The sequence below is a fragment of the Streptomyces sp. NPDC040622 genome (assembly GCF_055593965.1).
Genome location: NZ_JBVIXD010000022.1, coordinates 1 through 57,671 on the forward strand (window position 1 = coordinate 1; position 57,671 = coordinate 57,671).

The window sequence follows — 57,671 nt, forward strand, 5'->3', positions numbered from 1 at the left end:
GGCCCGGCAAGACCCGCCGGACGGTCGGAGCACCTCCGGACTGCCGGCTCGGCGGACGCTCGCTGCTCCGACGGGAATTGTCAGACGGGCGCTAGCGGAAAGGACGGTCAGCGGCGGCCCAATGCGCCCGGGACCAGGTTGGCGTCACATCTGGGACAGTCCGCGCTCTTCATCTTGATCGGGTGTACGAGGAGATCGCAGACGAGACAGATGTAGGCGTTGACCTCGGAGGGGCGCCTGCCCCGGGGCGCGTCCAGGAAGACCTGGCCGTCGCTGCTCCTGACGCAGAAACTGCCGCACCCGTCGCACGCCCAGTCCCGGTCGAAGGTCGTGGACAGGGTCCGGCACACCGGGCATCCCGTACGGCGTTCTTCCTTGGTCCAGGGCAGTTCATCGGCGACGAGGGCCGCCTCGGCCGCCGGAGGGGGCGTGGGGGGAGCGAACCGCAGCGCCGTGTACCCGCTCGCGTCGGCGAGCGACTTCGGCATGGCCGTGCGAGGGCCCCCGGGTTCCATGGCCACGCCCGGCATGTCCGGGAGCGACGTGCTGCCCTTTGACGGATCGAGTCCGTCTTCGAGCCACTGATAGAGGAGCGCGCCCACCTTGGCCATGGCCACGGTCGGGTCGGCCCCCTCCTGCGCCTGCTCCGCCACGGTTGCCATGACGTTGAACAGGACGCTCTCGACGGCCTCGCGGGGGAGAGCCTGTTCGTGAAGGTCTTGACCCGAGGTGTCCCGCGGGGCGGGTTCCGCGTGGGCGTCGCGAGCGGGATCCTCGCCGTTGCCACGGGGTTCAGGAGGCGGCACGACGGAGAGGGCGACGGGTTCTTCGCCGTGGGTTCGCAAGGCTCTGCGGGCGGGAGCCGCCTTCTGTTCGGCGCGTTTGACGTTACGCCAGCGCTCGCGCCATTCGTCCAGCACCGCCGGATCGCCGGGCCGCAGCTGCCGGATCAGCTCAACGACGAAGTCGAGCTTGGGGAGGCGGCGCCCCTGGAACACTTCGGTGAGCGAGGAGGCGGGCAAGGAACAGCGTCCTGCGGCTTTCGCGCCCTTGGTGAGGTCGGAGCGAGGCGGGGCTCCGCAGTCGATGTGCAGCAGGCCGAGGGCCTCGGCGAACTCGCGGAGGGACCGGTCGTGGGCCGCTATCAGCTCAGCCGCCTCTGTCCGCTCTAACGCGTGGTCGGGCAAGGCCGTGTCCTCTCCCCTGAGTAGGGAAAGCGTAGGGGCCCGTTGTCGAACATTCCCGCCGTTCGGCGAACTTCCTCGAACTTCGCGGAGGCTCGGTGAAGTTCGAGGACAGCTCTGCGCTTTTCGGCGGCAGACCTCCAGTTTTCGGGGACCGGCCCGCACGGTTCGGATTCGTGCGGGTCCGGACCGATTCCTGGATCGGCGGCAGGCACCTGCGGTGCCATGGAGTCGGCCGCACAGTCCTGCCCGGCGTCCGGGGCCTCCAGGCGGAGCGGGAGAAGAGGAAGAGGGCCGTGAACGAGAACGAGAAGAGCGAGCCGGTGACCGGCGAGCCGGCGACCTGGCAGCTGAGTCTGGGGAGGCATGGCTTGCGCGTGGACGCAGGAAGGCACCTCCGGCTGTCGATGTCGCTGACTCTGATCGGCTGGCTCGCCAGCACGGGCGGCCTCGTGGGAGCGGTCTCCCACTGGAGTCTGTTCGTGTAGTGAGGCGGGAAAGGGGCCCATCTCGGAGATCGCGGTGGGCCTTTTCAGATGGTCGGCTGCAGGCTTTGCATCATGTGCGGAAGGTGTCGCCGGGCTTCAGGGTCTCGGCGCGTTCGGCGTGCTGATGAAGAAGTCGCCGGAACGCACGACCTGGCAGTCGACCAGCCCGGCCCCGGCCGTTTCATCGGTACGGAACGCGGCGTCAAAACGGCCGGGCGCGTCGACTGCTGGGACTTGGCGGCGCGGTCGGCGAAATCGCCGACGCCTTGGTGAAGTACCACTTGGACTTCGAACGGGATGGCCAGACGGTATCCAGCACGGTGACAGGCAGTTCGTCCCGGGCGGTGGCCATCGCCGACGGTGCCAACCCGAGCTCGACGCCTTGTAGTCCGCGGCCGACGAGCAGCGCCACGGTCAGCGACCACTGCGCCGTCCTCAGCGCCTCATGAAAGTCGCGGGCAACCGTGGGGATGAGCGGAGCACCGAACGAGCTGCTGATGCGGGAGACCAGCGTGGCCGGCACCGGCACCGGCACCGGCACCGGCACCGGCACCGGCACCGGTCCGATCAGCGTGCGCTGCGACGCCTCTCGGTCAGCACGTAGGACCCTTGGTCCGCCGCGCGCCGATCAGTCGCTCAACAACCTCGCCAACCATGAGTCCCCAAAGCGGCGAGGGACACATCGGCCAGGTTCTGCCAACCGTCGGATGTGAGAGCGACCACGTGCACGGCGGACACCTCGGTGCTGATCGGGAGGCGGCCGGTGGCGCGACGCGCGATGTCGGCGGCGGTGGAGGCATCCGCGTCCAGTGACACGGTGAGGTGCACCGGCGGGTCCTGCCCGAACCGGCCCCCGTAGGGGATCTGTTCGGGGAACGCGGCGCGAAGGGCGGTGGCCAGGCTGTGCAGTTCGGGCACCGGGACGCCGACGAACCCACCGGTCCGCTCCACCTCGGTCAGTCGGACGGGAATCCGCCCGGCCCCTGGGGCGGCCCGCACCAGCGCGGCCCGCAACCGCTCGAGCTCCTTCGCACCGATCAGGTCGGCAGGCAGCCAGGGGTAGAGCAGCGTGGCATGTGCGGGGACGCCCGGCCGCACCGCCCGCGCGTCCACTTGGGCGGCCAGTTCCAGCAGCGGTTCGGCCTCCGGCAACAGTGCCAGGACAGCCGTCGTTCCCGGTACGGGCATCGTGGTCCTCACCCCGCCTCTCGCGTCGATTCGCGCCGCATCAACCTGAGGCAGAGAGGTCCGCGTACCTGGAGGTATGACGACGTGCGTGACCGGGCGCTTCGCGTGCTCGAAGCGATCTTCGGCACCGGTCGCTGAGCCATAGTGTCACTGACGGAGTGCCTCCGGGTGCTCCCGACTGAGGAGGTTACTGGGGCGACAAGACGCCGTCCTGCTCGACCACCGCTTCTCCTTGGGCCAGGCGGCCATCGGCCGTGCTCAGAGGTCGAGGGCGCGGGCGGATTCCTCGGCTGCGGATGCCCCGCGGGGGTGCATGATCTGCTCGTAGCCCTTGACCGTCCGGTCAAGGTTTGTTCGTGGGTCACGGAATCGACGATGGCGGCGGCGAGGTCGACCGCGTCGATCAGTGCGAGGTCGCGCCTTGGCCGACGGTGGCGTACGGCGCCGGCTTCCCGAGTCCCATCCGCCCGACGCCCGACGCCCGACGCCCGACGCCCGACGCCCGGTGCGCCGGTGAACCGGTCACCGGGCCTCGCGCCATCGAACAATTGGCCGCACAATCCGCCGCCCTCGCCCCGGTCTGCGTGCTCGCCTGCGGAGGAGCCGCCGTCTTCGAGCCCGTGGCGGCGGTCGCGGCCAAACGGACAGCAGGTCTGCCGGCGGGGTCGACCTAGGTCGAAGGTCGGGGTGTTCGGTGGCGGTGGCAAGGCCGAGCATCGAGAGGTGACGCCTCCTCCCTTTGACATTGATGTCTTCCTCGGCCGGCCGCTCACCGCGCGCATCGCCACCGACGGGCCGAGCGTGCGGCCCGTGTGGTTTCTGTGGGAGGAAGGCGCCTTCTGGGTGCTGACCGGGCCCTGGACCAAGCTGTTCCACCGGCTGGGAGCGGATGCGCGGATCGCTCTGGTGGTGGACGTATGTGACATCGCCACGGGCCTGGTCCAGCAGGTCACCGCCCGTGGCCGTGCCGAACTCGTGCCCTTCGACGTTCCGCGCGGGCGCCGCAAGTTGGTCCGTTATCTGGGCGCGGACGAGTCCCGCTGGGATCCACGCTTCGTCCGTTACCTGTACGACGATCCTGAACAGCGCGGAACGGTGTGGCTGCGGATGGCCCCTTCGTCCCTGACGGCCCACGATCTGAGCTATGCGGTCACGGCCGTGTCAGGCGACGCTCACCCGGCTGCGAACCGGGCCCCGCTTCCTCGCGTCTCCCTCACGGAGTGACCCCTGACACACACCCGTGTGGTGATCTACGGGGCACCGTTACATAACCTTCAAGTGGATGCAATGGTCGGTGATTTACCTTTATTTCGCACTCGCCGGACAACAGAGAGAAACACGTCTGTACCGCGCACATCCACTCGACCGGTGGGTTCGCGTCGCGCGAGAGCAGCCACCGCATCGTGAAGGGGAACACCGCCGTTATGCGCACCGTCACTCACCGCCGCAGCGCCCTGCGTACCGCCACCATCTCGGTCATCGCCGGTACGGCCCTGCTGGCTCCGGCCGCAGCGGCCCTGGCGAGCTCGCCCGCCTCCGAGCGTCCCGCCGCCGTACAGCCCGCCGCGGCCGCCGCCGCGAAGACGATCAAGATCGACATCGGCGCCGACGTCGTGATCACCGTCAAGGGCGGTCAGCCGTACTACAACGGCAAGGTCATCAAGCCGGGGCAGACCGTCGAGGACGGCATTTACGTGCACCTGAGCGCCGACGGCAAGCGCCTGTACAGCAAGACGCAGGGCGGCGGCGTTCCGTACACGATCTGGGACGTCAAGACCGGCAAGAAGCTCGGCACCCAGAAGACCAGCCCCACCGCGAAGGCGAAGGCCTCGCTGACCGCCAAGCCGTCCGCGACCTCCGTGAAGGCCTGGCAGGAACTGCGCGTCAGCGGCAAGGCGACGGGCATCAAGGCCGGCAGCAAGGTGAGCCTGCAGCAGAAGCAGCGCGGCGCGTGGAAGACGCTGCCCGCCAGCACGACCGTCAACAAGTCCGGCGCGTACTCCCTGCGCGTCAAGCTCGGCCTGAAGGGCAAGAACGACCTCCGCGTGCAGAGCGGCGCCACCCTGTCGCCGGTCTTCAACGTGACCGTGCGCTAAGAAGCCGTCGCGGCGCGAGCCTCGGGCGGGTGACCCCGCCGACGCCGACGCCGACGCCGACGCCGACGCCGACGCCGAGGGCGCGGAGCGCGGAGCGCGGAGCGCGGAGCGCGCCGACAGTGAAGGATTCGATCGCCGTGGCCCGGGTGCGGGCCACGGCGTCGTCGTGATGCGCCGGGTCCGAGACCTCCTGGACGGCCGGGGTGGAGTGGCGGACTCCGCGTCGCCGGGTTCAGAGAGGGGTTCAGAGGGCCTTCGCCCCTGCCGAGCGCACCGTACGCACGATGGCTACTGCTGCTCCCATTGCTCCTTGGTGATCTCGTACCGTACGCCTCCGTGCTCGGAGCCCTCGATCATCTCCATGTCGGAGGGGGTGGCGATGGTGGCCGCGAGTGTCATGGCGAGCTTCTCCATGATGTTGCGCGAGCCTTGGTTCACGGACATCGTCTCGGCCCAGACCATGCGCACGCCGAGCTCCGTGAACGCCTTGCCCAACAAGGCCCGCGAGCCCTCGGTGGCGTACCCCTTGCCCCACGCCGTCTGCCGCAGCCGATAGCCGAGTTCGACTTCGTCCAGCGGCCCCTCCGGCTCGGGGCGCAGGATGAACCAGCCGACGAACGCGCCGCCGTCCTTCTCCTGCGCGGCGAAAAGCCCGAGGTCACCGCCCCACTTCTCGTAGCCGCCGAGGATGTTCGGCAGGTGGCGCTCACGGACGAGCTCCGGCGCGGTCGGAATGCCGCCGCTCAGATAGCGCATCACCGCCGGGTCGCTGTCCAGCTCGATCAGCAGGTCCGCGTCGTCGGCGGTGAAGCGCCGCAGGGTGAGGCGCTCGGTCTCCAGGTAGATGTCCACGAGTCGATCATGCCTAGAGCGCGTCCGGCAGCCCAGTGATTTTCCCCGGCGGCTTGGGAGGCATTGCCCCGCATCGTACGCCCGTCCCCCCGGCGGCTCCTGCTCAGGTCAGTTGCCGGCCGATCCCGTTGTCCTCCTCATGCGAGACGATCGGGCCGGCCCAACAAGCCTCTTGTGCCTCTTGCGCGGGGCGACGACGGGGTTCGCGAACGCTGCGGGCAGCTGACGCCAAGTACGGGATGAGACCGCCGACCGGCGGTCGGAGAAGGAGGGCCCGTGACACCGGACGAACGGGACGGCCCGGCAACGTACGACGCGACCCCGGACGAGGACTTGCTGACTCGTGCCGCACGGGACGCCTCGGCCTTCGAGCCGCTCGTGCGGCGCCACTCGGCGGCGCTGCACGGCTACTTCGCGCGGCGTGCGCCGCACGCGGCGGACGATCTGCTGGCCGAGGCCTGGCTCCAGGCCTACACCACCCGCCACGGCTTCGACGCGAGCCGCGGACCCGCGCGCGCCTGGCTGTTCGGCGTGGCCAGGAACGTCCTGTCGGCGCACTGGCGGCGTACCGAACGACAGCGGCCAGGACCGGCCGGCGACAGCCGCGACGACCCATGGGAAGCGGTGGACGCGCGGCTCGACGCGGCAGCCGTCGCGCCACGGCTGCGCACCCTGCTGATGGAACTCCCCGCCGAGGAGCGCGAGTTGCTGCTGCTCGTCGCCTGGGAACAACTGACACCCGGCGAGGCCGCCGCGGTCGTCGGCATCCCGGCGGGCACCGCCCGCTCACGGCTGTACCGCGCCCGGCACCGGCTGCGCGCCGACGCCCCCCTCAAGCTGACAGGAGACCTGGCATGAGCGAACGCACCGAGTCCAACGAATCCGCCGAACTCACCGACCCCACCGAACTCATCGATCTCTCCGGATCCACCAGCCCGCTCGACTTCCCCGGTGCCGCGGAGCTGATCGCGGCGGGCGCCGTGGCGCCGCCCTCTCCCGGAACGGTGGCGTCCGCGCAGGCGACGGTGGCCCGCGCCGCGCGTGACGAGAGGGCCCTCGCCACGCGGACCGGGACCCTCTCCGCCGCACGGCCCGAGGTGGCTCCCGTGCCGTTGGCCGCGCGGCTTTGCCCCCGCATGCGCGGGCGAAGGCTGTTCGTCACCGCTGCCGCCGTGGCCGCGATCGCCGTGGGGGCCGTGGCGTATCCCGTCCTCGACATGGGCGGCGAGCCGGCGGCGACGGCCTCGGCGAGCCAGTTCCTCGACGACATGGCGGCGGTGGCGGCGGGGGCGCCCGCCACGCACCCGCCGTACTGGAAGGTACGGGTGGAGACGGCCAACCAGGACGACGGGCGGCGCACGGACACCACCTACTTCGACCGAGAGGGCCGCATCTGGTCCGTCGACGCGGACGGCACGGTCCACGAGCCCGCCGTCGGAAAGCAGGGCAAGCAGGCCGGGCAGGCCGCCGGGCAGGGCAAGCAGGGCAAGGTGAAGCGGTGGCCCGTGGGGGAGGAGTGGCTGTCCTGGCCGGCGCTGGACAAGCTGCCGACCAGTCAGAAGGCCCTCGCCGCGCTCTTCCCTGAGGACGCTGTCCGCCGGTTCGATCAGGTCGCGATCCTCCTGGAGGACTCCCCGGCGAGCCCCAAGCTGCGGGCGACGCTCTTCCGGATCCTCGCGGACACCCCCGGCGCGAAACTCGTCGGCGACGTGCGGGACAGCAAGGGCCGCGCCGGGGTCGCCGTCGAGATCACGCGCAATTCGTCGTTCAGTACGGGGTCAGGGACGGACAAGGACGTGACGAACCGGACGGCGAAGGACCGCTACGTCATCGATCCCGACACGGGACTCCTCCTGGAGACGACCCACGAACTCCGCGCCAAGGACACCCCGGCAGACCGCTACACCTGGCTGGAAGTGGGCCCGGCGGACCACATCGGCTAGTTCGGCTCCGCCTCGCCCCCGTGAGCACCCGGCGTGCATGCCGCGCCGGGTGCTCCTTCGGCGGCTCATCGCCCCGGGCCCGCATACTTGCCCTTGCCCTTGCCCTTGCCTTCGTCCTCTCAGTCAGGACTGCTGGCGCTTCCACGTGGTACCCCGTGCGCGGCGTCCAGCACGAGGGCCAGGAGCCGGTGGGTCTGTTCGGCGTTCTCCTCCAGGGCCGTGGACAGTGCGTGCGGTCGCCCCGGCCCTGTCTCGGCCCTGACGCCTCGACAGCCACTCGCGCCGCGCGCCGGTCCCGTTGGGGCGGCGCGAGACGCACGCCGACACCTTCGAGGCCATCGAGCACTGCCCCGAGCCCTGACCCGAGCACTGCCCCGAGCCCTGACCCGTGCGAGCCGGTCATGCGGGGTCCGTGACGCTGGGTGCGGTGGGGTTCGGGATGTCGGCGGTGGGGGCGGTGGGGGCGTACTGGGCGGCCTGGGTGCCGAACATGGCGGCGTACCGGCCGCGCGCGGCGATGAGGTCGTCGTGCGTGCCGTGTTCGGCGAGGCCTCCTTGGTCGAGGACGTAGATGTGGTCGGCGTGACGGACGGCTGACATCCTGTGGGTGACGAGGACGACGGCCCGGTGCGGCGCGGCCAGGCGGCGGATGCGGTCGAATGCCGCGATCTCGGCCTCGGGATCGAGCGCGGAGGTGGGCTCGTCCACGATGAGGACGCTGTCGGCCCGCGAGGTGGCGCTGCGCCAGTGCGTACGGGCCAGGCCCATCTTCTGCCATTCGCCGCCTGAGAGTTCGATGGCTCCGCGGAACAGACGGCCGAGCATGCTGTCCAGGCCGTTGGGGAGCTTGGCGGTCACCGGGCCGGCTCCGGCGTAGTCGACGGATGTCTGCAGGTCCTGCGCCGAGGCGTCGTGGCCGGGACGGCCGATGCGGATGTTCATCGCGGCGGTCACGGGCCACCGTTGGAAGTCCTGGGTGAGCAGGGAGACGCGGTCGAACACCTGGGAGCGCTTCAGCCCGGAGACGTCGGCCCCTCCCCACTTCACGGTTCCGGCCTGCGGCAGGAGCAGACCGGACAGAATCTTCATCAACGTGCTCTTGCCGGAGCCGTTCTCGCCCACCACGGCGGTGACCGACCCCATGGGGAAGGTGAGCGTCACGTCGTCCAGGGCCGGTGCGTCGCGGTCGGGGTACCGGTAGGTGACGTGTTCCAGGGAGACCTGCCCGACCTGGCCGGGGACGGGGCCGCCGGTCTGCGGGATGGCGCGTTGGGCGGCCTCGATCAGGAACCGCCCGTGGTCGCGGACGTAGAGGGACTCCTCGTGCAGCTGGTTGATGTTCATCACCAGGGCGCCCAGGCTCGCCGACCCGGTCCGCACCGCGATCACAGCGGTGCCGGCGACGGCGAGTCCCATGTGTCCGGCCATGATGAGCCAGATCATGCTTCCGTACGTGGCGGCCATCGCGAGCCCGGACAGCGCGGAGGCGACCCATTCGGTGACGGCCTTGCTGGACGCCAGGCGTTCCTGTTCCGACTCCGCGCTCGCGGCCATGCGCCGGTACCGGTCGAGGAGGAAGGGGCCGACGGCGTGGATGCGTACCTCTTGGGCGGCCGTCCGCTCGGTGAGCAGGTTCCCGATGAGACGGCTGGCCCGCAGGTGCTCGATCCAGCTCATCATCGACACATAGCGTTCCTGCGCGACCCGCATGGCGCCCCAGCTGCGGGGTGCGGCGATGACCAGCAGCATGGGCAGCAGCGCCGGATGCAGGACGGTGAGCACACCGGCCGTGGCGATCAGCGAGATGCTGCTGTTCAGCGCGGAGACACAGGCGCCGATCATGCGGCGCGCGGAGGCGGGCCCGTACTGGGCGATGTCGATCAGGCGGCGGAAGTCCGGATCGTCGATGGCCTCGAGCTCGACGGCGGTCGCCGCGGCCAGGTACTGCGTGGTGGCGATCCGCTCGACCTTCGGTTCCAGACGACCGGCCCGCGAGGTCGACCAGCCGGCCAGGGCGGAGTTCACGACGGCGACACCCGCGGCGGCGAGCAGGCCCGGCAGCAGGCCGTGCAGCCGCTCGACGGCGTCCCCCGCCCCCAACAGCGCGTGCATCACCGCGTTGACGGCAAGCAGACCGACCGCGGCGGCGATGCCCTGGCCGAGTTCGCTGATCGCCACGGCAACGAGTGCCCGGCGATCAGCGCTCCAGGCCATCCGCAGGGCGGCGCCCACGAGGTTGGGCATCTGGCGCAGTGCTGACCGCATGGTCAAGTCCAGCCCCGCGTGCTCGTGTTGGGACCAGCCCATGTCATAACGCAGTGGTCCGCCGAACAGCTCGCGCTCCGCATCGGAGACCTGAGGCTCGGCCATGCGGACCTTGCCGAAGAACCGCTTCACTCGCTTCCTCCCTGCGACGGCCAGTTCAGCGCCCGGTAGGACGGGCCGTGGATGAGCATGTGGAAGATGTGGGTGGTGTAGGGGTGGCAGTCGGCGGGCGGCTTCTCCATCGATACCCAGAACAGCCCTTCATGCTTGTCCGGCTCGGCGTTGTACGGTTCGCCGGCCCACGACTGCGCCACGAAGACCGCGGTGATCCGGTCCGTGCCGCCGGGCTGGTGGTGATGGAGAAGACCGCAGAACTCCTGACGGTCGGCGTCGACGCGCACCCCGGTCTTGGCCTGCGCTCCGCGGCGAGCCGCGTGGTCCAGCGGCTCGCCGGCGGCGAGGTGGCCGCCCACGACGGTGAGTTGTCCGGGCGCGAGGGCTGCGTCTGGCTCTGCCGACTTGTCCGGCCGCGCTGATTTCTCCGACTTCTCCGACTTCTCCGACTGCTCTTGCCCCTCTTGCCTCTCGTGCCTCCCTGGCTTACGGCGTACGCACAGGGCCGCGCCGTTGGACCGGAGCAGGATCTGTGCCACGTCCGCGATCAGCAGGAGCGGGGGAGCCTCGCTCGACGCCGTCCCTCCCGCGTGAGGCGCTCGACCGTGTGTCGGCCGCGGAAGACCGGTGGAGCCCGTCATGCCCGGTACCTCGTATCCGGACGTGACCCGTCGGAGAGAGCGGCGAGGGCGGTACGGGCGGCGAGGGTGACGTTGCCCGCGTGCGTGCCCATGGTGGCACCGGAATGTTCGAACACAGGATGAAGCAGCGCAGGACGGCGTGCGGGATGCATGACGATTCCTCGGGGTGAGAAGCGGACAGGTGATCGGGTAACGGGCCGCTTCTTGTCCCCGTCACGGGTGCACGGGGGCGAAATGTAGGACGGGATTTCGAATAGGGGTGTCCTGCCCTTCCGTGTCCGCGCGCAGGGAGCTGTGATGCTGTGTTCGATCACTCGTGTGGGTTCCGGTCCCTCCTGCGGGGGATTGCGGGCGCGGGTCGCGACGCGGAATCCAGCGGCGGGGACGCATTCTGGGCAGCGAGGCCGAGGACGAGGCCGAGGACGGCGCTCGGGGCATCTGGCTTCGGGCCGTCGCCCCCGAATTGCCCGAGGCGCGCAATCTGCGGACCTGGCTGGTGGCCCTGGCTGCCCGGAGCTCCTACTGCACGCCGCATCGGCTCGGGTCCGGCGCGAGGCCTGCGGCGGTCCTTGGCCGCCGCCGCTGACCGGGTCCGATGCCGCTGCCCCTGCGCTCAAAGCCCAGTTGGGCGCGCCGAGTCAACGGCTACTTCGCTGACGCGGGGTTCTTGCGCTGGTTGGCGTTGAAGCGCGCCTTCTTCTGGCGATTCCCGCACGTGTTCATGTCGCACCATCTGCGGGTGCGGCTCTGGCTGGTGTCGAAGAAGGCGGCCTGGCAGGTCGGCGATGCGCACAAGGCCAGTTTTCCGTCTCGTTCACCCGCGATGATGCTGACCGCGTCAGCAGCGATCACGCTGAGGGCGTCTTCGACGGAAGAAACGGTGCCGAGCTGCCATCGCCGCTCGCCCTCGGGCGTCAGGACGGCCGCGGCCCGGCCCTGAACGCTGCACTCGTTGATGACGTGGACGGCAGCCGCGGGGAGAGCGTCCTGGGTCGCGGCCGCTGTAGCGGCAGCGTGAATCGACTCCCTCAGCTCCCGGGCGCGGTCGAGCTGGGCCGTGGTGCAGGAGGCCACGGCGAGGCCGTACACCGCCAGCCAGTCGACGAGTCGCCGCGGTGCGGGAATGCGCTCCACAGCGTTGCCATGACGCTCCGACAGAGTCCCCGTGAAGCTGGTCGCCAGCACAGTGCCGAGGCGGAAGTCAGGGAACTCAGTAGGCATGGAACCACCTTAGCCGGTTGCGCTTCGGCGCGAAAGGAGAGTAGAACCGTCTTAGCCGGTTCCGCGAAGGCCGTGGCCGGTTCCGCGACGGCCAGGAGGTCTCATGCCCCGTCCGACCAGTGACGTGGAAGCTTTTGCAGCCCGTGCGACTGACGCCGACCTCGATGATCTGCGTGCGCGACTGGCCGCGGCGCGGCTGCCGGAGGCCGAGACGGTCCATCGCGCCGCGCCCGGCCCGCGCCGATGGGAACAGGGCGTTCCGCTCGCCGACCTCGTCGATGTCGTGAATTACTGGCGTACCGGATACGACTGGCGGGCGTTCGAGGAGCGCCTCAACCGGATCGGCCAGTTCCGCACGACGATCGATGATCTGGGGATCCACTTCCTGCACCGCCGGTCCACCCGCGCGGATGCCACCCCTCTGCTCCTGACGCACGGCTGGCCGGACAGCATTGCCCGGTTCACCGATGTGGTGGAGGAGTTGGCGGATCCGAAGGACGCGGCCGCGCCGGCGTTCCACGTCGTGGTTCCGTCGCTCCCGGGCTTCGGCTACAGCGACAAGCCGGCCATCACCGGGTGGGGAACCGAGAAGATCGCGGCCGCCTGGGTGGAACTGATGGGAAGGCTCGGATACAGCAAGTTCGTGGCCCACGGCGGTGACTGGGGAGGCAATATCACCACGGTCCTCGGCGGCAGGTTCCCGGCGCACGTTCTCGGCATCCACACCACGTTCGCGGAAGGACCGCCCGGGCTGACCACCGACGGGCTGACGCCGGTCGAGCGCGAATGGGCCGAGGAGACCCGCGATTTCTGGAGCCACCGCGCGGCCTACGCGAAGCAGCAGGCGACCCGGCCCCAGACCATCGGCTACTCGCTCGTCGATTCACCGGTCGGGCTCCTCGCCTGGATCCTCGACAAGTTCGCCGAGTGGTCGGACACCGAGGACAGCCCGTTCGAGACGATTTCCAGGGACAGCATCCTGGACGACGTCACCCTGTACTGGCTGACGCGGACCGGCGCATCGGCGGCCCGCATCTACTACGAAAGCCACAACTCACTGGATCCCGGCCTTCGGGTCGACGTCCCGTCGGCACTCACCATGTATCCCCGCGACGTCGAGAAGTGTCCGCGTCCCTGGGCACAGGAGCGGTACCGGCAGATCGTCCGGTGGACGGAACCCGAAAGCGGCGGCCATTTCCCGGCGCTGGAAGTTCCCGAGTATTTCGTCAACGACCTGCGAGAGGGCCTCGCGGCAGTGCTGGCCGCCAGTCAGTGAGCCTGGCGTGGTGACTCGTCGACTTGGCGACCAGACCTCGGTCATCGCCCGATCCGGCCCCGCGTTGCCCTCCCCAGCGTCGTCATCCCAGCTTCACGTTCTGCGCCTTCGTGACCGCGGCGGCGACCTTCGCGTCTCCGGGGCGGCCCTGGGCGAGGGCCATGCCGTCCACCGCGAAATAGACGGCGAGGGTGTCGCCGTGGCGGACGACCTGGGTGCGCATCGTGTGGGTGACGCCCTTGAACTTCATCGTGGCCCTGAAGGCGGTCGATCCATCCGCACCGGGCTGCGCGGCGGCGGAATCGGAGGCAACCGCGTCGTAGGTGCTGCTGCTGTTGCCCGCCGTCGCGGTGAAGCCCGCGGTACACGTGCCGACGGCCGTGGAGAGCTTGTCCATGGTGGCTTTCGCCGAGCCGTCCGCGTACGTGACGAGGGAGACTGACGGGACAGTCGGCGGCTTCCGTGACGGCTGTGTGAGGTGAGTGACGGGCCACCCAGGCGATTGGCGCGGCCAACATGTCCGGGCGGCTCGCTCACGACACGACGAGCGTCAAAGGACGGCGGTCCGCGATACCAAGAGTCCCGCGGCCGGCCCTGCCGTCCCGGTGAGCCGTGTACCGCGTCTCACCGATCGCCGCGGAAGCGGTCGCGGAGCTCGTCGCTGCAGTCCTCCTCGTCCGCGGGCCGGACTCGCGCGAAGGCCAGCAGGCCGTCTTCCCCTCCCTTGCCGTCCTGCCTGGCCTTGGCCGGCTGCGCCTCGATCTCCGCGATGTACTTGCCGCACTCGGCGCTGACAGGCTTCGCGGGCCGCGGGTCCGGTGCTGAGGAGGAGTTGAGCCCGACGGTGGCGGCTGTGCCGATCGCGCACGGCACCGCCCACGCGGCAACCCATGTGCGGCGGCTCATTCTTGTCGGTCCGGGCATCCAGGCATCCTACGAGCGCGGCAACGGTCCCTCGCCGCATTCCGGTCAGGCCGAGGACGGCGCGGACGGGATCTGTCCGACCGGGGATCCGGTGAGCAGATGGTCGCCGAGTTGAGTGAGTGTGTGGCGCATGTGGTGACGTTGCCTGGTGCTGGCGACGAGGCCGGCACGGCGCAGTACGGAGGCGTGCTCGCTGGCGGAGGAGAGGGACACGCCCGCGCAGTGGGCCAGCTCGCTGGTGGTGCGGGGCGTGCGGAGCGCCTGCAGGACTGCCGCGCGGGTGTGGCCGAGGAGCGGCGCCAGCCGGGTGTGCGCCGCGGCGGGCGTGTCGGAGCGGAGCGGTTGCGCGGGGTAGACCAGGACCGGCCACAGGGTCTCGTCCAGCAGGGCGACAGGAGTGCGACGGCAGAAGTAGGAGGGGACGAGCAGCAGTCCGCGCCCCTTCAGGTGAACGTCCCTCCTCACCGGGTAGTCCGCGCTCAGGACGGGGGATTGCCAGCGCAGCACGGGTACGAAGGTGCGCAGCATCTCCTCGGTTCCGAGCCGGCTCTGAGCCTCGGTCCGGTGGCGTCGGTCGTTCTCGATGCGGGCGGTGACGTCCCGCCAGCCCGGCTTCAGGACGGAGGCGTAGTAGTCGCGCAGGGGCCGGCCCAGGTGGTGCAGTGTGCTCGTCTCGCCCTCGGCCAGTTGCCGAACCCAGGAAGGCAGTGGGCTGTGGTGCGACAACAGGGCGAGTTCGCCGGTCAGTTGACGCCGCGGGGTGGCGAGTACGGCATCGATTCCGCACTCCAGCCCGCCCGAGGACTCGGCGGGCGTGAGGAAATCCGGGAAGTACCCGCGCGGTGGCATCAGTGGGGCCAGCATCCGCAGGGCGCGGATACCGCGCGGGCACCTGCGGCGGCGCCAGATGTCGAGGACCGGCTCCCGCCTCGTCTCGTGCAGTTGGTGCAGGCTCAGGACGGTCTCCCCACAGTGGGTCCGGTCCTCGGCGATCCTGGTGCGGGCTATGTCTGTGGAACCGAAATGAATACGTAGCACGGCATCCCCCGATTGTCCGCCACGTCGTCCCTGGCTGCTGTGTACCTGAGCTCCGCCCTCCTCCGACGGGCCGGAGCGCTGTTGTCCCTTCGCTGCGGTTGCCCTTTGACGGGGACGGCAGTGGCGACAATCACGGTTCCCAAGGCCTCATGCGGGTGACGGTTTCGGACACGGGGCGGGTGTGAGCCGGGCGTCGGGCTGCTCACCTACGCTGTTGACCATGAACCGTTGGCAAGAACTGACCGGTGGGACGTCCGGAGAGGACTACGCCGCCCGTTTCGCGGCGCTGGCCGGCAGTGGCAAGGACATGCACGGTGAGGCACGGCTGTGCGCAGCCCTCGTGCCCACCGGGGCGCGGGTACTGGATGCCGGGTGCGGTACCGGCCGGGTCATGATCCGGTTGGCGGAGCTCGGGTACGACTGCGTCGGCGTCGATCTCGATGCCTCCATGCTGGCCGTGGCGCGCGAGCGGGCGCCGGAGCTTTCCTGGATCCGGGCGGACCTGGCCGCACTCGACGCGGCCGACCTGCATGGCGCCGCGGACTTCGACCTCGTGGTCGCCGCGGGCAACATCTTCCCGCTCCTTGCCGCGGGCACAGAGGCGACGGTGATCAGCCGCTTGGCCGCGACCCTGCGCCCGGGCGGTCTCTTGGTCGCCGGATTCGGCCTGGACGAAGCTCATTTGCCGGTACCGCCCGCCATCACCCTGCCCGAGTACGACGACCACTGCGCGGCGGCCGGTCTCGCGCTCGTCGACCGCTTCGCGACGTGGGACGCCCATCCCTATGAGGGCGGTGGCTACGCCGTCAGCGTCCATCGGCTCCACGGCGGCTGAGGGCCCGGTCGGGCGAGCACACGCACACGTAAGCCGGAGAGTCCTCTGCGCGGGCAGCAGCCCGCGAGCTCAGTGAGGAGCTGGTAGTCGGCGAGCTCTGTGGCAGTGGACGTTCACTCCTGACAGCCAGGCGGTTTCCGATCGGTATCTCGCTCGTGCCTCGACGTCTGGGCAGGAGCGGTGTCCATGAACCGGGGCAGCGGAACGAGGCGTCGGCCGGTGGCCGAGTGGGGAACCTGCCCCACGAGACGGCGGCCGTGGCCGCGGGCTGGACCCACTGATTCCCCATAAACAACGTGCGGCAAGGCCCAGTTCACCGGCAGGCACCACGCGCGGCCCGGCGCAGCACGTGATGATGAGGCCCATGACACCGATCACGAGCATCGACCTCACTGGATTCACGGAGCGGGAGCCCGGGGTCTGGACCGACGAGCAAGGGCTCGTCCTCTCCGTGCACTTCTTCGATCTCGTTCCTGATCTGCCCGCCCCGCTCGATGAGTTCGACCGGCTCCGCCACGGGCTGGCCCTGTCCACTGCCCACGCCGGCGCGGGCCTGATCGAAGCCACGCCCGGCCACGTGGGGACCCTCCCCGCCGTCCGGCAACTCGTCAAAGTGCCGCGGCCGGGCGGCCACGGTCTGGTGTTCATCGGCTCGTGGACGGTGCCGCGGGCCCGATGCAGCACCGTGGTGAAGGTCCAGGCGGCCGAAGGCCCGATAACCGGAGCTCGCGAAGCCGTTGTCCTCGGGCGGCTCGACCCGTCGCAGTACTTCCTCCCCCATCCGTACGGCCCGGACATCGCAGGCGGCCTCCCGTACCACGTGGGTGACCACGAGCAGTGGGACGCCGAGTTCCCTGACCACCCGCTCACGCGCGTACGGACCACGCTGGAGCGGATCACCCCCACTCTGACCCTGCACGGCACCTTCACCGCGCTGCCGCCCTTCGCCTCCCCGAGCGACCAGGAGACCCACAGCTCCAACTCCCGCGCCCGCCGCTGGTTCCGACGCCGGGGCTGAGCAGGACCGAGGACGGTGTGCTTCCGGCGTCGGCCACGGTTCCACCACGAGCGCGGGACCCTGCTCGCGCAGGACCTGCCCCACGCGTGACAAGCTGCTTCCGGCGCCGGCAGCAGACCAGGGGCGGCGCGCGAAGGTGTGGCGGGAGAGGGGAAGGCGCGTGCACCGTGCTCGTGAGAGGGACACGCATGGTGAAGCCGTCCGGCGGCACGTCGGGCCGCCCCACGATGTCGGCGGCGATCTGACCTGCTGGACGTGCACGGCGCCTGTCGGTCCCGTGCGGGCCGACCCGCTCGTGGGCAGCCCGGTGCAGGCGCGGTACCGGCTCCTCGGCCGCGACCACGATGAGACGTGCCCGCTCAATCCGGACACCGTCACCCAGGACATCGCCCACGGGTCGTGCGGCCTTGCCGACGTGGACGCGCGCGGCGTGCTGCGGCTTGATCTGCCCCGTCGACTGGACGAGGTGCCCTCGCCGGCGGGGCGGGGCGCCGACGACGCCCCCGCGGGCGAGTCCGTGCGCGACGCGGTCACCACGGTCACGCCCCTGCTCCCGCCCGCGGTGGACACCGCAGCGCGGATCGCCCGGTTTCTCCAACTCCACGCCTTCGAGCCCGAGATCGTCTCGCGGTTCCTCGTCCGGCCACCCGGCGGTCGGCCCATGCCGTGGACGGACTTCTGCCACGGCCCGCGGCACGACTCGTACGCCCGGCTCTTCGCGCGGCTTCGGACGAGGCCTGTGCTCCCGCACCCGGTCGCTGTGCTCGGCACGGTCGAGCGCGTCAGCCGGGACAGCAACTACAGCCCGTTCGTCCAGCTCGCCGTCAACGTTCCCTCCCGGGCGGGACAGTTCCATGTGACGATCCGCTCCGGCTCCGCGAGTCTGACGGAGCCCCTGACCGTCGGAACTCACGTCCTGGCGGTCGGGGGCTGGGAGATCTACGCCGGTGGCTCCACGCCCGCGTTGCGTCTGTGGACCGACACCCACTGGCGGCTGGCCTACTGGCGGGAGAACGAGGACGGCACCGCCGGCCCGCCGCGCTGCCCCGCCCCGGTGACGGCCGAGCACCAGGACCTGGACCGCTGGCGGGAGCCGGTCGCGGACACCGACCGCACCGTACCCACGCCGGGCCCGGCGCCATCGCCACCTCCCGCGCCCCCGGTGCCGACACCGACAACCCCGGCTCCCGCACCCCCGGTGCCGACACCGACAACCCCGGCTCCCGCACCCCCCGGCCTCCTGACGCCATCGGCCGACGACGCGCCCCAGGAGGAGCAGGCCGTGGCCGAGGAACGGCCCGCGTCTCCCGCATCGCCGGTGCCCACCGCTCCACCCGTGCCGCCTGGTCCGGCCCCCGTGACGCCCGTGATCGCTGCCCCGGAAAGCGAGAACGTGGACAGGCCGGTGCGCCGCCACGGCCTCGTGCCGCGCTTCCTGCGGCGGCAACGGCGCTCGTGACGCTGCCCGCGGCAGCGGCCGGCCACGGCATTGTCGACCCCGAGGCCGACCACGAGCGTGGTCTCGACGAGGAGGGGGGAGGAGAGGAGGGGGGAGGAGAGGAGGGGCGAGGCCAAGCCGTGCCCGTGGCCCTTCCTACTCCCCGGTTTCGCGGGAGAGCAGGTGCAGGGCGCGCAGTGCGGCCTCCAGGGCGAAGCGGTGGTCGGGGTCGGCGAGGCGGTCGCCCAGCAGGACGTCCAGGTTGCGGAGACGGTAGCGGACCGTCTGGGCGTGCACACCCAGCATCTCGCCGACCTGTTCCGCCGGTGCCCGCGTGGAGACGTGCACGCGCAGGGTTTCCACGAGCCGGTCGCGGCGGTTGGCCGGCAGGTGGTCGATCGGGGCCAGCTCCCGGGCCGCGAGGTGGGTCACGAGCGCCGGGTCCGACAGCAGCCAGAGCGTCACCAGGTGGTCCTCGCAGCGGACCAGGGGAGCGTCGGCGACGACCCCTTCGTCGATCAGCTGGAGCATCCGTCGCGCCCAGCGGATGGAGTCGGCGGCCTGGGCCGGCGGCATGGTCGGCCCCACCACGGCGTGCGTGCCCGCCAGAGCCGCGTCGAGCATCTCCAGGCGCTCCGGGGTGAGAGGGCCGGGCACCAGCAGGTGCGGCTGCGGGATGTCCAGGTCCAGGAGGACGTCGTCGGCGAGCACCGCCTCCAGGCGCTCGGGCACCGGTGTGCGCAGGGCGATCATGGTGACGTCCGCGGGCAGGTGCCAGGCGGCGGCTTCGCAGAGCGCGGTGAGCGTCTGGGGCAGCGGGGGCGCGGCGAGGATGAGGTGGAGCAGTCGTCTGCGCCGTGCCGGGACCTCGGAGAAGGCCCGGGACTGCACCTCGACGTAGCCCTCGCGGGAGATCTGCTCCAGTTCGTCGACGTAGGCGAACAGCGCGTCGGCGAAGGCGAGGATCAGGGCGGGGGAGAGCCGGTACTGTCGGCCCACCGCCTTGACGCGGCGCAGCGCGATGCGGGCGCCGAGCCGGTAGGCCCCCCGGAGGGTCTCCAGCGCGCGTCCCTCGTAGGCCTCCACGCGGCCGAACTTGCGCAGCAGTTCGTCACGGAGCGCGGCGTTCTTGCCGGGCTCGGCGACACGGTCCACGAAGGCGGACAGGGCCTGCTCGACGCCCTGCCGGATGGGCTCGGCGTTGGGGCCGTTGAGCAGCCGCCCGTACACGGGGTAGGCCCGAGTGACCTCGGCGCCGATCTCCTTCATGAGGCCGGGTAACTCCGGTCTCATGTAGACGGCGAACTCCTTGGGGATGGGTTCCAGCGGTTCACCGACTTCGGGTGGTCGCGTGGATGAAGGCATGAGTGCCGTCCCTTGCTCTTCGGTGCCCAGGATGCACCGGTCGTGTGCTCCGGTACGTCACGGGGGAGGCACACGACCGGTCTTGAGGTGGCGCGTGTCTGGGCTGTTGAAGCTAAATCAAGTTTCATGGGACGTACACAGTTCGTGCACATTTCAGTGGCGTGGGGCGGCGTATGGCTGCTGGGACGGCTGAGAACCGCCGTCGCGCGGCCATTAATCGACGGCGGAGTGCCAGTTGTGCGAGAGGCGCTTGCCCGCGTCGGGGGCGAAGGTGCCGGGGGCGGTCAGGCCGCCGAGGTACGTCTGGGCGTTGTTGAGCGTCAGGCTGTTCTTGCCGGTGGCGGAGGGCAGCCCGGTCTTGGCGTTGACCGCCGCGTCGATGAGGCCGAACAGGCCGAGACCACAGCCGCTGGCGCCGGGCACGGCGAAGGCGCTGTCGTTCTGCGCGGCCCCGGTGAGGTTGATGCGGCTCATCTCGCCGTCGTCGGCGGCCGTGCCGTCCCCCTGGAAGAACGACATTCCGAACTCGGGGAACTGCAGGTTCTTGGGGCGCAGCACGATGGGCTTGGCGGCGGTGCCGATGTAGCACTTGCTGCCGAGGAACGGGTTCTCCAGACGGATGCGGACCGGTATGGCGACGATCGGCTTGTCGGCGACGATGCCGGCGGTCTGGTCGAAGTCGTAGGGGGTGCCCGCGGACTCCACCGTCGCCGTGATCTTGTTGAGGGAGCTGTTGTCGAGCTGCTTGCAGATCTCGGTGATCGCGGGGACGTTGCTCGGGCACATCAGCCCCAGCAGACCTCCGGGGACGGTCGCGGAGTCGGCGACCAGGGCACCGCCGGACGGTGCCACCACGGAGCTGGTCCCGTCCGAGTTCTGGATGACCCCCATCTGGAGGCTGGTGCGGCCCGTGGGCACGGTGGTCTTGCCGAGTTTGATGGAGCCGTTCGGCGAGGTGGACACCACGCACTGCGGAGTCTTGGCCAGCCCGTCGGCGGCCAGCATCACCGGGGCGTCCACGGGACAGCGGGTGAAGGGCGCCCACTCGCCGTTCGGCGTGGTGGCCGCGGTGGCGGTGCCCATGGAGGCGAAGACACCGAGCGCGGTGCCGAGGGTGGTGACGGTGGTGGCGACTCTGGCGCCTAGAGAAATCCGCATCATGTGGCCTTCCGGGTCGGGGAGTTGAGAGACGGGGAGGTCGGGAGGGAGGTCAGGAGGGCGGGGGAGGTGCTCATCTTTCGGCTACGGGGACCTTGCGGGGCTGGGCGTCCTCGGTGCACTCGTCGGGGTTGAGCTCGTCGGCCGAGACGAAGCAGGTCTGGCCCTGGATCTGCTTGACGTAGTTGCCGGGGCCGGAGACCGAGGCGGTGAGCAGGCGGTCGAGGTTCTCACCGTCGGCGGTGCCGCAGCCTGTGAACGCGGGGATGGTGACCTTGCCGGTCAAGGGACCGCCGGACAGCAACAGGTAGCCGGTGGCGGGCTCGCCGGTGGTCTGTTCGCCCCTGCCGTGCAGGACCAGGTGGTCGCCGGGGTACTTCGCCGGTTCCGGGTCGGGGGAGGCGAGGGACGACTTGGTGCGGCACTTCGATCCGACGTCCAGGCGGGTGCCGTTGACCTTCAGCGACGTCACCCGGAGCACGAGCGGTGCCCGCACGTAGGTGTCCGTGCTGGTGAACAGGAAGTCGGTGGTGCCGTGCGAGTCGATGGTCATCGGACCCGCCTGCTCCAGCACCATCGTGGCCGTCGTGGGGGTGAAGTCGAAGGTCAGGAAGGTCGCCTCGAAGGGCGGGGTCCGCTGGCGCTGCCGGTGGTAGAGGTCGGCGGTGGAGTGCTGGGTGATGGTGGCGCCGCTCATGTCCGGGAAGAACACGAACTCGGGCTCCCCCTGGGTGATGAGGGTGCAGAACGGCGGGATCAGCGCCGCGCCGTCGAGCTTGTTCACGTTGGAGTAGCCGGTGAGATAGGAGTTCAGCGACATCGGTCCGGCCGGGTGCTTCTCGTCGTACAGGCAGGACGGCGCGGCGGCGCGGCGGTCGGCGCCGCCGCCGGAGCCCGGTTCGTCGACCTTCGGGGCCCCCGCGCCGCCGCGGCCCGCGGGGTCCTTGTCCGACGGCCCCGGTGTGCCGGAGGCCGAAGGTGTGCCGGAGGGTGATCCGGACGGCGACCCGCTCGGGGTGCCCGGGCCGCCTTCGTCGTCGGTGCCGACCGTGACGCCGGCCAGGCGGCCCTTGTCCGGGGCGTCCTCGTCGAGGGAGCAGTCGACGGTGACCGTGGCGGGGTCGGTTGCCCCGCCGTCCGCCTTCGCCAGCGCGAGGTCGAGGGAGAAGTCCCCCGCAGTCATGGTCAGTTGGCCCGCACTCTGTCCGGTCACCGAGGGGACGTCCCCCGTGGCGGTCAGGGTCAGCGGTCCCGTCGAGGGCAGGGCCGTGGGCTCGGTGTCGCCGCGCCAGGTCGCCTCGGCGGTGGCCTCGCCCTGGGCGACGCCGACCGTGAGCCGGGCAGCCGCCCGGGCCTCGGCCGCGCCCAGCGCCGTGAGGTCCGCCACCGCCTGTTCCGGCAGCGCGACGGTCGTGGTCACGTCCTCGGGTTCGATGGGCTCGCCGGCCGCCACCCGTTCAGGGAGGGCCGCCGAGATCCGTACCTCCGTGGCGTGCTTCCCGGAGGGGAACAGGCATACGTAGGGGAGTGCGGCGTCGATCTTCTGCGTACCGGATGCCCCGGCCGCCGCGGGCACGGTGGCCGCCAGCACGACGAACGCGGCGATGGCCGCGGCCCGGGCGCGGCTGCGGACCGTCCGTCGGACGGCGATACGGGGGCCTGTCATCTCTCACTCCGCTCGGGGTTGTGCCACGTCCGGACGGCCGACGGCTGCCGCCGTGTGCGGGCGGGCCGCACGCCCGGCCGGGATCACCGGCCGGACGGCGTCGAGCCGCGCTCTGCCTACGGGTTGGATCCGACGATCTTCGGGATGGTGGACGTGCCCGTGACCTTGACCGCGTACTTGCCCTTGAAGGTGGGCTTGGTGGCGGTGGTGACCACGCTGCCGCAGCCGGAGGCCGAGGTGACGGCCAGGTCGCCGGTCACACTGGCGACCTCGAGGATGCCGGTGGAGTTGGTGTAGGTGCCGGTCGCCTTGCCCTGCACGTTGAAGACGCAGGCACCCGCGGTCACCTTCGCCTTGACGTTGCCGACGTAGCCCTTCGTCACACCGGTCGAGGCGGTGTAGTCCTGGGCGACGACGGTCCAGGGGGTGGTCGCGATGGTCGTGACGTTGCCCAGGACGCTGGTGCACGGCGAGCCGCTGGTGCCGAAGTTGATGGCGTTGATGTTGCCCACCGTCGCCGGGTTGCCGGTGGCGCTGGCCATCGTGCCGGAGGCGCTGGACGTCGTACACGTCATCGGGATGTTCGCGGTCAGCACGATGTTCCCGCTGTTGGTCGCCGAGAAGTTGGCCGGCGACGGAGTGACGGTCCAGACCGTGGAGGGGACGGCCGAGGCGGGGGCGACGGCCATGACGAAGGAGGCGGCGCCCGCGCCCGCCACGACGGCGATTCTTGTCAGGGACTTCTTCATGTTTTGGGGACTCCCTTTGTGGATTGACCGGCAGAGGGGGACCGCATCCGTACTCGTGGAGCGGAAGAACGGGCGGTCCGCGGCTCGGAAATCCTCGACCGCGAGCCATGACGTTACTTGCGGGAAACTTAGGCGAACAATGGCGTCGACCATGATTCTTTCGGGAAGCCGCCATGGCTGTTCCTCAGGTGAGCAGTCCGGGGCCCCGCTTAGTCATTCGCTGCTAAAAAGATATCGCTGCCGGAGCTGACGGGGCGTCAACTTCGCGTGTGAGGCCCGCATTGCTCACCGGGTGACAAAGGTGAGCCGAATACTTGTCACCGCGATGACAAGGGTGCGGGGGGATTGGCTCAAACCTGCGTGAATTTCGGATCCGTCTCTTGCCCGCTCAGGTTACTCAGCCGTAGCGTGCCGGACACGGCGCTGATCTCCTGGTGGGGCCCCCTACCGAGGAGGCGTGACGGATGGCCCGCCCGGCCTTGCCCTCCTGCGGGGCGGACATCCGTCGGCAGGGCCCGTGCGACGCCCCGCCCCCGGGAGTCGTACGGCCCTGCCCCGCACCCCGCTCACCCAGTCCGCGACGTACTGGACATGCGCTCCGCAGTGCATGCTGCCCACCCGCTTTGGAGGTGATATGGGAATAGAAGTGGTGGTCGAAGGTCTCACCAAGTCCTTCGGCACGCAGAAGATCTGGCAGGACGTGAGTCTCACGCTGCCGGCCGGAGAAGTCAGCGTCATGCTCGGTCCTTCCGGTACCGGAAAGACCGTGTTTCTCAAGTCGCTCATCGGTCTTTTGAAGCCGGAGCGCGGCCGTGTCCTCATCGATGGTGTCGACATGGCGAACAGCCCCGAACGCGATATCTACGAGACGCGCAAAAAATTTGGTCTCATGTTCCAGGACGGCGCCCTTTTCGGTTCCATGTCGCTCTTCGACAACATCGCCTTTCCCTTGCGGGAGCACACCAGGAAGAAGGAGTCGGAGATCCGCCGCATCGTCATGGAGCGGATCGACGTCGTCGGACTGCTGGGCGCCGAGGGCAAACTGCCGGGGGAGATCAGCGGCGGCATGCGCAAACGGGCCGGGCTGGCCCGCGCGCTCGTGCTCGACCCGCAGATCATCCTGTGCGACGAACCCGACTCCGGGCTCGACCCCGTCCGTACCGCCTACCTCTCCCAGTTGCTGATCGACCTGAACGCGCAGATCGACGCGACGATGCTGATCGTCACCCACAACCTCGACATCGCCGCCACGGTCCCCGACAACATGGGCATGCTCTTCCGGCGCGAACTGGTCACCTTCGGGCCGCGCGAGGTGCTCCTGACCAGCGAGGAGCCGGTCGTGGCGCAATTCCTCGCCGGCCGCCGCGAGGGCCCGATCGGCATGTCGGAGGAGAAGGACGCCGCCACCCTGGCCGCCGAGGCCGCGGGATCGCGGGGCGCCGAAGGACCGCGGCAGATCATCCCCCAGCTGGAGCCGTCCCCCGGGCTTCCGCCGCGCCGCGCGGTCACCCGCCGCCGGGAACGGGTCCTCGGCATGCTCGACCGGCTGCCGCCCGCCGCCCGCACCGCCATCGAGCGCACGTACGCGGCCCTCCCCGCGGGCGGCGCCGCCGGCAAGCCCGGTACGCACGGCACCACCACCGTGCCGCTCCCGACGCCTGCCACCGGGAGCGGTACATGATCACCGGCGCCCTGCGGCAGACCGGTCGGCTCTTCGCGCTCGCCGCCGAGGTGGCCCGTGCGATCTTCCGACGGCCTTTCCAGTTCCGGGAGTTCGTGGAGCAGTTCTGGTTCATCGCCAGTGTCACGCTCCTGCCCGCGGCCCTGGTCTCGATCCCCTTCGGCGCCGTGATCGCCCTCCAGGTCGGCTCGCTCACCCAGCAGTTGGGCGCCCAGTCCTTCACCGGCGGCGCCAGCGTGCTGGCCGTCGTGCAGCAGGCCAGCCCGTTGATCGTGGCGCTGTTGATCGCGGGCGCGGCCGGCTCCGCCATCTGTGCCGACCTCGGCTCGCGGACCATCCGCGAGGAGCTGGACGCCATGGAGGTCATGGGCGTCTCACCGGTGCAACGCCTGGTGGTGCCCAGGGTCCTGGCCACCATGGGCGTCGCGGTCCTGCTCAACGGCCTGGTCTCCGTGGTCGGCATCCTCGGGGGGTACGCCTTCAACGTCTTCCTCCAGGACGGCACCCCCGGCGCGTACCTCTCCAGCTTCTCCGCCCTGGCCCAGCTCTCCGACCTCTACATCAGCGAGCTCAAGGCCCTGGTGTTCGGATTCATCGCCGGTGTCGTCGCCGCCTACCGCGGCCTGAACCCGCGCGGCGGTCCCAAGGGCGTCGGCGATGCCGTCAACCAGTCCGTCGTCATCACCTTCATGCTCCTCTTCTTCGTCAACATGGTGATGACGGCCGTCTACCTCCAGCTCGTTCCGCCGAAGGGAGGCTGACGTTCGTGGCCTCCCCGCTCACCTGGCTCGACCGCTCCGGCGACCAACTCCTCTTCTACGTACGCTCCCTGCTCTGGATCCCGCGCACTCTGCGGCGCTATCTCAAAGAGGTGCAGCGCCTCCTCGCCGAGGTCGCCTTCGGCACCGGAGGACTCGGGGTCATCGGCGGCACCATCGGCGTGATGATCGCGATGACCCTGTTCACGGGGACCGTCGTGGGACTCCAGGGCTACGCGGCCCTCGACCAGATCGGCACCGCGGCCTTCACCGGGTTCGTCTCCGCGTACTTCAACACCCGTGAGATCGCCCCGCTCGTCGCCGGACTCGCCCTCTCCGCGACCGTCGGCGCCGGCTTCACCGCACAGCTGGGCGCCATGCGCATCAACGAGGAGGTCGACGCCCTCGAAGGCATGGGCATCCGCTCCCTGCCGTACCTGGTCACCACCCGCATCATCGCCGGCGTCGTCGCCATCATCCCGCTCTACGCGATCGGGCTGCTCTCCTCCTACCTGGCATCGCGCTACGTCACGGTCCTCTTCAACGGCCAGTCCCGCGGCACGTACGACCACTACTTCAACCTGTTCCTCTCACCCACGGACGTGCTGCTCTCCGTCCTGAAGGTGCTGATCTTCAGCGTGATGGTGATCGTCGCCCATTGCTACTACGGCTACCGCGCCTCCGGCGGTCCTGCCGGCGTCGGTGTGGCCGTCGGCCGGTCGGTGCGCAACGCCATCGTGCTGATCAGCGTCACCGACTTCTTCCTGTCGCTGGCCCTGTGGGGCGCCACCACGACCGTGAAGGTGGCGGGCTGACATGAGCGGCGCACGAGGCGCGACGGCGCGCCGCCGGTTCGCCGGCGTGGTCTTCCTGGTGGTCCCCGCCCTGCTCGTGTGGCTGGCGATCGCCGTCTACGACAAGAAGTTCACCGACTCCGACCCGGTCGTCGTGGAGACCGGCAGCGTCGGCAACGAGATGCACAAGGGCGCCGAGGTGAAGCTGCGCGGCGTCGTCGTCGGTGAGGTCCGCTCCATCGACGCCACCGACGACGGCGCCCGGCTGAACCTCGCCCTGCGCCCCGGAACCCTCGCCCGGATACCGGCCGACGTACGCGCCCAGATGCTGCCGACCACCCTGTTCGGTGAACGCTTCGTCGCCCTCGTACCGCCCCCGTCGCCCGCCGCGCGGTCGCTGGCCGCAGGCGCCGTCATCCCGCAGGACCGCTCCGCGAGCGCCGTGGAACTCCAGCAGGTCCTTGACAACGTGCTGCCCATGCTCACCGCTGTCCGGCCGCAGGACCTCTCCGCCACCCTGTCCGCCGTGTCCCAGGCCCTGGAAGGCCGCGGCGACCGGCTCGGCGAGACCCTCACCCTGCTCGACGCGCACCTGCGGAAGTTCAACCCCCACCTGCCGACCCTCAACCGCGATCTGAAAGAGCTCGTGAAGGTCAGTCACGTCTACGCCGACGCCGCACCCGACATCCTCACGGCCCTCACCGACTTCACCACCACCACCGGCACCCTGGCCGAGAAGGAGAGCGAACTGTCCGGCACCCTCGGCGCCACCACCAGGACGGCCGAGGACCTGACCGCCTTCCTGCGGCAGAACGAGGACAACATCATCCGCCTCTCCGCCGCCTCCCGGCCCACCCTGGAACTGCTCGCCGAGTACTCCTCGGCCTTCCCCTGCACCCTGCGCACCCTCGCCGACTTCGTCCCGGCCATGGACAAGGCCCTGGGCAAGGGCACCGACCGGCCAGGACTGCGCGTCGACGTCACGACCGTGCCCTCCCGCGGCGCCTACCGCCCCGGCCGGGACGCGCCCTCCTACGGTGCGGGCGGCGGTCCTCGCTGCTATCCCGTGCCCTACCTCGGCGTCACCGCGAAACCGGCCGTACAGGCAGCGGCGGTGGCCGGGCAGGACCTCGGTCCCGCCAACTCCCCGCAGGAGAACGACCTCGTCAACGAACTCCTCGCGCCCGCCGCCGGCAAGGCCCCCGCCGCCCTGCCCGAGTGGAGCAGCCTCCTCGCGGGCCCGGCACTGCGCGGCACGGAGGTGACGCTGCGATGACGTCCCGGCGCACCGCCCACACCCGGCGCCGCCCGCTGACAGGACCGGTGCTGAAGTCCCTCGCGTTCCTCGTCGTCACCGCGTTGGCCACGACCGTCCTCGGACTCAGCGTGTCCGGCACCGGCGTCGGCGACGACAGCCTCACCTACAAGGCGCTGTTCACCGACGCCACCGGCGTCATCGACGGCGACAGCGTACGGATCTCCGGGGTCGAGGTCGGCGAGGTCACCGACGTCCGCGTCGTCGACCGTCGTACCGCGCAGGTCACCTTCACCGTCCGCGACGACCGCACCCTGCCCACGTCGACCACGGCCGCCGTGAAGTACCTCAACATGGTCGGGCAGCGCTACATCGCCCTGGACCGGGGCAGCGGCGACCTCACCGGCACCCTCGGGGCCGGCGGCACCATCCCGCTCGGCCGGACCACCCCCGCGCTCGACCTGACCCTGCTCTTCAACGGCTTCAAGCCGCTCTTCGAGGGCCTCTCCCCGAAGGACGTCAACGAACTCGCCGGATCCATCGTGCAGATCCTCCAGGGCGAGGGCGGCACCGTCGACAGCCTCATCCGCCACATCGGCTCCGTCAGCACGACGGTCGCGGCGAAGGACAAGGTGATCGGCAAGCTGGTGAAGAACCTCAACACGGTCCTGACCACCCTCAACGACCGCGAGGACGGCTTCGACGACCTGGTGGACACCCTCCAGAAGCTCGTCACCGGATTCAACGCGGACCGCAAGCCCCTGGGCAAGGCCGTCACGGCCATGGGCGACCTGACCACCGTGACCGCCGATCTTCTCGACGAGGGACGCGCGCCCCTGAAGAAGGACATCCGCGAGCTGGGCCGGCTCTCCGACAACCTCGGCGACGCCACCCCGCAGATCGAGGACTTCCTCGACCGCACCCCCGCCAAGCTGACCGCCCTGGGCCGCCTCTCGTCCTACGGATCCTGGTTCAACCTCTACCTCTGCGAGGCCCGCGTGGACGGAGTGACCACCTCCACCGGCGCGAAGCCGCCGACCGGCATCGCGGTCACCGAAGCGAGGTGCGGCGCATGACCCTGCTGCTGCGGCCCGAACGCCACGACACCCCCGCTCCCGCGCCCCGCCGCTCCCGCCGGCCGCGACTGAAGCCCGTCAAGGAGCGCAACCCGATCACGGTGGCCGTCGTCGGACTGCTCCTGCTGGCGCTGCTCACCGTCTTCGCCTACAACGCCGACCGGCTGTCCCTCACCGGCGGCACCACCACCTACAGCGCCGACTTCACCGAGGCGGCGGGGCTGGACGAGGGGGACGAGGTGCGCGTCGCGGGCGTCAAGGTCGGCGAGGTCACCGGCGTGGCCCTCGACGGCGACCGGGTGAAGGTCACCTTCGACGTGGAGAAGGCCTGGATCGGCGACAAGACGACCGCCGCCATCGCCATCAAGACACTGCTCGGCGACAAGTACCTGGCCCTCGATCCGCTCGGCACCGCGGAACAGGACGCGGGCCACCGCATCCCGAGCTCCAGGACCACCTCGCCGTACGACGTCACCCAGGCCTTCCAGGACCTCGGCTCCACCGTCGACGCCATCGACACCAAACGGCTCGCCGAGAGCTTCGAGACGATCTCGAAGACCTTCGAGAACTCGCCGAGGCATGTCCGCAAGGCGGCCACCGGACTCTCCGACCTGTCGCGCTCCGTCTCCAAGCGAGACAGGGAACTGTCCGAACTCCTCAAGGGAAGCGCCCGGTTCACCAAGACGCTGAAGGAAAAGAAGTCCAGCTTCGAGACGCTCATCGAGGACGCGGGGCCCCTGCTCGGGGAACTCCAGGACCGGCGGAAGGCCATCACCGCCCTGCTGAAGGGCAGCCGCGACCTCGGCACCGAACTGACCGGCCTGGTGGACGACAACGAGAAGCAGCTCGGCCCCACGCTGAAGGCGCTCGGCCGCGTCACCACCGTACTGAAGGAGAACAGCGGTCAGCTGGACCGGACGCTCGCCCTCGTCGGTCCCTACTACCGGCTCGTCGGCAACACCCTCGGCAACGGCCGCTGGTTCGACAGCTATCTGTGCGGAGTGGTGCCCCGCGACTACCTGCCCGCGCAGTCCCAGCCCAAGACGTCGTGCATGCCGCCCAAGCAGTCGACGGCGGCCCGGGGGAGCGGTGAGCGATGAGCAGACGCAGAAGACTCCTCGCGGCCGTGATCGCCCTCACCGTGGTCGCCGCCGGACTCGTCACGGTGCGCGTCCTGGACTCCACCGGCACGCGCGTCACCGCCTACTTCGACCGTGCCGTCGGCATCTACGCGGGCTCCGACCTGCGTATCCTCGGCGTCCGGGTCGGCGAGGTGAAGTCGGTCCACCCCGAAGGCACCCGGGTACGGGTCGAGTTGGCGCTGGACGACGGAGTGCGCGTACCGAAGTCGGCACGGGCCCTGGTGGTCGCGCCCAGCGTCGTCGCCGACCGCTACGTCCAGCTCACCCCGGCCTACCGCTCGGGACCCGCCCTCGCCGACGGCGCCGAACTGCCCGCCTCACGCAACCGCACCCCCGTCGAGATCGACCAGCTCTACTCCTCGATCACCGACCTCAGCGAGGCACTGGGACCGGACGGGGCGAATTCCTCCGGCGCCCTGTCCAAGCTGCTCAAGACCGGTGCCGCCAACCTCGACGGCAACGGCAAGGACATCGGCAGGAGCATCGAGGAGTTCGGCAAGGCCACCAAGACGCTCGACGGCTCCAGCGACGACCTGTTCGCCACACTGCGCAGCCTCCAGACCTTCACCACCATGCTGAAGGACAAGGACACCGACGTACGCACGGCACAGGAGCGGCTGGACACCGTCGTCGGCTACTTCGCCGACAACAAGGACGACCTCGCGGGCGCGTTGGAGGAACTCGGCACCGCCCTCGGCAAGGTGAAGACCTTCATCAAGGACAACCGGGGCGAGTTGAAGGGGAACGTCGAACGGCTCGTCCCGATCACCCGGACCCTGGTCCGCCAGCGCAGCGCACTGGCCGAGGCTCTGGACGTCGCCCCGCTCGCCGCGGACAACCTCGTCGGCGCCTACGACAAGGACACCGGCAGGATCGACGGCCGCGCCAACCTCAACGAGATCAGCATGGGCGGCCCGCTGCTGCCCCTGCCGGCGACCGGCGGCTCCACGCCCTCACCCCCGGCCTCCTCACCGGCCTCCCCTCCGGCCGCCGGGGAGGGAGAGCGGTGAAGCGCGTCGTACGCCGCAGGATGCTCACCACCGGAGCCGCCACCGGTGCCGGTCTCGGTGGACTCCTCGCCCTCGGCCTCGGCTTCGCGCTGGCCCTCGGCGCGTTCTCCGTCACCGCCCCCCGCTTCGACGGCATCGAGGACCTGCCCCTGCCGGGCGGCGCGGACCTCGGCTCCCACCCCTACACCGTCACCGCCGAACTCGACGACGCCCTCAGCCTGGTCCCGCACGCCGCTGTCAAGGTCAACGATGTCGCCGTCGGGCGCGTCAGCTCCATCCGCCTGGACGGCGACGCGTGGTCGGCCCGCGTCACCATGGAGATCAACGGCGACGTCCGGCTGCCCCGCGACGCCGGCGCCCGCCTGGAACAGTCCAGTCTGCTCGGCGAGAAGTACGTCGACCTCGTCGCGCCCACCACCTCGTCCACCGGGGGCAGACTCGCCGACGGCGCTGTCATCCCGCTCTCCCGCACCGGCCGCAACACCGAGGTCGAGGAGGTGTTCGGCGCACTGTCCCTGCTGCTCAACGGGGGTGGCGTCAACCAGCTCAAGACCATCACACAGGAACTCAACAAGGCCCTCGGAGGACGCGAACCCCAGGTCCGCTCCATGCTGAAACGGGTCGAGGAACTGGTGGAGAACCTCGACGACCACCGCGGTGACATCACCGACGCCCTCGACGGCGTCAACCGGCTCGCCACCACCCTCGCCGGCCGCAAGGACGACGTGCGCACCGTCCTGAGCGACCTCTCACCCGGCCTGAAGACCCTGCACGAACAGCGCGGCTCACTGCTGACCATGCTGCGCTCCCTGGACACGCTGTCCGGAGTCGCCGTCTCCACCGTCGAAACGAGCAAGGACGACATGGTCGCCGACCTCAAAGCCATCGCCCCCACCCTCAAGGCCCTCGCCGACGCGGGGGGCGACCTGCCCGACTCCCTCCAGGTGCTGCTCACCTATCCGTTCACCGACGAGGTGCTGAACGGGGTCAAGGGCGACTACCTCAACGTGTACCTGAAGATGACGGCCGCTCCCGGCACCCAGGTGATCCCGCCCCTCGTGCCGCAGAGCAGCCCCTCGCCGACCGCCACGGCGCGGAGTGAGCGGGGCGCCGCCTCCGGGAAGCGGCCCGGCGGCGGGGCCACGGCCACCCCCTCGGCTCCGCTGCCCCTGCCCTCCGTGCCGACACCCACCTCCGTGCCGGCACCCACCGGGAACTCCGGGGACGGAGGCGCAGAGAGATGATCACCCTGGCCGTACGCCTGAAGAACCTCGCCTTCCTCCTCATCGCCGTCCTGGTCCTCGGTTTCCTCGGCATCCGCTACGCGGACCTCGGCCGGTACGTGGGCGTCGCCGACTACTACACGGTGCGCGTCGAACTCACCCGCACCGGCGGCCTCTTCACGCACTCCGACGTCACCTACCGGGGCGTTTCGGTGGGCCGTGTCGGGCCGATCGAGCTCACCGGGGACGGGGTGGTCGCGGAGCTGCGCATCAAGAAGTCCGCCCCCCGCATACCCTCCGACACACGGGCGGTGGTGGCCGGGCTCTCCGCGGTCGGCGAGCAGTACATCGACCTGCGGCCCGAGAGCGACGCGGGGCCCCACCTCGTCGACGGCGCCCGGATCGAACAGCCCGAGACCGAGGTGCCCGCGCCCGTCACCTCCGTACTCACCAGCGTGAACGACCTGGTCCGGTCCGTGCCGCTGAAGGACCTGCGCACGGTCGTCGACGAGTTCGGCAAGACCTTCCAGGGGCACGGCGACGACCTGCGGGTGCTGCTCGACAACGGCAGCGCCTTCATCGAGGCCGCCGACCGCAATCTGCCCTCGACCACCCGCCTGCTCGACGACGGCGAGACCGTGCTGCGCACCCAGGCCGAGGAGGCGAAGGCCATCCGGGGCTTCGCCGACGGTGCCACGGAACTCGCCCGCACCCTCAAGGGTTCCGACGCCGACCTGCGCCGGCTCCTCACCGTCACCCCGGACGCCGCCACACAGATCAGTGGGGTGCTCCGGGACCTCGATCCCAGCCTGGGCGTGGTCCTCGCCAACCTGCTCACCACCTCCGAGGTCGCCGTCACCCGGCAGCGCGGCATCGAGGAACTCCTCGTGAAGTACCCGGCGGCCGTCTCGGCCGGCGCCACCGCCGTCGACGGAGGAAAGATGAAACTCGGCCTGGCCGTCACCTTCTTCAAGCCCCTGCCCTGCACCGACGGCTACGGCGGCACCCGGTACCGCACCGGCCTGGACCTCGGTACCGCCCCCGCCCTCAACACCGGGGCCGGCTGCACGGCGCCGGCCGCGAGCGGGGTCAACGTACGAGGGTCCGCCAACGCACCCCGGGGCGGCGCGGTACCCGAGCCGGCCAAGCCCGGCTCCCTGCCCTCGGGCAGTACGGGCAACACCGCGTCGGCCCCGCCGGGTTCGGGCTCCGCCTTGCCGGGCGCGCTGGCTCTGCCGGACACGGGTGGCACCGGGGTGGCCGGGCTGCCGGGGCTGCTCGGCGCGGGACCGGAGGCGGGCCGATGAGGCGGGCGCGCGTCCTGACCGGGGCGGGACTGGCGCTGGCGCTGGCGTTCTGCGGCACCGGGGCGTGGACGTACGCACAGGCACGGGGCGACGACTCCGTCACGTACGGCCGTGAGCGCGACGAGGCGCTGGCCGACGGGCGCGCCGGCCTCGCCGTCCTCAACACCCTCGACGCCTCGTCCCGGCAGCGTGCGCGGGCCGGCATCGAGGACTGGCGTGCCGCCTCGACCGGGCCGCTGCGGGACGAACTGCGCGACACCGCCCCCAGGAAAGGGGCCTCGGCGCGGGGCACGGTCACCGAGGCCGCGCTGACCAGCCTCGACACCCACGCGGGCACGGCCAAGATCGTCGCCACCGTGCGCGTCGACGTCACGCCCGCGGGAAAGAAGACACCGACCACGGACCGCAAGCGCCTGGAGGCGGTCCTGGCCCGTACGGGCGAGGGCGAGTGGAAGGTCAGGGCACTGAGCGCGGTACCGCTCGCGCGCACGGCGAAGGAGGACGAGAGCCGATGACACGGCTGCTGCGCATCGGGCGGACCCGGGACGCGACCGCGCCGGGCGACGGGACGGAGGACGGACCGACCGCCGAACGGAACGGGCCCGGCGCCGAGTCCGCCGCGGACTCCGGCGCGCAGGTGCCCGGCGCCGAGGACCGGCGGCCTCTCACCGATGCGGGTCCCGACGCGGACCCCGACGCGGATCCCGACGTAGAGCACAACCTGGATCCCGACCTGGAGCCCGATCCGGAGCCCGATTCGGTGACAGCGCAGGAGGAGCCGACGAAGACCCGCGCCGGGGGCCGGCAGCCGCGTGCCCTCGTCAGGTACCTCGTCCCCGTGGCGTGCGCCGTGCTCCTCGTCGTCGGCGGCTGCGGCTTCTTCTACGGCGCTCATCAGCTGAGGTCCACGCCGTCCGCCGAGAATCACGCGCTGACGGACGCCGAGGCGACCACCCGTGTCGCCGGTGACGTCGGCAACGCTCTCGCCCACGTCTTCTCGTACACGCCGGACGGTCTGGAGACCACCGAGCGCGCGGCGCGGTCAGTGCTCGCGGGGCGGGCGGAACGCCAGTACACGGAGCTGATGGGCCGGGTCCGCGAGGACCTCGCCGAGCGGCGCGTCACCTTGAGTACGCAGGCCGTACGCACCGGGGTGATCGAACTCGACGGCGACAGCGCACGGCTGCTGGTCTTCCTCGACCAGATCTCGCACCGCGGAAAGGCCGGCACCACCGCCGCGGCGGCCCAGCTCACGGTGACCGCGCGACGGGAGGACGACCGGTGGCGAATCGTCGACATCAGGACCCGCTGAGCGGGCGCCGGGAGAGGGGAACTCGGATGAGACGCGGGACTGGCCTGCCGGCCCGGTTCGGGGTGATGCCGATCACGGCCATCGCCCTCGTGCTCGCCCTGATCGCTGGCGGGTTCGCGGCGTGGGCGGGATGGGGCTGGTACCAGGCGGCCCGGGACGACACCACGGGCTACGCCGAGCAGCGCGACGCGGCTCTCGCCGCCGGTGAACAGGCCGTCCAGAACCTCAACACCCTTGACCACCGCGGCATCGACCGGGGCCTGGACCTCTGGGAGTCCTCCACCACCGGCGAGCTGCACGACCAACTGGTCTCCGGGCGGGGCAAGTTCGCCACCCAGATGAAGACCGCGAAGACCGTGACCACGGCCAAGGTGCTCTCCGGCGCGCTCACCGAACTCGACGACCGGGCCGGCCGGGCCCGCGTGCTCGTCGCCCTGCGGGTGACGGTGAAGGCGCCCGGCGACGCGAGCACGGACAAGGACAGCCGCATGCTCGGCGAACTGACCCGCACCGACGGCGACTGGAAGCTGAGCGCCCTGGGCCAGGCCCCGGTCGGCGGCGCGTCGGCCGGCTGACCGGCCGCAGGAGAGGACGACACACGATGCCGACGACCCGCCACCACCTGAACAACCGACGCCGCCGCCAGGCCCGCGAGGCCCTGCGCACGCCACCCACCACCGGCGCCTCCCCGCGCCCGGGATCCCTGCGCACCGCGGCCGCCACCACCGCCGAGGAGCGCGGGGAACCGGGCGGGCAGCCACAGCCCACGCGCACTCGGCTCCTCGTCCGCGGCGCGACGGCGACCGCCCGCAAGAGCCCGCCCACGCCCGCCACGGACGCGGACCAACCGCACGAGAAGACGGCACGCCCGAACGCGGCCCGCCGCACACTCGTCATCCTCTGTCTGGTGACCCTCGTCCTCGGCGGCTTCGCCGGCTGGGCGCACTCCCGCGCGAAGGCCCTCGGGGACACCGCGGCCGCACGCAACTCCGCCCTCTCCGACACCGCCCGCACCAGCGAGATCAAGGGCCAGTCGACCAAGGCCGTCGCCGAACTCTTCTCGTACGACCACGCCGACTCCCGAGCCCTCGACAAGGCGGCGAAGCAGTGGCTGACGGGACGCGCCGTCGCCCAGCACCGGGAGCTGCTCGGGGATCTCCGCGCGCGGGCCGACAAGCAGAAGGCGGTGATCACCACCACGGTCACCGACAGCGCGGTCGAGCGCATCGACGGCGACCGGGCCCGCGTCCTGGTCTATGCCGACCAGAGCAGTGTCAGCACGGCCGGCGGCAAGAAGGCCGAGGACAACGGCACCTACGCCGGGGCGATGCTGGCCGTCGACGTCGAGCGGCATGACGGCCGTTGGCTCGTCTCGGGCATCGACACCTTCGGCCACTGACCCGGCCCTCGCGTCACCGACGCCGCCCCCCCCGCTCCGCCCGTCTCCAGCACGGCCCCCGCCCGCACGTCACCAGCAGGGAGTGACAGACCATGCCCGAACACCGCGCCCGACGCCTGCCCGTCCGGACCCGGCAGGGCCTGCGGGCCACCGCCATCGCCGTGACCGCGGTGGCGGCGCTCACCGCCTCCCAGGCTCCCGGATTCCCCCACGGGGAGAGCGCCCGTGCGGCTGCCGACAGCGGCCCCGCTCCCGACACGGACCGCCCGTACACCGAGCTCGCTCCACCCGGTGACGGTTCGTACCACACCGAGCTCCCGCCGCTGGCCGGCCCCGATGCCCCGCCGCGTACCGAGAGAATCGCCCAGGAGGGTGCAGCGGCCGGCGTGCCGGGAACGGTGCTGCGCGCCTACCGCGCCGCGCAGCGGTCCGTCGGCCGGACGGACCCCGGCTGCGCGTTGCCGTGGGAACTGCTCGCCGCCATCGGGAAGGTGGAATCCGGGCAGGCGCGCGGCGGCGCGGTCGACCGGCAGGGCACGACGCTCGGCCGGATCACGGGTCCGGCACTCGACGGCCGGAACTTCGCCCTGGTCCGGGACAGCGACGGTGGCGTGCACGACGGCGACACGGTGTACGACCGGGCTGTGGGGCCGATGCAGTTCCTGCCGTCGACCTGGGCGCGGTGGGGCGCGGACGGCAACGGGGACGGCCGCGACGACCCCAACAACATCTTCGACGCGGCCCTGGCCGCCGGTCACTATCTGTGCGCAGGGGAACGCGACCTGAGCCGGGCCGCCGACCTCGACCGGGCGGTCCTGAGCTACAACCACTCGCGGCCCTACCTCGAACTGGTCCGCTCCTGGCTGGACTTCTACCGCAGGGGCGTGCACGCCGTGCCCGACGGCAAGGGCGTCGTCCCGCGTTCTCCCGGAGCCGGCGGCGACGCCCCGGCGACCGAGCCGGCCGACGGGGGAGGTCGCGGTGGCACCGGCGGCAAGGGCGGTGGCGGCATCGTCATCGGCCCCGCCCCCGGCAGGCCCACGCCTTCCCCGTCCGCCTCGCGCCCGGTGCCACCTTCGCCGTCACCCGGGCCATCCGCGTCACCGACGGCACCGGGTCCCTCCCGGCCCCCGGAACCCTCCCCGTCCGACTCCCCGACGCCGACCCCCACGCCGTCCACCAGCCCGTCCACCCCGCAGGACTGCCCCTCCGACTCGGCGAGCCCCTCCGCGGGCACCGGTGCGTCGCCCACCCCCGACCCGCCTGCTCCGGGCGAGGAACCGCCTTGCCCGACCTGACCGTTGGCCCTGTCCGGTGTACGGCAGCACCTACTGGGGCGACTCCGGCAGAAACGGGGCGGACGTCTGCCCTGCGATGACGGTGACACCCATGATCTGCTCCAGCCGGTTCAGCAGTGCCGCGGAGAGCTCGCCACGGGCCTCGTCGACCGCATCGAGGGCCCGCTTCAGGATCTCGATCCGATCCGCTTCGATCGGCTCCCTCCTGATCACCGACTCGCGAGTCAGGTCCGTCACGTGGCGCAACGCCTTGAGGACCTGAAGCTGGTCGGGGCCGAAAGCGGAGGAGGAAGAGGAGCCGGAGGGGTAGCCGTAGCCGGTTTGCTGAATCCAGATGCCGTCGTGCAGCGCGTGGTCCAGAGCTGTCTGCGCGCTGTTCCTTGCCGTGTTCAGCGCATCGTCGAACGGCGCGACGTCCACCAGCAGTTCGAGTTCCAGATCCTGAATGGTCCACGCCAAGAGGTCACGCCACGCGCGGGTCGTGGTGCGCATGATGATGATGCGTGTCGTCTCGGCTTCCCTGCGGGCCCGGCCCTCCGACTCCTTGGCCTCCCTGCGCGCGGCCGCGGACACATGTAAGGGCCCCCAGTAGGCCGCGGCACCGGTGACCAGGGCGCCGCCCAGTGCTCCCAGCAGCCCGACGATCGTCTCTGACATGTGGTTCTCCCCCTGGGGCGGTGCCGCTCGGCATGCGTCGCGCCTCGCTCAAGTCTCCGCCACCTTCGAAGCCGATTCCAGGGGGCAATGCCCCGGGCCGGGGGAGGCTCAACGGCCTGCGGGCCCGAAGCAGGAGTCAGCGTGTCAGGACAAGGCTGAGTGGAGGTCTTCTGGGCGCGCAGCGCTGGCGATCCTGCCGTGTGGGCGTCCGCGTCCTTCGCCGGCAGGGCCGCCTTCCAGCCGTGTGTGCGGCTGCGCGATGTCGGCCGCCGGCAGCACGGCGCCGGTCACCGGCCGGAGCTTTCCCTCGTCGACCAGTCGTCCGAGGGCGTCGAGCTTCGCCCGGCCGGGGCTGACGAAGAGGAAGTGGGAGGTCGCGTTCACGCCCCATGCGTCGGGGCGTGGTCCTACTACCGCGGCGACGAGGCGAACATCGCCCGCCTCCCGGAGACTGGAGACCTTGCACGACGTGTTCCAGATCCCGTGCCGTTCATTCCCGCTCGGCGGCAGACCGGCTCGCCCGGCCTGCCCCGTGATCCCGGCGGCGCGTGAGCGGACCGTGGGGCCGGCCGGTGGCCCGGGGTGTCAGGAGATGACCTGATCCCCGTCGGGCACGTCCTCGACCGTGACCATGCCGCGTGGCAGCCCGAGTGCCCGTGACACCGCCTGGGCGAGCCCGTCCTTGTCCTGGCCTGCCGGGACCGGGACTTGCTCCCCTTCGCCGTAACTCTCGATCGCCTTGGCGAAGTAGCTGGGATGCCAGGCGCCGACGGCCCCTCTGACCTCGACCGCGAGCGCGGAACGATGGCCGACGCGGCGCCCGAGCGCGGGCAGGATCTCGTCGGACCGGAGTTCACCCGGAACCTGGAACAGGCTGGCGTGTGCGCCGACGAGGCCGCCGTCCCGCAGCCGCACCGTGACCGTGAGGCAGCTGGTGACACTGGGATAGGTGATCGTTCCTCCGGGGCCCACCTCTTTGACCTGGCCTTCCGAGACCGTCGCGGTGTCGGGGGCCTGGGCCTCGGCTCGGGTGTGGGCGCGGGGTTGGGCGTGGGCGGACGCGGGGGTGAGACCGATTTGCAGAGCCAGGAGCGTGACCGCCAGGACCGTGACCGCCGGGACCGTGACGCACGCGGGAACACGCCTCCGCCCCGTCATCCGGCCGTCTCGGCGTGAAAGGTGGTCCGACTGCTGGTGTGCTGGCACGGGTTCTCCTGGAACGGGCTGAACTGGACGGACTGAACTGAACTGGACGGACTGAACTGAACTGCACGGACTGGACTGAAGTGAACGGGTTGAGCTGGTCGACCTTCGTCGACCGCCAAGGATCTCCCATTCGAGTCCGGTCTCGTCGACCGCCTCCTGCGGCGTCCCGTCACGCACCGTTCTGGCGCAGGAAGGTTTCGAGCCGTTCGGCGAAGCCCGGTGCCGCGGCGACGAAGTGCCCGGCACCGGGATGCACGCTGCGCTCACCACCGAGCACATCCGCGAGGGCGTCGCAGATGCGCTCGAGCGCGGGCATGTGGTCTCCGGACGAGACGAGCACGGGGAGGCCGGCGGCACGGATCACGTCGAGTCGCGGGCGCGCCTCGCTCGTCGGCCGGCCGCCGTGGGCCCGCCGAACGCCGGCGACCACGCCCTGGGGGAGCGGGCCGTCGTCGATGGGCGCACCCGTGAGACGAAGGAACTCGCGGAGTGCGGCCGGCGCCGTTTCCATCCCCTGGGCGAGGACCGTGTCGCCCAGGCGTTCGAGGCGTGCCACCTCGGGATCGTCAGGGACGAGGTAGTTGAGCGGCGGTTCGATCAGGGTGAGGGAGCGCACCCGGCCCGGCGCGGCAGCGGCCGCGATCAACGTTCCGAGGACGCCGTAGGAGTGGGCGACGACGTGCGGACGGCCGACGAGCAGCGGCGCCAGGTCCAGCGCGTCCACCGCGAAGTCCTGGCGTTCCTGAGGGGGTGGGCTCGGCGGGTAACCACGGCGGTGGACGCTTGCCAGCGTCCACCGGCCGGCCAGCGGGGCGAGCGCGCCCCACGTCGTCCGAGGGCCCGCACCGCCGTGCACGAGCAGGACCTCCGGCCCCGAGCCGTCACGTACCACCACGATCTCGCTCATCGGGCGAGCGTAACGGCACGCAGGGACGGCACCCTCATGCCGGCAGGAAAGACCGCAGGCGCTCGTAGAAGGGGAACTGGTGCTCGTAGTACGAGGCCAGCGTGGCATTGTTTTCGACTCTGTCCCGATAGACGCGTGGAACGTAGTCGAAGCCCTTGCTCCTCGCCGCGTCCGCGTGCCACTCCCTGGTGCGTATCCACTCGTCCCGGTTCTCGGGCTGCCACGAGAGGGCGGACTCCATGAAGTCGATGCCGACCCGGTCGCAGTAGTCCCGGACCACGGCTTCGGACTCGGCGGCCAATCGCTCCGCGGTGAAAACTACGGGGCAGGTCCCGATGCCTTCGCGCACGGTGCGAAACATCTCGTATTGGTGCTCGAACCCGATCTCGGCGCAGGTGATGTCCGGCTTCATCGCGTAGTGCGACGGGATCACCGCCTCCGGGTTCCTGATCAGGAAAGTGTGACAGCCCAGCGTGGGGAAATCCGGGGCGTCGACCATCTCGTAGCGGTACTCCGTCGTCTCTTTGACGAACACCCGGCGGCGCGTTGAAATCTCCTGGAGGGCGTCCATGAGTTCCCGCTGGTCGGATATCTTGTCGCCCTCCACGACGGCGTACCCCTGCACCACGAGGCTGGAAAACGGCTCGTGAAGTACGAGGTGGTCCCCTCTCTCTATCATCATCCGCAAGAAGGCCGTGGACAGGCTCCGCGGAGGACTCCAGAGGAACAGAAGGTTGTGCCCGTGATGTGGTGCGCCGTCCATGGGGGGAGCTCCATTCTGCTGCGTAACGTTGCGCGCATCCGCGGGATTTCGGCCCGGCGGGGCCGGCGGTGCTACCTCTTGTGGCCGATGACCACGTGCTTCTCGCCGCCGGACCTGCGCACCTCGCAGTCGCCGAATCCGGCTCGTTCCAGCAGCGCGATGAACTCGGCGGCGGTGCGGTGCCTCCCCGCCATCTCGATGTGCATCACGAGGTTCATCGCGGCGGTGGCCAGCGGACCACTGCGATCGTCCTCGAAGAGGCGGTCCATGATGAGGACTCGGCCGGGCGACTGGCACGCGCGGTAGGCCTTCTCCAGCAGTGCGACGCTGGTGTCGTCGTCCCAGTCGGAGAGGATGTAGCCGAAGGCGAGGCAGTCGCCGGGTGGGAGTTCGTCCGCGAAGAAGTCGCCGCCGACGAAGTCCAGGCGGTCGGCGACCGGTTGTGCTTCGGTGTCCTCGCCGACCATCGGTCCGACCGCCGGCATGTCGAAGACGGTGGCGCGCAGCGCGGGGTCGGTGAGCAGCGCCGCCACGGCGAACGGGCCGGTGGCTCCTCCGACGTCCACGAGGTGCTTCGTCCCCTGCATGCCGGCGAGGGCGGCCAGCTCCTGCGAGACGCCGAAGCTCAGGTCCCACATGGCGCGCATGAAGTCCCGCAACGACTCGGCGTCGCGGTACACGTCGTCGAAGGGGGACGCCTCCGTGGCCGGCTTCCCCTTGGCGAGGTAGGTGTCCAGCCGGCCGAGGCGGCCTTGGGTCTCCACCGTGAGGTGCTTGATGAAGCCGCCCAGGTACCGGCTGTTGCGGCGGTCGAGGAACGGCGCGGCGTCGGGGGCCAGGGAGTATGCGCCGTTCGCGGCGCGGGTGACGACGCCGAGGGACGTCAGGACGAGCAGCATGCGCTCCAGCGTGTCCTCGTCGACGGTGAGGCGCTCCGCGAGGCCCGCGACGGTGCCCGGACCGTCCTCGATGAGGGAGGTGAACACCCCGTGCTCGACGGCGGTGTGAAGCACCGGAGTGGCGAGCAGTCCGTAGACGGCGTTCTCAAGTGCGTTGGGCATCATCGGGGTTGCTCCTCGATCATTTCGATGATCATGTCGATCTCGTGTACCAGTCGGGCCAGTTCCCGCGGGTGGCTGACGTGCGCGGCGTGACCGGCCCCGGAGATCTCCGCGAACCGGCCGTGCGGCAGCAGCTCGGCGAGCCGCCGTGCCACTTCCTTGTGATGGGCGGCCGACCGCGATCCGGCCGCCACCACGGTGTGCTGGGGAAACGTCAGCGGGTCGAAGGCCGGCGCGTCGACCGTGGGGTCCGTCATCTCGGAGATGAGGGCCGCCCCGTCCGCGGCAAGGTCGGACGGCCGGGCGCGCGCCAGGTGCAACCGGCTCGTGGGGCCCAGGAGTTCGGCGAGCATGGACCGCGCCGCCTGCTCCGGACCTCCCTGGGCTGCGGCGCCGCGCACGGTCCGCTCCCACGGGTCGTCGGCCGGCCACCAGGGCAGCCAGCGCACCGGGGGTTCGACGGCGACGATGCCGGCGACACGCGACGGGTCCGAGGCAGCGGCGGCCATGGCCACCAGTGCGCCGTAACTGTGACCGAGCACGACCGGCGGCACGTCCAGCCCCGCCAGGACCGTGCGAAGGTCGTGCACGTGCACTGCGAAGTCGACGTCCGGACCCCCGAGCGGGCGGGACGCGCCCCAGCCGCGCCGGTCGTAGCCGAGCACCGGACGGCCCGGCAGGTGGTCGACCACACGGCGGAACGTGTCGCTGCGGTCCACCGAACCGTGCACGATGAGCACGGGCCGGGCGGCCGTGTCCGTCCCGTCTCCCCATGTGCTGATCGCCGGCCGCGCCGGCTCTGTCGCGGTGTGTGTCGTTGCGTCGTTCACTGAGCCGTTCGCCCCTCGCTCACCAGCTGCACCAGTCCGGCCAGGGTCGGCTCGTCGAGCAGTCGCTGTATGTCGATCACCATGCCGAAGCGGTCCTCGGCGGCCGCCATGAACTCCGCCATGGCCAGCGAGTCGCCACCCGCGGAGAAGAAGTCGGTGTCCAGCTTCACCTGGACCTGCGGCACGCGCAGGCACGAGGAGAACAGCCGGGCCAGCTCCCATGTGACGCGGGTGGATCCCGCCGTGCCGGGCTGGGGCTCCGTTGCGCCGGGGGTGGATCCCGCTGTCACGAGTGCGGGCCCCGCGTCGGTGCCCGGCGCGGACGCGGCGGCTGTCGCGGGCACAGTAACGGGAACCGCCCTGCCTCCCGAACCCGCGCCCCCCACGGGCCTGTCGGCGGGCCCCGCCGTCTCCAGCCCCTGCCCCGCCTTCCCGTTCGAGGTGAGCGACAGCTGCTCCGTGACGGTGAACACCGCCGGCATCATGCCGCCGTGCAGCCGCTCGGCGAGATGACGGCGTACCGCCGCCTCGTCCCACGAACCCGGCTCCTCGGGCACGACGAAGGCGTGCAGCCGGTTGTCGCGCTCGACGGCGTGGGCGGAGGACACCCCCGGCGCCCTCTCCAACACCCGCTCCACCTCGTACAGCTCGACGCGCTGACCCCGGATCTTGACCTGCCGGTCGCGGCGGCCGACGTACTCCAGAGAGCCGTCCTCCCGCCAGACGCACAGGTCGCCGCTCCGGTACATCAACCGCCCCGGCCGCTCCGCGAAGGGATCGGGCACGAACGACTCGGCCATGAGGTCGGGGCGCCCCAGATAACGGCCCACTCCGATCCCCGCGATGTACAGCTCGCCCGGACTTCCGGCCGGCAGCAGCCTCTGTTCCTCGTCCAGGACGTAGACGCGCTTGCCCGCGACCGGACGCCCGATCGGCGGGTCGTCCTCACCGGCGCACTCGTGCCAGGTGGACCAGACCGCCGCCTCGGCGGGGCCGTAGAGGTTGAGGAGCCTGCGGCCCGGCGCCGTCCAGCGGCGGACCAGGGCGCCGGGCAGCCGCTCGCCCGCGAAGGCCGCGATCCGAAGATTGGGCAACGGATCGTGCGTGAGGACCGACCACACCGACGGCGTCATGATGGCGACGCTCACCCGCCGCTCACGCAGCAGCCGCGACAGCGGCGGGCCGGGGGTCAGTTGCGTGGTCCGCGCGACGACGAGCGTCGCCCCGCACAGCAGGGCCAGGACGGCCTCGGAGATGCAGCCGTCGAAATTCAGCGACAGGAACTGCAGCACCCGGTCCTGGGGCCGGATCCGGAACACCGCGCGCTGCGCGATGTGCAGGTTCGTCAGGGCCTCGTGACTGTTGGCGATGGCCTTGGGCCGCCCCGTGGTACCGCTCGTGAACACCACGTAGGCGGTGTTGCCCGGCGCGACACCGGTGATCGGCGGGGCGGCGGCGCGCACGGTCGGATCCAGCCGTACGACGTCGGCCGGGACACCCAGGGCCGAGATCCGGTCACCCGTGGCGTCGTCGGTGACGACGAGCCGCGCGGACGTCTGCTCCAGCATGGTCCTCAGCCGCTCGCCGGGGCAGTCGGCCGCGGCGAGCAGGAAGGCACCCCCGGCCTTGGCCACGGCGAGGATGGCGACGACCAGCCGCACGGAGCGCTCCATGCTGATCGCGACGACGGTCTCGGGCTCCACGCCCAGCTCACGCAGCCGGTGCGCGGCCCCGTTGGCCAACGCGTCGATGTCCGCGTACGAGTACACGACACCCTCGTCCTCGACCGCCGTGCTGTCCGGCGCCAGGCGGGCCCGCTCCTCGAACAGCAGCTGCCAGCAGACCTGGGCGGCACCACCGTCGGCCCCGGTGTCGTTCCACTCGGCGACGATCTGGTGCCGTTCGAGGTCGGTGACCGTCTTCGCCGCGGGCACCGCGTCAGGCTCTCGCGACTCGGTCTCGGTCGTACGGCCGACGAGCACGGCCGCCCGGCGCCGGGAGCGGGTGTTGCAGTGCGGCCCCCACTCCACCGGGTCCGCCTCCACCGGCGAGAGCCCGTATCGCCGGTAGCGCTCGACGAACCCGAGGATCGCCCAGCGCGCCAGCCGTTCCGCGAACGGCGCGCCCAGACAGTAGTGCGGACCGGAGCCGAACCCGAGATGGCGGCCCTCGCTGCGAGCGATGTCGAAGGCGGCGGGGTCGGTGAACTTCCGGGGGTCGAGGTTGGCGGCGGCGAGCAGGACGAGGACTCCGTCCCCGGCCCGCATCCGCGCCCCGGCGATCTCGATGTCGCGCGCGGCGTGCCGCCCCACGTACTGGCTCGACCCGTCGATCCGCAGCACCTCGGCCACGGCGGAATCGGCGAGCGAGGGGTCCGCCCGCAGCCGCCGCAGCTGCTCCGGGTGCTCGGCGAGCAGCAGCAGCCCGCCGGAGACCAGGTGCGTCAGGGTCTGGTAGCCGCCGGCGACCAGGACCAGCGCGTTGGCGGCGACGAGCTGGAGCAGCTCGGCGGGCGGCCCCTGAGCGGGATCGGCGGCGAAGTCGTCCCGCAGGGCCGTCGCCAGGGTGGAGACGAGGTCGTCACCGGGCGCGGCGAGGCGTTCGGCGGCCAGCTCGCGCAGCCCGGCGAGTGCCTTGTCGAGGAGTGGGACCGTCTCCAGGTCGGCCCGGCTGGGGAAGGTGGAGACGCTGCTGAGCAGGCGCTCGTAGGCGTCGGCCCACTCGGTGAGCTCGGCGCCGCGGCCCGTCATGCCGAGCAGATGGGTCATCAGGTGCTCGGGCAGCCGTTCAGCGAAGTCCTTCACCAGGTCGATGGTTCCGGCGTCGGGCAGGGTGTCCAGGACCCGGTCGGCGATCTCCCGCAGGGCCGGGTCGTGCCGCTGCAGACCGGCCGGGGAGAACTCGCCGCGCAGGGCGTTCCTGATCCGGGTGTGGTCGGGCGGATCGTTGAAGAGGAACTGGGCGGACAGCATCTCGGCCGTCGGCGCGATGCCGCTCATGCCGCGCGCCGCCAGGTCGTCGGGGGAGTGGTGGCGCGCGGACGAGAACGCCCGGTGGTTGGCGAGGATCTCGACCGACTCGGCGTAGCCGGAGCAGACCCAGACGCCTCCCACCTCGTCGTAGAAGACGGGCGGAAGCTCGGATATCGCCTTCCAGTAGAGCCTGGGGTCGGCTATGACCTCGGCACGGCGCAAATGGTGGATGCCGTGCCGCGCACGGTCGTAGCCGGCAGCGGGACGGGCGGTCGGGGACCCCACGCTCTTCCCTCTCTCCTTACTTGTCGGCCATGCGCTGCGCGAGGCTGCGCGGGCGCATGTCGGTCCAGTTCTCCTCGATGAAGCGCAGGCAGGCCTCACGCGTGTCGCTCGGGTGCGCGACGGTCCAGCCCGCGGGCACGTCCACGGTGATCGGCCAGAGCGAGTGCTGGTTCTCGTCGTTGACGAGCACCACGTACGTGCCGTCCGGGTTCTCGAAGGGGTTCGTCATGTCAGCTCCTTGAGGGCTTGGTTCTGGTTCTGGTACTGGCTGTGGTTGTGGCTCTGGCTCAGGTCTTGGTCCTGGCTCGGGTCTTGGCTCTGGCTCGGGTCCTGGCTCTGGTTCCGCAGGGTGCGGGAGAGGATCTCGCCCACGGGCTTGAGCACGTTCGGCAGCAGCATGTCGTCGTGACTGCACGGGACTTGGTGCTCGTCGACCCGACCGGTGACGTGCGCCGTCCAGGCGTCCCGGCCCTTGTCGGGGGCGGTCCGCGAACCGTCCCGCCCCAGTGCCGCGGTCAGGACGAGCAGGTCGCCGCGGAACACGCCGGGTGCGAACGCCGCGCCGATGCCCGCGTTGTGCCGCAGCGTGTGCGCGAAGGTACGCAGATCGTCCGCGGTCAAGTTGGCCATCACCGCGCCGACCTGCTGGAAGAACGCGCTCAACGCGGCGGCTGTCAACGGCTCGTCGGCACCGACGGTGGTGATGGCAGCCGGATCGTAACCGGCGTTCGCGGCGATCATCCGCAGCATGCTCTCCTCGTCCGCGGGGACCGGCTCGGCACCGTCGTTCTCCGCGGCAGGGAAGGCGTCCAGGAGGGCGAGGAGCGCGATCTCCTCGCCCTGTTCTTGGAGCTGCGTGGCCATCTCGAAGGCGACGAGGCCGCCGAACGACCATCCGACGAGGTGATACGGCCCACTGGGCTGCACCGAACGCAGCTGCTCCACGTAGTCCGCGGCCATCGCAGGGAGCGTGGCGGGCGGCTCCGCGTCCTGCAGCAGCGTGCGTGCCTGCAGGCCGTACAGCGGGTGACCGGGCGGCAGATGGTCCTTGAGGTGGTAGTAGCCCCAGCTGTGCCCGCCCGCGGGGTGGACGCAGAAGACCGGCGCCCGGTCCCCTTCCAGGTGCAGCGGCAGCAGGACGTCGCCCTGCGCCTTCTCCGCCCCGTGCAGCCGCTCGGCGAGCCCGGCCACGGTGGGCGCCTCGAAGAAGTCCCTGGGCCGCAACTGCGCGCCGAGTGCGGCGCGGATCCGCCCGATGAGGCGCATGGCGAGCAGCGAGTGCCCGCCGAGGGCGAAGAAGCTCGTGTCGCCGCCGATCCGGGCGGCATCCACACCGAGGACCTCGGCGAAGAGCCCGGCGATGATCCGCTCGTGCGGGGTGTCCGGGGCGCGGGACGCAGTGGCTGTGCCGGTGTAGTCGGGTGCGGGGAGTGCTTTGCGGTCCAGTTTTCCGTTGGGTGTCAGGGGCAGGGCGTCCAGGGGGACGAGGGCGGTGGGCACCATGTACTCGGGCAGGGCGCGCCGGAGCCGGTCCAGGAGTCCTTGCAGCGTCTGCCGGCCGAGGTCCACGCCGTGTTCGGGTACGACGTATCCGACCAGGCGGTGGTCAGCGGGCCGGTCTTCCCGGATGACGACGGCGGCGGCAGCGACGGTGGGTCCTGCGGTCAGCGCGGCTTCGATCTCGCCGAGTTCGATGCGGTGGCCGCGCAGTTTGACCTGGTCGTCGGTGCGTCCGAGGTAGCGGAGGGTGCCGTCGCTGTTCCATGCGGCCAGGTCGCCGGTGCGGTACATGCGTGTTCCGGCGGGCCCGTGCGGGTCGGCGGTGAAGCGTTCCGAGGTGAGTCCGGGGCGGTTCAGGTAGCCCCGCGCGAGTCCGGCTCCCGCGAGGTACAGCTCGCCGGCGACACCCGGCGCGACCGGGCGCAGCGCGGCGTCCAGCACGTACACCCGCGTATTGGAGATCGGACGGCCGATCGTCGGAGCGGCCCCGCCATCGGCTCGGTCCAGCTCGGCGGCCGTCGACCAGATGGTCGTCTCGGTGGGCCCGTACACATTCGTCACCGTCCGGCCGAGCCCGCGAAGAGTCTCCGCAAGGGCCGTGGAGACGGCCTCGCCGCCCACCAGCACACGGCGCAGACCAAGGCTCGTCGCGCCGGGCGCAGCCGCCAACTCCCGCCACAGCGAAGGCGTCGCCTGGACCACGGTGACCCCGGCGTCGGCGATCAGCTCGACCATGGCAAGCGGCTCGTTCGCCACCGTGGGGCCGGGCAGCACGACTGCGGCTCCGCACAGGAGCGGCAGATAGATCTCGAGCCCGGCGATGTCGAACGCGACCGTCGTCACGGACAGGAACCGGTCCCCCCGCCGAACCCCGATCCGACTCCTCATGTCGTCCATGAAGTTGGCGAGACCTCGGTGCGGGACGACGACGCCCTTGGGGGTGCCGGTGGAGCCGGAGGTGTAGATGACGTAGGCGGGGTGGGAGGGGTCGGGTGTGGGGGTGGGGTTGGTGGTGTCGGGGGCTGTTGTGCGGTTCTGGAGGGTGGGGTCGTCGAGGTGGAGTACGGGGGTCCCCTCGGGCCACAGGTCGCTGGTGCGGGTGTGGGTCAGGACGAGCGTCGGGCGGGCGTCGCCCAGCATGAAGCGGATGCGGTCGACCGGGTAGGTGGTGTCCAGCGGCAGGTAGGCGGCGCCCGCCTTCAGTACGGCGAGCAGCGCGGTGACCAGGTCGGGGGAGCGTGGGATGGCCAGGGCCACGACGTGCTCCGCACCGACGCCTCGCTCGACCAGGAGCTGGGCGAGACGGTTGGCGCGGGTGTTGAGTTCGTCGTATGTGAGGTGGGTGCCGTCGGCGATGAGGGCGATGGCGTCCGGTGTGGCCGCGGCCTGCGTCTGGAACAGCTCGGGCACGGTCGCGGCGGGAGCCGGGGTGGCGGTGTCGTTCCACTCTTCGAGCACCTGGTGCCGCTCGTCCTCGGACAGCACCTCGACGGAGCCGATGACCTGGGCGGGATCCGCCACGACCGTACGCACCACGCGCAGCAGCCGTTCCACCAGCGCGGTCATCGTGTGCTGCTCGAACAGGTCGGTGCGGTAGGTGAGGGAGCCGAAGATCCCGTCGGGGGATCCGTCTTCGCCGTGCCGTTCGGTCAGGCTCAGGGCCAGGTCCGTGCGCGCCGCGTGGAAGCCCGCGGGTCGCACCGAGGCATCGAGTCCGCCGAACCTCAGTTCTGCGCCAGGGGTGTTGTTGAAGGCGAGCATGACTTGGAAGAGCGGGTGGTGGGCCAGGGACCGTGTCGGGTTCAGTGCCTCGACCAGGCCTTCGAAGGGTACGTCTTGGTGGGCGTAGGCGTTGAGGTCGTTTTCGCGGACGCGGTCGAGGAGTTCGGTGAAGGTCGGGTCGCCGGACAGGTCGGTGCGCAGGACGAGGGTGTTGACGAAGAAGCCGACCAGGTCGTCGAGTTCCTCCTCTCCTCGGCCCGCCACCGGTGTGCCGATGGGGATGTCGGTGCCCGCGCCGAGTCGGTGCAGGAGCACGCCGAGGGCGGCCTGGAGCACCATGAACATGGTCGTCTGCTGCGACCGTGCGAGGTCCGCCAGCGCCTGATGCAGTTCGGCGTCGATGCGCACCGGGACCACGCCACCCTCGGACCCGGCCTGTTCCGGATAGGAGTGATCGGTGGGGAGGTCGATGCGGTCGGGGAGCCCGGCCAGCGCGTCCTTCCAGTGGTCGAGCTGGGCGGACAGCAGGCTGTCGGGGTCGTCGGCGTCGCCGAGGAGTTCGTGCTGCCAGAGTGTGTAGTCGGCGTACTGGACCGGCAGTGGTTGCCAGGCCGGCGGGTTCCCGGCGCATCGGGCGGTGTAGGCGGTGCTCAGGTCGTGGGCGAGGGGGCCCATGGACCAGCCGTCGCCGGCGATGTGGTGGATCACGAGGGTGAGGACGTGCTCGTCGACGGAGTCCTTGACCGTGAACAGGGAGGCACGCAGGGGCAGTTCGGTGGCCAGGTCGAAGGCGTACCGCACGGCACGGTCGACCGCGCCGGTCAGCTCTTGCTCGGTGACCGTCTCGATGTCCACCACGGGTTGTGCTTCGGCGGTCGGGCGGATGTCCTGGTACGGCTGGCCGTCGTCGTCCGGGAAGACGGTGCGCAGGGCTTCGTGGCGAGCGACCACGTCGTTCAGCGCGGCCCGCAGGGCATCGGTGTCCAGTTCGCCGGACAGTCGCAGTACGACGGGCACGTTGTACGTCGGGCTGGGCCCGTCCAGCCGGTAGAGGAACCACAACCGGCGCTGTGCGAACGACAGCGGTGTCCGTTCTGGACGCGTGGCGGGCTTCAGCGTGAGGCGGGCCGCCGAGCTCGTCGGCACCTCCACCGTGTCCATGGAGCGCGCGAGGGCGGCGACTGTCGGTGTGGTGAAGAGGTCGCGGATGACCAGGTCCACTCCCATGACCGCGCGCACGCGGCCGATGAGGCGCATGGCCAGCAGGGAGTGTCCGCCGAGGTCGAAGAAGCTGTCGTCGATGCCGATGCGGTCGAGTCCGAGGACTTCGGTGAAGAGTCCGGTGAGGATTTCTTCGCGGGCGTTGCGCGGGGCTCGGGATGACGTGGTTGTGCCGTTGTAGTTGGGTGCGGGCAGGGCTTTGCGGTCCAGCTTGCCGTTGGGCATCAGGGGCAGCGCGTCGAGGACCATCACGGCGGACGGAACCATGTAGTCGGGCAGCCGGTCGGCCACCTGGGCGCGCACGGCGGCCGGGTCGGCTTCACTGGTGCTGTCGCTCACGATGTAGCCGACCAGGCGTCGGTCGCCGGGCCGGTCCTCGCGGATGATGGCAGCGGCACTCGCGACACCCGTGCAGGAGGTCAACGCGGCCTCGACCTCACCGAGTTCGATGCGGAAGCCGCGCAGCTTCACCTGGTCGTCCGCGCGGCCCAGGAAGCGCAGGGTGCCGTCGTTGTTCCAGGATGCGAGGTCTCCGGTGCGGTACATGCGTGTTCCGGCGGGCCCGTAGGGGTCGGCGGTGAAGCGTTCCGAGGTGAGTCCCGGTTGGTTGAGGTAGCCGCGTGCGACGCCTGTTCCGGCGACGTAGAGCTCGCCGGGTGTGCCGGGGGGTGCTGGGCGCAGGTTGTTGTCGAGGACGTAGGTTCGTGTGTTGCCGATGGGGTGGCCGATGGGTGGTACTGCTGTGCCTGAGAGTGGTTCGCTCAGGGTGGCGCAGACGGTGGTTTCGGTGGGTCCGTAGGCGTTGATCATGGTGCGGCCGGTGGACCAGCGTTCGGCGGTGTCGGGTGGGCAGGCTTCGCCGCCGACGACGACGGTCATGGTTGTGGGGACTTGTGTGACGTCGAGTACGGCGAGTGCTGAGGGTGGGACCATGCAGTAGGTGATGCCTGCTTTGGTCATGAGGTGTGCGAGGGCGTTGCCGGGGGCGAGTTGCTGGGTGTCGGCGAGGACGAGGGCGGCGCCTTGGAGCAGGGCCAGGCTCCAGTCCCAGGTTGCGGCGTCGAAGCTGGGGGAGGCGAACTGCAGGATGCGGCTGTTGGGGCCTATGCCGAGGTGGGGGCCTGAGGAGGTCACGAGGCTCACCAGGCCGGCGTGGGTCACGATCACGCCCTTGGGCACGCCCGTCGACCCCGAGGTGTAGATGACATAGGCAGGATGCGCGGGCGCGGGCATGACCGGGGCGAGATCTCCCGACTCCGTTGCCGCCAGCTCCGCCTGAGTAGCCGCCAACTCGGCCTGAATGGCGGCATCGTCGAGCCGCATGACCGGCGTGTCCTGTGACCACAGAGAGGCGGTCGTCGTGTCTGTCAGGATCAGTGAGGGGCGGGCGTCTTCGACCATGAAGCGGATCCGGTCCACCGGATACCCGGTGTCGATGGGCAGATAGGCCGCCCCGGCCTTCCACACCGCCAGGACCGCGACGACCAGCTCCGGTGAGCGTGGCAGTGCGAGCGCCACCACCTGCTCGGGCCTCACGCCCCGCTCGGCCAGGAGCCGCGCCAGCCGATGGGCCCGCGCATCGAGTTCGGCATACGAGTAGACAGTGCTGCCATCTGCCGCCACCAGTGCGGGAGCATCCGGTGTCTGGGCGACCCGCGCCGCGAACAGGGCCGGCGCCGTCCCCTCCGGCACTTCGACAGCCGGACCGGCACTCCACGTGTCCATCACGAGCTCGCGCTCAGCAGCGGAGAGCAACTCCACCGCCCCGACCCGCTGACCCGCATCCTCCGCCACTGCCGTCAGGATGCGCACGAGTCGGTCGAGGAGCGCGTCCGCGTCCGTGGAGGTGAAGCTGTCGGCGCGGTGGTCGAGGCGCAGTCGCAGCTCGGGGCCGGGGACGACGACGAGGTTCAGCGGGTAGTGGGCGCCGTCGTACCCTGTGGCTCCGGTGACCCGGAGGCCTCCGTCCTCGTCGGCGGAGTGGGCGGTCCGAGGGGCCAGGTAGTTCTCGAAGGCGATGACGGTGTCGAAGAGGCCACCCGCCCTGCCTGTCCCTGTCCCCGTACCGTTCGTACCTCCCGCACCGGCCGCCCGCCCGATCTCCGTCAGGGACAGGTGCTGGTGCGGCAGGAGTGCGCCCTGCTCGGCCTGCACCCGGCCCGCCAGGTCGGCCCAGGTGTCCTCGGGCTCAAGCCGTATCCGGACCGGGACCGTGTTGATGAACAGGCCGATCATGCTCTCGATGCCCGGAATCTCGGGCGACCGCCCCGACACCACGGCACCGAAGACCACGTCGTCCTGACCCGTCGCCCGACCGAGGAACACACCCCACGCGCACTGCACCAGGGTGTTGAGGGTCACGCCGGCGCGGCGCGCCTGGGCTTCGAGTGCTGTCGTGGTGTCCGCGTCAAGGTGGGACACCAGCCGCTCGGGCAGCGGCGCCGGGCCGGGTGAGGGCGCGGCCGGTGCCGCGTACGTCGGTTCGACCCCCGCCAGCGCCTCGGTCCAGGCGTCCCGCGCCGCCGTCCTGTCGCGCTCCACGAGCCACGTCAGGTAGTCGCGGTAGGGCGTCGTCCTGGGCAGGGTGGCGTCGTCGCCACCGGATGCGTACAGCCGGTACAGGGCGAGGAGTTCATTGATGTGGAGGCTCGACGACCAGCCGTCGGTGAGGATGTGATGCTGGGTGATGACCAGGCAGTGACGGTCCTCGCCCAGGCGGACCAGGGCGAATCGCATGAGCGGCGGCCGCGTCAGGTCGAAGCGCCTTGCCCGTGCCTCGCTCAGGAACGAATCCAGGGCCGCCTCGACGTTCGACTCGGGCCGCAAGTCCACGTCCTGCCAGGGGAGTTGCGTCCCGTTCTCGATGATCTGCACCGGCCGGTCCAGGCCGTCGTGGTGGAATGCCGCGCGCAGGTTGGGGTGACGCTCCAGCATGCGCTGTGCCGCCGCCCGCAGCGCCTTGCCGTCCACGACGCCGTCGAGGCGGAGTGCCATCTGCACGGTGTAGATGTCGCGGGCGTCGGGTCCCGTGCCGTCGGCGAGGGCGTGGAAGAGCATCCCCTCCTGGAGCGGGGACAGCGGCCAGACGTCGGACAGCTCCGGGTGGCACTGCTCAAGGCGGGCGATCTGCTGGGGGGTGAGGTCGACGAGGTCGAGATCGCTGGGCGTCCGGCCCGCGGGCGCGGAGCCTTCGGCGTGCGCGTCGAGTGCGGTGAGAGCGGCCAGCCAGGCGTCGGCGAGCTCCTGGACATGCCGACGGGTGAAGAGGGCCTCGGGCCACTTGAAGGTCGCGCTCAGCGCGGAGCCGTCGGGGGAGTCCACGGTGACCGCGTTGATCATCAGCGGGTGCGGGGCCTGCATGCGAGGGTCAAGGCCACCGAGCGAGGGGCTGCCGGGAACCTGCTGCCAGTCCGCGGCCGTGGTGTCGGCGCCGGAGGCCGGCACGGCGAACCTGCCGAGGTAGTTGAAGGAGACCTGGGGGGCGGAGAGCCGCGCGAGGGCGGGGGCCGTCTCCGGGTTGAGGTGGCGCAGCAGGCCGTAGGCGAAACCGTTGTCGGGCACGGCACGCAGCTGTTCCTTGACCCGTTGCAGCGCACGCCCGACCGCGGGCCCGCCCGTGTGCAGCTCCGCGGCCGGTACGGCACCCGGGTCGAGCCGGACCGGCGCCATGCCGGTGAACCAGCCCACGGTGCGGGTGGTGTCGGCTCCGGCGAGGTCGTCCTGGCGGCCGTGTCCCTCCAGGTCGATGAGCGTGCCGGTGTGCCGGGGATCGTCGCGCCGGCCGGCGAGGGCGACCGCGAGGCCGGTCAGGAGCACTTCGTTGGTGGTGGAGTGCAGCGTGGCGGGGGTGCGGGTCAGGAGCGCCTCGGTGAGCCGGGCCGGTACGTTCACGCGCAGCGAGGCCAACGAGTCGGCGGTGCCGTGCCCGGTGCGGTCGTCCGTGTCCGTGCCGTGCCCGGCAACGTCGTCCGCGCTCACTCCGAGACGTGGTTCGGGTCGGGAGAGCATCTCCGTCCATTGCGGCAGCGTCGCCATGGTCCGGGGCTCGTGGGCCAGCTCGGTGAGCCTGCGGGCCCACTGCCGGAAGGACGTGCCGACCGGAGCCAACTCGGGTGTCCGCCCCGCGAGTACGGCCGTGCCCGCGACGGCGAGGTCGGGCAGCAGGATCCGCCAGGAGACGCCGTCCACCACCAAGTGATGGATCGTCAGAAGCAGGCGGCCCGGTTCCTCGGACCCGTTGTCGAACCAGACGGCCTGGAGCATGATCCCGTCGTACGGGGCGAGCTGTGCGCATGCCCGCTCGGCGTGCTGTACGAGCAGTTCACGTCGCCGCTCGTCGTCCAGACCTGCGGTCACCACCCGGGTGAGGTGCGGCTCGACCTGTACCGCACCGGCCGGCGGCACGTCGAGCACCCAGTCGGCATGGGTGTGGGCATCGGTGGCGGCATCGGTGCCGTCCCGCCGCACGAGCCGCGCGCGCAGGATGTCGTGGTGATCGACGAGCGCCTGCAGTACGGTGCCGAGCTGTGCGCGGTCGATGCCACCGGGCACCTGGACGAAGACGGACTGGTTGAAGGCGTCGAAGGGGTGTCCGGGTTCGAGGAGCCAGTGCATGACGGGCGTCAGCGGGATCGCGCCCACTCCTGCGCGATCGGCGTCGGAGTCGCCACCGCGGTGCTCGCCGTTGTCACCGCTCCCGTCGTGTGCGTGGTCGCCGCCGGTCGGCCGCGCCCTGCGGGCCAGTGCCCCGGGGGTCTGGTCCTTGAAGATGTCGCGGGGGGTGAGATCGAGGCCGCGTTCGCGGGCGCGCGTGACCAGGACGATGGAGCTGATGCTGTCGCCGCCGAGGGCGAAGAAGCCGTCGTCGACGCCGACGTGGCCGGGGTCGAGCCCGAGGACGTCGGCGAAGAGCCCGGCGATGAGCCGCTCCTGCGGGGTGCCGGGAGCCAGGGCGGGGGTGGCGCGGGCGTAGTCGGGCGCGGGCAGCGCCCTGTGGTCCAGCTTCCCGTGGGCGCTCAGGGGCAGCGTGTCGAGCAGCACCACCGCCGTGGGCACCATGTACTCGGGCAGCCGTGCGCCGACGGCCTTCTTCACCCGGGCGATGTCGACGGTGCCATCGGCCTCGTCGGCGACGATGTAGCCGACGAGACGCCGGTCGCCGGGCCGGTCCTCACGGATGACGGCAGCGGCGGCCCGGACACCGGGGCAGGCGGTCAGCGCCGCGTCGACCTCGCCGAGTTCGATGCGGAAGCCGCGCAGTTTCACCTGGTCGTCGGCGCGGCCCAGGAACTGCAGGGTGCCGTCGTGATTCCACCGCACCAGGTCTCCGGTGCGGTACATGCGCGACCCGGCGGGCCCGTACGGGTCGGCGACGAAGCGCTCCGAGGTCAGTCCGGGACGGTTCAGATAGCCGCGCGCGACACCGGCCCCGGCCACGTACAGCTCACCCGGCACCCCAGGCGGTACGGGGGACAGGGACTCGTCCAGGACGTAGGTGCGTACGTTGGCGATCGGTCGGCCGATCGGCGGTACCACCGCACCCGACAGCGCCTCGCTCAGCGTGGCGCACACCGTGATCTCCGTCGGCCCGTACGCGTTGAACATCTTCCGCCCGGCGGACCAGCGCTCCACGATCTCCGGACCGCAGGCCTCACCGCCGACGATCAGCGTCAGCGTGCCCGGCAGCGTCTTCTCGGACAGCACCCGCAGCACCGAAGGCACCAGCGTGCAGTGTGTGATCTCCTCGGTGCGGAGCAGTTCGAGGAGGTCGGGCCCGGGCGTCAGCCGGTCCGCGTCGGCGAGCACCAGCGTGCCGCCCGTCAGCAGGGCCGTGAAGAACTCCGACGCGGCGGCGTCGAAGCTGGGCGACAGGAACTGCAGCACCCGGGAGCCGACACCGATGCCCCACTGCTCGGCCTGCGCGAGCGCGAAGTTGGCGAGGCCTCGGTGGGGCACGGTGACACCCTTGGGGGTGCCGGACGACCCCGAGGTGTAGATGACGTACGCCGGGTGTGCGACGTCCAGGGCGGCGACCCGGTCGGCGTCGGTGAGGTCGGACGCGTCCAGGCCCGCGAGGTGCTCCCGGACCGCGGGGTCGTCGACGGTGACGACCGCTGTGCCGTCCTGCTCCGCCGACAGAAGTCCGCCGGCGCTGGAGTGGGCCAGGACGAGGCCCGGGCGGGCGTCGCCCAGCATGAAGCGGATGCGGTCCACCGGGTAGGTGGTGTCAAGCGGCAGGTAGGCGGCGCCCGCCTTCAGTACGGCGAGCAGCGCGGTGATCAGTTCTGGGGACCGGGGGATGGCCAGGGCCACGATGTCCTCGGGCCCGACGCCACGCTCGACCAGGAGCCTGGCCAGACGATTGGCACGGGCGTTGAGGTCCGCGTACGAGACGGGGACGCCGTCTGCGACGAGCGCGCTCGCGTCGGGCACGGCCAGCGCACGCTCCTGGAACAGCTCGGCGGCGGTACCGGCGAGCTTCGGCGTGGCCGTGTCGTTCCACTCCTCCAGGACCCTGCGCCGCTCGTCGTCCGACAGCACGTCGAACGACGACACACGGCGTTCGGGGTCGGCGATGCCGCTCTCCAGCACGCGGATGAGCCGTTCGGCCATCGTGGTGACCGTGCCGTGGTCGAACAGGTCGGTGCGGTAGGAGATCACACCGCTGATCCCGCCGGGGCTGCCGTCGTCGGCGTGCTGTTCGGCGAAGCTGACGGACAGATCCATCCGGGCGGACTCGGAGCGGACGGCCTGGGGGGACGCCTTGAGCCCGCCGAACTCCACGGCCGCGCGCGGGGTGTTGTTGAAGGCGAGCATGACTTGGAAGAGCGGGT

48 protein-coding genes (1 of these 48 running past the window's edge) are annotated in these 57,671 nt (G+C 70.9%); 24 read left to right on the forward strand and 24 right to left on the reverse strand.

The features are described 5' to 3' along the window. Nucleotides 1–107: 107 nt before the first annotated feature. A complete protein-coding gene (locus tag ACZ592_RS37660; RefSeq protein ID WP_471586257.1) occupies nt 108–1,187 on the reverse strand; it encodes a hypothetical protein in 1,080 nt (359 codons plus the stop codon). Between the two features lie 293 nt (nt 1,188–1,480). Between ACZ592_RS37660 and ACZ592_RS37665 the strand changes: the two genes are divergently transcribed. Beyond that, complete coding sequence (locus tag ACZ592_RS37665) at nt 1,481–1,672, forward strand: hypothetical protein (protein ID WP_471586258.1); 192 nt, start codon at nt 1,481–1,483, stop codon at nt 1,670–1,672. 202 nt (nt 1,673–1,874) lie between these two features. Here ACZ592_RS37665 and ACZ592_RS37670 read toward each other — a convergent pair whose 3' ends face one another. After that, the gene (locus ACZ592_RS37670; protein WP_471586259.1) at nt 1,875–2,231 is read right to left on the reverse strand and encodes a hypothetical protein; all 357 of its coding nucleotides are present in this window, start codon (nt 2,229–2,231) and stop codon (nt 1,875–1,877) included. 77 nt (nt 2,232–2,308) lie between these two features. Next, nucleotides 2,309–2,860: a 2'-5' RNA ligase family protein gene (locus ACZ592_RS37675; RefSeq protein ID WP_471586260.1), complete on the reverse strand. Its 552-nt coding sequence runs from the start codon at nt 2,858–2,860 to the stop codon at nt 2,309–2,311. Between the two features lie 356 nt (nt 2,861–3,216). Here ACZ592_RS37675 and ACZ592_RS37680 point away from each other — a divergent pair, with 356 nt between their 5' ends. The 3 genes from ACZ592_RS37680 (at nt 3,217) to ACZ592_RS37690 (ending at nt 4,956) form a co-directional block, all read left to right on the forward strand. Next, entirely contained in the window at nt 3,217–3,534 is a 318-nt protein-coding gene (locus ACZ592_RS37680) for a hypothetical protein (protein WP_471586261.1), read from the forward strand. Between the two features lie 13 nt (nt 3,535–3,547). Then, a complete protein-coding gene (locus ACZ592_RS37685; RefSeq protein ID WP_471586262.1) occupies nt 3,548–4,084 on the forward strand; it encodes a pyridoxamine 5'-phosphate oxidase family protein in 537 nt (178 codons plus the stop codon). Nucleotides 4,085–4,284: 200 nt separating this feature from the next. Further along, nucleotides 4,285–4,956 (forward strand): hypothetical protein, encoded by a 672-nt coding sequence (locus ACZ592_RS37690; RefSeq protein WP_471586263.1) that lies wholly within the window; start codon nt 4,285–4,287, stop codon nt 4,954–4,956. A gap of 288 nt (nt 4,957–5,244) precedes the next feature. Here ACZ592_RS37690 and ACZ592_RS37695 read toward each other — a convergent pair whose 3' ends face one another. Beyond that, the gene (locus tag ACZ592_RS37695; RefSeq protein WP_471586264.1) at nt 5,245–5,808 is read right to left on the reverse strand and encodes a GNAT family N-acetyltransferase; all 564 of its coding nucleotides are present in this window, start codon (nt 5,806–5,808) and stop codon (nt 5,245–5,247) included. A 276-nt stretch (nt 5,809–6,084) separates the two neighbouring features. Between ACZ592_RS37695 and ACZ592_RS37700 the strand changes: the two genes are divergently transcribed. Further along, nucleotides 6,085–6,666 (forward strand): RNA polymerase sigma factor, encoded by a 582-nt coding sequence (locus ACZ592_RS37700; RefSeq protein WP_471586265.1) that lies wholly within the window; start codon nt 6,085–6,087, stop codon nt 6,664–6,666. Further along, on the forward strand, nt 6,663–7,751 hold the full coding sequence (locus ACZ592_RS37705) for a hypothetical protein (RefSeq protein ID WP_471586266.1): 1,089 nt from the start codon (nt 6,663–6,665) through the stop codon (nt 7,749–7,751). Before ACZ592_RS37700 ends, ACZ592_RS37705 begins: the two co-directional genes overlap by 4 nt. Before the next feature lie 399 nt (nt 7,752–8,150). Here ACZ592_RS37705 and ACZ592_RS37710 read toward each other — a convergent pair whose 3' ends face one another. The 3 genes from ACZ592_RS37710 to ACZ592_RS37720 all read right to left on the reverse strand — a co-directional run bounded on the left by ACZ592_RS37710 (nt 8,151) and on the right by ACZ592_RS37720 (nt 11,992). Next, complete coding sequence (locus tag ACZ592_RS37710; protein WP_471586303.1) at nt 8,151–10,121, reverse strand: ABC transporter ATP-binding protein; 1,971 nt, start codon at nt 10,119–10,121, stop codon at nt 8,151–8,153. Between the two features lie 23 nt (nt 10,122–10,144). After that, on the reverse strand, nt 10,145–10,771 hold the full coding sequence (locus ACZ592_RS37715; RefSeq protein ID WP_471586267.1) for an NUDIX domain-containing protein: 627 nt from the start codon (nt 10,769–10,771) through the stop codon (nt 10,145–10,147). Nucleotides 10,772–11,416: 645 nt separating this feature from the next. Continuing rightward, nucleotides 11,417–11,992, reverse strand: coding sequence for a CGNR zinc finger domain-containing protein (locus tag ACZ592_RS37720; RefSeq protein ID WP_471586268.1), 576 nt, complete (start codon nt 11,990–11,992; stop codon nt 11,417–11,419). Between the two features lie 103 nt (nt 11,993–12,095). On the opposite strand from ACZ592_RS37720, the gene ACZ592_RS37725 reads away from it, so the two are divergent. After that, nucleotides 12,096–13,268, forward strand: a complete 1,173-nt coding sequence (locus ACZ592_RS37725) for an epoxide hydrolase family protein (RefSeq protein ID WP_471586269.1) — start codon at nt 12,096–12,098, stop codon at nt 13,266–13,268. Between the two features lie 82 nt (nt 13,269–13,350). Here the strand turns inward: ACZ592_RS37725 and ACZ592_RS37730 are convergent, their stop codons facing one another. The 3 genes from ACZ592_RS37730 to ACZ592_RS37740 all read right to left on the reverse strand — a co-directional run bounded on the left by ACZ592_RS37730 (nt 13,351) and on the right by ACZ592_RS37740 (nt 15,230). Then, complete coding sequence (locus ACZ592_RS37730) at nt 13,351–13,665, reverse strand: hypothetical protein (RefSeq protein ID WP_471586270.1); 315 nt, start codon at nt 13,663–13,665, stop codon at nt 13,351–13,353. Nucleotides 13,666–13,892: 227 nt separating this feature from the next. After that, a complete protein-coding gene (locus tag ACZ592_RS37735; RefSeq protein WP_471586271.1) occupies nt 13,893–14,192 on the reverse strand; it encodes a hypothetical protein in 300 nt (99 codons plus the stop codon). 45 nt (nt 14,193–14,237) lie between these two features. Beyond that, nucleotides 14,238–15,230: an ArsR/SmtB family transcription factor gene (locus ACZ592_RS37740; protein WP_471586272.1), complete on the reverse strand. Its 993-nt coding sequence runs from the start codon at nt 15,228–15,230 to the stop codon at nt 14,238–14,240. A 220-nt stretch (nt 15,231–15,450) separates the two neighbouring features. On the opposite strand from ACZ592_RS37740, the gene ACZ592_RS37745 reads away from it, so the two are divergent. The 3 genes from ACZ592_RS37745 to ACZ592_RS37755 all read left to right on the forward strand — a co-directional run bounded on the left by ACZ592_RS37745 (nt 15,451) and on the right by ACZ592_RS37755 (nt 18,542). After that, nucleotides 15,451–16,065 carry a class I SAM-dependent methyltransferase gene (locus tag ACZ592_RS37745; RefSeq protein ID WP_471586273.1) on the forward strand — a complete coding sequence of 205 codons (615 nt, stop codon included), beginning with the start codon at nt 15,451–15,453 and terminating at the stop codon, nt 16,063–16,065. A 364-nt stretch (nt 16,066–16,429) separates the two neighbouring features. Further along, entirely contained in the window at nt 16,430–17,083 is a 654-nt protein-coding gene (locus ACZ592_RS37750; RefSeq protein ID WP_471586274.1) for a hypothetical protein, read from the forward strand. Between the two features lie 277 nt (nt 17,084–17,360). Continuing rightward, complete coding sequence (locus ACZ592_RS37755; RefSeq protein ID WP_471586275.1) at nt 17,361–18,542, forward strand: hypothetical protein; 1,182 nt, start codon at nt 17,361–17,363, stop codon at nt 18,540–18,542. 135 nt (nt 18,543–18,677) lie between these two features. On the opposite strand, the gene ACZ592_RS37760 is transcribed toward ACZ592_RS37755, so the two are convergent. The 4 genes from ACZ592_RS37760 to ACZ592_RS37775 all read right to left on the reverse strand — a co-directional run bounded on the left by ACZ592_RS37760 (nt 18,678) and on the right by ACZ592_RS37775 (nt 23,459). Continuing rightward, the gene (locus tag ACZ592_RS37760) at nt 18,678–19,886 is read right to left on the reverse strand and encodes a PucR-like N-terminal domain-containing protein (RefSeq protein ID WP_471586276.1); all 1,209 of its coding nucleotides are present in this window, start codon (nt 19,884–19,886) and stop codon (nt 18,678–18,680) included. A 213-nt stretch (nt 19,887–20,099) separates the two neighbouring features. Further along, complete coding sequence (locus tag ACZ592_RS37765) at nt 20,100–21,044, reverse strand: hypothetical protein (protein ID WP_471586304.1); 945 nt, start codon at nt 21,042–21,044, stop codon at nt 20,100–20,102. A gap of 73 nt (nt 21,045–21,117) precedes the next feature. Beyond that, on the reverse strand, nt 21,118–22,710 hold the full coding sequence (locus ACZ592_RS37770; RefSeq protein ID WP_471586277.1) for a DUF6801 domain-containing protein: 1,593 nt from the start codon (nt 22,708–22,710) through the stop codon (nt 21,118–21,120). A gap of 116 nt (nt 22,711–22,826) precedes the next feature. Beyond that, nucleotides 22,827–23,459, reverse strand: a complete 633-nt coding sequence (locus tag ACZ592_RS37775) for a hypothetical protein (RefSeq protein WP_471586278.1) — start codon at nt 23,457–23,459, stop codon at nt 22,827–22,829. Between the two features lie 634 nt (nt 23,460–24,093). Between ACZ592_RS37775 and ACZ592_RS37780 the strand changes: the two genes are divergently transcribed. The 14 genes from ACZ592_RS37780 to ACZ592_RS37845 all read left to right on the forward strand — a co-directional run bounded on the left by ACZ592_RS37780 (nt 24,094) and on the right by ACZ592_RS37845 (nt 37,714). Beyond that, nucleotides 24,094–25,140, forward strand: a complete 1,047-nt coding sequence (locus ACZ592_RS37780; protein ID WP_471586279.1) for an ABC transporter ATP-binding protein — start codon at nt 24,094–24,096, stop codon at nt 25,138–25,140. Next, complete coding sequence (locus ACZ592_RS37785; protein WP_471586280.1) at nt 25,137–25,901, forward strand: MlaE family ABC transporter permease; 765 nt, start codon at nt 25,137–25,139, stop codon at nt 25,899–25,901. Before ACZ592_RS37780 ends, ACZ592_RS37785 begins: the two co-directional genes overlap by 4 nt. A 5-nt stretch (nt 25,902–25,906) precedes the next feature. Continuing rightward, a complete protein-coding gene (locus ACZ592_RS37790) occupies nt 25,907–26,713 on the forward strand; it encodes an MlaE family ABC transporter permease (RefSeq protein ID WP_471586281.1) in 807 nt (268 codons plus the stop codon). Between the two features lies 1 nt (nt 26,714). Continuing rightward, entirely contained in the window at nt 26,715–27,968 is a 1,254-nt protein-coding gene (locus ACZ592_RS37795) for an MCE family protein (RefSeq protein ID WP_471586282.1), read from the forward strand. Further along, entirely contained in the window at nt 27,965–29,023 is a 1,059-nt protein-coding gene (locus ACZ592_RS37800; RefSeq protein ID WP_471586283.1) for an MCE family protein, read from the forward strand. The genes ACZ592_RS37795 and ACZ592_RS37800 overlap by 4 nt, the downstream gene beginning before the upstream one ends. Continuing rightward, nucleotides 29,020–30,123: an MCE family protein gene (locus tag ACZ592_RS37805; protein ID WP_471586284.1), complete on the forward strand. Its 1,104-nt coding sequence runs from the start codon at nt 29,020–29,022 to the stop codon at nt 30,121–30,123. The genes ACZ592_RS37800 and ACZ592_RS37805 overlap by 4 nt, the downstream gene beginning before the upstream one ends. Further along, the gene (locus tag ACZ592_RS37810; protein ID WP_471586285.1) at nt 30,120–31,175 is read left to right on the forward strand and encodes an MCE family protein; all 1,056 of its coding nucleotides are present in this window, start codon (nt 30,120–30,122) and stop codon (nt 31,173–31,175) included. Before ACZ592_RS37805 ends, ACZ592_RS37810 begins: the two co-directional genes overlap by 4 nt. 20 nt (nt 31,176–31,195) lie before the next feature. Next, nucleotides 31,196–32,419 carry an MCE family protein gene (locus ACZ592_RS37815; RefSeq protein ID WP_471586305.1) on the forward strand — a complete coding sequence of 408 codons (1,224 nt, stop codon included), beginning with the start codon at nt 31,196–31,198 and terminating at the stop codon, nt 32,417–32,419. Further along, nucleotides 32,416–33,705 carry an MCE family protein gene (locus ACZ592_RS37820; protein WP_471586286.1) on the forward strand — a complete coding sequence of 430 codons (1,290 nt, stop codon included), beginning with the start codon at nt 32,416–32,418 and terminating at the stop codon, nt 33,703–33,705. The genes ACZ592_RS37815 and ACZ592_RS37820 overlap by 4 nt, the downstream gene beginning before the upstream one ends. After that, entirely contained in the window at nt 33,702–34,220 is a 519-nt protein-coding gene (locus ACZ592_RS37825; RefSeq protein ID WP_471586287.1) for a hypothetical protein, read from the forward strand. Before ACZ592_RS37820 ends, ACZ592_RS37825 begins: the two co-directional genes overlap by 4 nt. Beyond that, nucleotides 34,217–35,017: a hypothetical protein gene (locus ACZ592_RS37830; protein WP_471586288.1), complete on the forward strand. Its 801-nt coding sequence runs from the start codon at nt 34,217–34,219 to the stop codon at nt 35,015–35,017. The genes ACZ592_RS37825 and ACZ592_RS37830 overlap by 4 nt, the downstream gene beginning before the upstream one ends. A gap of 26 nt (nt 35,018–35,043) precedes the next feature. Then, nucleotides 35,044–35,592, forward strand: coding sequence for a hypothetical protein (locus tag ACZ592_RS37835; protein WP_471586289.1), 549 nt, complete (start codon nt 35,044–35,046; stop codon nt 35,590–35,592). A 26-nt stretch (nt 35,593–35,618) separates the two neighbouring features. After that, nucleotides 35,619–36,416: a hypothetical protein gene (locus tag ACZ592_RS37840; protein ID WP_471586290.1), complete on the forward strand. Its 798-nt coding sequence runs from the start codon at nt 35,619–35,621 to the stop codon at nt 36,414–36,416. 92 nt (nt 36,417–36,508) lie between these two features. Then, on the forward strand, nt 36,509–37,714 hold the full coding sequence (locus tag ACZ592_RS37845; RefSeq protein WP_471586291.1) for a lytic transglycosylase domain-containing protein: 1,206 nt from the start codon (nt 36,509–36,511) through the stop codon (nt 37,712–37,714). 30 nt (nt 37,715–37,744) lie between these two features. On the opposite strand, the gene ACZ592_RS37850 is transcribed toward ACZ592_RS37845, so the two are convergent. The 10 genes from ACZ592_RS37850 to ACZ592_RS37895 all read right to left on the reverse strand — a co-directional run. After that, the gene (locus ACZ592_RS37850) at nt 37,745–38,371 is read right to left on the reverse strand and encodes a hypothetical protein (protein WP_471586292.1); all 627 of its coding nucleotides are present in this window, start codon (nt 38,369–38,371) and stop codon (nt 37,745–37,747) included. A 144-nt stretch (nt 38,372–38,515) separates the two neighbouring features. Next, nucleotides 38,516–38,908: a zinc-binding dehydrogenase gene (locus ACZ592_RS37855; RefSeq protein WP_471586306.1), complete on the reverse strand. Its 393-nt coding sequence runs from the start codon at nt 38,906–38,908 to the stop codon at nt 38,516–38,518. 48 nt (nt 38,909–38,956) lie between these two features. Further along, a complete protein-coding gene (locus ACZ592_RS37860) occupies nt 38,957–39,577 on the reverse strand; it encodes a hypothetical protein (RefSeq protein WP_471586293.1) in 621 nt (206 codons plus the stop codon). Nucleotides 39,578–39,746: 169 nt separating this feature from the next. Beyond that, nucleotides 39,747–40,484, reverse strand: a complete 738-nt coding sequence (locus ACZ592_RS37865; RefSeq protein ID WP_471586294.1) for an alpha/beta fold hydrolase — start codon at nt 40,482–40,484, stop codon at nt 39,747–39,749. Between the two features lie 34 nt (nt 40,485–40,518). Then, the gene (locus ACZ592_RS37870; RefSeq protein WP_471586295.1) at nt 40,519–41,247 is read right to left on the reverse strand and encodes a sulfotransferase-like domain-containing protein; all 729 of its coding nucleotides are present in this window, start codon (nt 41,245–41,247) and stop codon (nt 40,519–40,521) included. A gap of 71 nt (nt 41,248–41,318) precedes the next feature. Beyond that, nucleotides 41,319–42,311: a methyltransferase gene (locus ACZ592_RS37875; protein WP_471586296.1), complete on the reverse strand. Its 993-nt coding sequence runs from the start codon at nt 42,309–42,311 to the stop codon at nt 41,319–41,321. Continuing rightward, complete coding sequence (locus ACZ592_RS37880) at nt 42,308–43,138, reverse strand: alpha/beta fold hydrolase (protein ID WP_471586297.1); 831 nt, start codon at nt 43,136–43,138, stop codon at nt 42,308–42,310. The genes ACZ592_RS37875 and ACZ592_RS37880 overlap by 4 nt, the downstream gene beginning before the upstream one ends. Then, complete coding sequence (locus ACZ592_RS37885; RefSeq protein ID WP_471586298.1) at nt 43,135–46,395, reverse strand: amino acid adenylation domain-containing protein; 3,261 nt, start codon at nt 46,393–46,395, stop codon at nt 43,135–43,137. Before ACZ592_RS37885 ends, ACZ592_RS37880 begins: the two co-directional genes overlap by 4 nt. Nucleotides 46,396–46,411: 16 nt before the next feature. Then, on the reverse strand, nt 46,412–46,624 hold the full coding sequence (locus tag ACZ592_RS37890) for an MbtH family protein (RefSeq protein WP_471586299.1): 213 nt from the start codon (nt 46,622–46,624) through the stop codon (nt 46,412–46,414). Continuing rightward, nucleotides 46,621–57,671, reverse strand: the 3' portion of a protein-coding gene (locus ACZ592_RS37895) for an amino acid adenylation domain-containing protein (RefSeq protein ID WP_471586300.1). It continues 1,036 nt past the right edge of the window; 11,051 of the gene's 12,087 nt are visible here — the last part of the coding sequence; its start codon lies off the right edge, out of view; its stop codon occupies nt 46,621–46,623. Before ACZ592_RS37895 ends, ACZ592_RS37890 begins: the two co-directional genes overlap by 4 nt.

What these genes read in the sequence shown, in the direction of transcription:
- ACZ592_RS37775 (WP_471586278.1), bottom strand. Translation starts at nt 23,459, where the DNA reads ATGAAGAAGTCCCTGACAAGAATCGCCGTCGTGGCGGGCGCGGGCGCC.
- ACZ592_RS37830 (WP_471586288.1), top strand. Translation starts at nt 34,217, where the DNA reads ATGACACGGCTGCTGCGCATCGGGCGGACCCGGGACGCGACCGCGCCG.
- ACZ592_RS37765 (WP_471586304.1), bottom strand. Translation starts at nt 21,044, where the DNA reads ATGCGGATTTCTCTAGGCGCCAGAGTCGCCACCACCGTCACCACCCTC.
- ACZ592_RS37690 (WP_471586263.1), top strand. Translation starts at nt 4,285, where the DNA reads ATGCGCACCGTCACTCACCGCCGCAGCGCCCTGCGTACCGCCACCATC.
- ACZ592_RS37865 (WP_471586294.1), bottom strand. Translation starts at nt 40,484, where the DNA reads ATGAGCGAGATCGTGGTGGTACGTGACGGCTCGGGGCCGGAGGTCCTG.
- ACZ592_RS37795 (WP_471586282.1), top strand. Translation starts at nt 26,715, where the DNA reads ATGAGCGGCGCACGAGGCGCGACGGCGCGCCGCCGGTTCGCCGGCGTG.
- ACZ592_RS37730 (WP_471586270.1), bottom strand. Translation starts at nt 13,665, where the DNA reads ATGGACAAGCTCTCCACGGCCGTCGGCACGTGTACCGCGGGCTTCACC.
- ACZ592_RS37750 (WP_471586274.1), top strand. Translation starts at nt 16,430, where the DNA reads ATGACACCGATCACGAGCATCGACCTCACTGGATTCACGGAGCGGGAG.
- ACZ592_RS37850 (WP_471586292.1), bottom strand. Translation starts at nt 38,371, where the DNA reads ATGTCAGAGACGATCGTCGGGCTGCTGGGAGCACTGGGCGGCGCCCTG.
- ACZ592_RS37675 (WP_471586260.1), bottom strand. Translation starts at nt 2,860, where the DNA reads ATGCCCGTACCGGGAACGACGGCTGTCCTGGCACTGTTGCCGGAGGCC.
- ACZ592_RS37890 (WP_471586299.1), bottom strand. Translation starts at nt 46,624, where the DNA reads ATGACGAACCCCTTCGAGAACCCGGACGGCACGTACGTGGTGCTCGTC.
- ACZ592_RS37815 (WP_471586305.1), top strand. Translation starts at nt 31,196, where the DNA reads ATGCTCACCACCGGAGCCGCCACCGGTGCCGGTCTCGGTGGACTCCTC.
- ACZ592_RS37760 (WP_471586276.1), bottom strand. Translation starts at nt 19,886, where the DNA reads ATGCCTTCATCCACGCGACCACCCGAAGTCGGTGAACCGCTGGAACCC.
- ACZ592_RS37770 (WP_471586277.1), bottom strand. Translation starts at nt 22,710, where the DNA reads ATGACAGGCCCCCGTATCGCCGTCCGACGGACGGTCCGCAGCCGCGCC.
- ACZ592_RS37735 (WP_471586271.1), bottom strand. Translation starts at nt 14,192, where the DNA reads ATGCCCGGACCGACAAGAATGAGCCGCCGCACATGGGTTGCCGCGTGG.
- ACZ592_RS37835 (WP_471586289.1), top strand. Translation starts at nt 35,044, where the DNA reads ATGAGACGCGGGACTGGCCTGCCGGCCCGGTTCGGGGTGATGCCGATC.
- ACZ592_RS37800 (WP_471586283.1), top strand. Translation starts at nt 27,965, where the DNA reads ATGACGTCCCGGCGCACCGCCCACACCCGGCGCCGCCCGCTGACAGGA.
- ACZ592_RS37870 (WP_471586295.1), bottom strand. Translation starts at nt 41,247, where the DNA reads ATGGACGGCGCACCACATCACGGGCACAACCTTCTGTTCCTCTGGAGT.
- ACZ592_RS37720 (WP_471586268.1), bottom strand. Translation starts at nt 11,992, where the DNA reads ATGCCTACTGAGTTCCCTGACTTCCGCCTCGGCACTGTGCTGGCGACC.
- ACZ592_RS37825 (WP_471586287.1), top strand. Translation starts at nt 33,702, where the DNA reads ATGAGGCGGGCGCGCGTCCTGACCGGGGCGGGACTGGCGCTGGCGCTG.
- ACZ592_RS37745 (WP_471586273.1), top strand. Translation starts at nt 15,451, where the DNA reads ATGAACCGTTGGCAAGAACTGACCGGTGGGACGTCCGGAGAGGACTAC.
- ACZ592_RS37820 (WP_471586286.1), top strand. Translation starts at nt 32,416, where the DNA reads ATGATCACCCTGGCCGTACGCCTGAAGAACCTCGCCTTCCTCCTCATC.
- ACZ592_RS37785 (WP_471586280.1), top strand. Translation starts at nt 25,137, where the DNA reads ATGATCACCGGCGCCCTGCGGCAGACCGGTCGGCTCTTCGCGCTCGCC.
- ACZ592_RS37780 (WP_471586279.1), top strand. Translation starts at nt 24,094, where the DNA reads ATGGGAATAGAAGTGGTGGTCGAAGGTCTCACCAAGTCCTTCGGCACG.
- ACZ592_RS37715 (WP_471586267.1), bottom strand. Translation starts at nt 10,771, where the DNA reads ATGACGGGCTCCACCGGTCTTCCGCGGCCGACACACGGTCGAGCGCCT.
- ACZ592_RS37875 (WP_471586296.1), bottom strand. Translation starts at nt 42,311, where the DNA reads ATGATGCCCAACGCACTTGAGAACGCCGTCTACGGACTGCTCGCCACT.
- ACZ592_RS37725 (WP_471586269.1), top strand. Translation starts at nt 12,096, where the DNA reads ATGCCCCGTCCGACCAGTGACGTGGAAGCTTTTGCAGCCCGTGCGACT.
- ACZ592_RS37705 (WP_471586266.1), top strand. Translation starts at nt 6,663, where the DNA reads ATGAGCGAACGCACCGAGTCCAACGAATCCGCCGAACTCACCGACCCC.
- ACZ592_RS37845 (WP_471586291.1), top strand. Translation starts at nt 36,509, where the DNA reads ATGCCCGAACACCGCGCCCGACGCCTGCCCGTCCGGACCCGGCAGGGC.
- ACZ592_RS37805 (WP_471586284.1), top strand. Translation starts at nt 29,020, where the DNA reads ATGACCCTGCTGCTGCGGCCCGAACGCCACGACACCCCCGCTCCCGCG.
- ACZ592_RS37840 (WP_471586290.1), top strand. Translation starts at nt 35,619, where the DNA reads ATGCCGACGACCCGCCACCACCTGAACAACCGACGCCGCCGCCAGGCC.
- ACZ592_RS37810 (WP_471586285.1), top strand. Translation starts at nt 30,120, where the DNA reads ATGAGCAGACGCAGAAGACTCCTCGCGGCCGTGATCGCCCTCACCGTG.
- ACZ592_RS37710 (WP_471586303.1), bottom strand. Translation starts at nt 10,121, where the DNA reads ATGGCCGAGCCTCAGGTCTCCGATGCGGAGCGCGAGCTGTTCGGCGGA.